The sequence below is a fragment of the Verrucomicrobiia bacterium genome, from assembly GCA_035946615.1.
Classification (GTDB): domain Bacteria; phylum Verrucomicrobiota; class Verrucomicrobiia; order Limisphaerales; family UBA8199; genus DASYZB01.
The window spans coordinates 57672-104422 of the sequence record DASYZB010000009.1; the positions used below are offsets into that span (position 1 = coordinate 57672).

Consider the following 46751-nt stretch of genomic DNA (forward strand, 5'->3'; position numbering starts at 1 on the left):
GCCCATGAGATCCTCAATGCGCGTCCTTACGCATTTCTGGATAACGCGCCATTGGAGGAGAGGCGGACTCAGGCGGTGTACACGCGGCGTGCCGGGGAGTCCTCGTCTGACACGCGCCTGGGCATCCTCGACGCGGCAGCCATCGCCAAAGTGATCGAGGAAGCCTGGCCGCAAGCGACAAATCCAGATGAACTGCATGAGGCCTTGATGCTGGCCGGTGCGATGACCGAACTGGAACTCCCGCGCGTATCGGCCCATGCGCCGGCGTGGCTGGAGTCGTTGGCAACCCAGAAACGCGCCGGACGGCTGTTTAGGACGCCTGAGCTTTCTCATTCCCGAGCGACAGGAGCAGGTTTATCCCCAAACGGAGAAAGAACCTACTCAGCCAGCCGCCCGTTTTCGTCGCAAGCAATGGAAGGCAAGATGTCCGCCCTGATTTGCGCGGCGGAGCGGCTTCGTCCTTTAGAGGCAATTTATCCAGGGTCGCAACTCGAACCGCCGTTGACGCCGCCTCCTCAAGAACGCCAACGGCTATGGGAGAGAGAGGACGCGCTCCGGGAACTGGTGCGAGGTCGTATGGAAATCACCGGCCCGACGACTGCGGGCGCGTTAGCCGAGGTGTTTGGCATCCCAAGCAGTGAGATTGAGGCGGCCTTAATCGGCCTCGAAACAGAAGGCTTTATTCTTCGTGGCAGATTTCTTTCACGAAATCGCGGTTCGGCTAAAGACCCTGGGGTTAGCCAAGGGTCCGAAACGGAGACGAATAGCATTCACCCCCGCGCGGTTGCCAGGAGTGAGGCTGTTGCTGGCGAACTGGAATGGTGTGAACGCCGGCTTCTGGCGCGGATTCACCGGCTGACCATCAACCGGTTGCGAGCCGAAATTCAACCCGTCTCGTTGGCGGAATTCCAGCGGTTCCTGGTGGCTTGGCAACGGGCTGAACCGGCTCGGCGCGCCGAAGGTCCTGAGGGTCTGGCGGCAATACTGCAACTGCTCGATGGCTACGAAGTGCCCGCGGCGGCCTGGGAACCGGACGTGCTTGCGTTGCGCATAAAAGATTACTCGCCCCAGTGGCTCGATCAGCTCTGTTTCACCGGGCGCATCGGCTGGGGCCGGTTAATGCCTCCCCAAACACCGAACGGACGCCACTTCGCCCCGATTCGTTGCAGCCCCATTTCAATTTTCTCCCGCGAACAACTGCGCAATTGGCTAAGCCTCTCGACTGCGGGGCGGGCTGGGGAGTTCTCTCCGGACGCAGCGCAGGTGCTCGAGGGGCTGGAACAGCATGGGGCTTTGTTCTTCAATGAGATTGCGCAACTGAAAGGTCTTTTACCCTCGCACGTCGAGCAGGCCCTGGGAGAACTGGTCACCCAAGGCTGGGTCACGGCTGATAGTTTCGAAGGGATGCGGGCCTTGCTCCTGCCACAGGAAAAGAGGGCGCCTTTCGGCGACCCGCAGCGGCGGCGCCGGCACAAAACGGTCACCAGCCTCGAGTTTGCCGGACGCTGGTCGCTATTGCGGCGTCCTGTGAAGCCAGCCTCGGGTGCAAACGCCCTCGAACGAGTGGCTTCAGCTACTGCGACTGTACAGCCCACTAACCTCAACCGATTTGGAGCGGTTTTGCAACCTGACGGCTTGGAGAACGCCATCGAAGCGTTCGCAAGAACCCTGCTTCGCCGTTACGGGGTGGTTTTCCGACGGCTCATCGAGCGGGAGTCTTTGCGCGTTTCCTGGTATGAGTTGGGGCGCATTTACCGGCGGCTGGAGGCGCGTGGGGAAATTCGAGAGGGTTATTTTGTCGGCGGCGTGAGCGGCGAGCAGTTCGCGCTGCCGGAAGCCATCGGCCTGCTGCGCTGGATACGCAAGGAGCCGGCGCGGCGTGAGTTGGTGGTGATCAGCGGGGCCGATCCGTTGAACCTTGCCGGCATCCTGGGTCCTGGGCGGCGCGTAGCGGCAATTGGAGCCAACCGCCTCCTGCTGCGGGATGGACTGCCAATTGCCGCCTTGGAAGCCGGAGAGATTGCGCGTCTCGACCCCGCGCCCGAGGAAGCCGGGAACCTGATTGAGCGAGCGCTGAGAGTTGCCACCTTGCCCGTGAACTTGCGCGGATATTATGGATGAGCCTTCTTGCCCTCCAACGGCAGGGCACAGGTCACAAGAGTGCCTCGCGAGCCGCTCGCCTTAATCTCCAGAGAAGCGCCAATCAGGCTGGCTCGATAATTCATTATCCGCAAACCCATCCCCGTCGAATGGCTGCGCAGATCGGGAAAAGGCAGGCCGTTGTTCTGAATCGTGAGCACCAGGCGGTCTGAGCCGTTGGAAAGGACGATGCCGACACGCTTGGCTTTGCCGTGTTTGATGGCGTTGGTAACGGCCTCCTGGGCGATTTTATAGAGTTGCATCACCACGTGCGGTTCGAGCGAGGGGATGCTCCCGGTTGGGTTGAAACGGCAGGTGATCCGGAACAGTTCGCGGGCGCGGGCGGCGAGGTCTTCGAGGGCATCAGGGAGTTCTTTCTTTGCGACATCGAGGGTGGCGAGGTCGTGGGCCAGATCGCTGGCGTGGCTCATGGCCTGCTGCACCAATTCATGGATTTTGGCAGCGTCCTTCGCCGCATCGGTTTGCTGTTTAGCCAGCTTGAGTTCGAGCCCTTTGGTCATCAGCGCAATGCCGGAGAGTTTCTGGCCCAGGTCATCGTGAAGGTCCAAAGCGATGCGCCGGCGCTCTTTTTCCGTGATTTCGAGCAACTCATTTTCAAGCCGTTTGCGTTCGGCGATCGCGGCGTGGAGTTTGGAATTGGCCGTTTTGAGCTCGGCAGTGCGGTGCTGGACGCGGACCTCCAATTCATCATGCGCCCGCCGGAGGGCTTCCTCCGCATTGCGCCGGTGAATGAACTGCCCGATTTCGCTGCCAATTGCCGTCATCATGTTGAGCAGGGGGAGGTCATAACTCATCCGGCGCACACTGAAAAACTCGAGCACACCGAACAGCGCCCCGGCCCCCTGGACGGGAAAGGCCACAGCGCCGTGGAGGCCGGCCTGGGCAGCGGGCACGCTCCTCTCGAAATGAGGCTCGGCGCTAAAATCGGCAAACCAGACGGGACGGCGCTCCTGCCACACTCGGCCCGGGAGACTCTCCGTGGGCTTGAGTATTGTGTTACGGGTGATTTCGGCGAAGGCCTCCAACCCCGGCGAGTGCTCATGCAACTCAACAACAGAAGCGCGCAGGAGCTTTTGTTCGGCATCGGGGAGCCACAGCGCGCCCAGATCGACTTCCAGGCTGTCGAGCAGCGCCCCTAGAATGCCTGGGGCCGCATCATTCAGAGAGGGCGCATTGGCCAGCAGCCGGGTTATCGAGTGTTCGGCAGCCAGCCGTCCTTCGGCCCGCTTCCGTTCGGTGATGTCGGACACCGCGCTGACCCAGCCTGTAATATTGCCAAACGGGTCGCGAAGCGGGGTGACCTGAACCAGCACGTCGATTCGTTCCTCGGTACGCCGGCGGAAACGCAATTCGATCCCCCCGGCCGGAGCGCTGTCTTGGACAACTTTGCTCAGAGAATCAGTAATGGAATGAATTCGTTCAGGCGCCCAATAGACGAAAGGGGGCCGGGCGCCCAGGAGTTCTTGTTCCGGCCAGCCCACCAGGGCGCAAAAGGCGGGGTTGACGTAGGTTTGCCGGCCATCGAGATCCACCGCCGCGATGCCGGCGGGAACAGAATTCTCTATCGCCTGACGGAAGACCTGCTCGACCTTGAGTTTCTCATCCGCCCGCCGGCGCTCGCGCCGCATTTCAGCCTCGCGCAACTCGCGCTGCACGGCAGGGCCGAGGCGGGCGAGGTTATCCTTCATGACATAGTCATGAGCGCCGGCCTTCATGGCGGCGACGGCCGTATCATCGCTGATATGGCCCGAGACGATGATGAAGGGAAGATCGAGGCCCTGGCCCTTGACCAGAGCCAGTGCTTCAAGCCCATTGAAGCGGGGCATCAAGTAATCGGCGATGACCAGATGCCAGCCCTGGCGGGCCAGCGCGTCCGCCATGGCCTCCCCGGTATCGACGCGGTGGCAAATCGGTTCGTAACCGGCCCGCTCGAGCTCGATTTGGAGCAATGCGGCGTCGTTCTCCGAATCTTCAACAATGAGTACTTGCAACGGATTACTCACGATGTCGTTGGACAGGACGTCAGACTAATCATAACCGAAAAGCTGCTCATTTTCCAGGGAGTGTAAAAAAGAATGTGGCGCCTTGATTGGTGGCCGCTTCGACCCAGATACGCCCGCGATGGCGATTAATGATGCGCTGGACGGTAGCCAGGCCCACGCCTGTGCCTGGGAATTCGGCGGTCGAGTGGAGCCGCTGAAAAACCCCAAACAACTTGCCGGCATATGCCATATCGAACCCGGCGCCATTGTCGCGCACGAAGAAGGCCGGGTCGGGTCCGGAGAGTTGGCCAAACTCGATGCAGGCGGGGGTTTGTTTGGCCGTAAACTTCCAGGCATTGCGCAGCAGGTTATCTAACAGCACCCGCAGGAGCCGTTCGTCACCCTTCGCAAGCAAGGCCGGGGCAATGGAAGTTCTTACTGGGCGGCCAGGGTCGTCTTCCTGGAGTCCGGCGAGAATATCGACCGCCAGGGCGCTTAAGTTCACCGTCTGGGGCTGGAGTTCGCAGCGGCTAACACGTGAGAGTTGCAGGAGCGCCTCGATGAGTTTATCCATGTGCCGGCTGGATTCGCAGGAGCGCCGCAAAAACTCCTGGCCACGCCCGTCGAGTTTGGAGGTATAACGTTCCAGGAGAACTTCGCTGAACCCGCGGATGCTGCGCAAGGGGGCGCGTAAATCATGCGAAACCGAATAGGAGAAGGCCTCGAGTTCCTTGTTAATTGCCTCCAGTTGGGCGGTGCGTTCCAGGACGCGGCGCTCGAGTTCCTCGTTCAATCTAAGAATCTCCTGGGCGCGCTCCTGAAGCGCGGCTTCAGCCCTCTTGCGTTCGCTAAGATCGACCAAAACTCCCAAGCTCCCGCGGACCCGCCCCGTCTCATCATAAAGAGGGGAGGCCGACACCAACGAATTGATGACAAGGCCGTCTTCAAAAACGAGATCGATTTCCTCGCCGCGGACCGGGATGCCATGGCGGGCGGCAAATTGCATGGGTAACTCGCCCGCGGGAACCTCGCGGCCCCGGCGCAGGATGCGCGGGGTGGGGCCGTTTCCTTGAGCGCCGTTTTGGGAAAGGACCGACTGCCCACGCAAGAGGGCCTGGCACGCCGGGTTGCCAGTGATGACCCGGCAATCGGGGTCGCGGGCCACAGCCAGGCCCACGGGGGCAACGTCAAAGATGGTTTGGAGTTCTTCCAGGTGCCGGCGCAGTTGGCGATTGAGCCGTTGAATCTCCTCCTGCGCGCGGATGCGCTCCAGCGCCCCGCCGCAATGATCAGCCAGAGACTGCAGCAGGCGCAGGTCCGTTTCGGTGTAGGCATTGGCTTTGTAGCTCTGTATCGAGAAGATGCCTATGGCAGACTCGCCCGCCCGCAACGGGACATACATCAGGGAGCGGGAGGGCCGCGCCGCGTCCCCGAAAGGAACGGTCTCAGAGTCAAAAGTGGCGGCTTCGGGTCGAAGCACGAGCCGAGCGCCGCTCTTGAGGACATTCCGGGCAAACGCTCCGGGCGGAGCCGAGGGCAAGGGGACTTCTGTGCGCTGTCCATTAATGGTATCTACACAGAAAACCGTTTCGATGACAGAATGCCCGACCAAAGAGAGGTCCAGCACACAGGCGTCCCATCCGAAGAGGGTGTCGGCGATTTCCACGATAATTCGCGCGGCGTCTTTCGGCTTGGAAGCTGCGCTGAGGCGCCGGCCCAGCTCCGATAGGGCGCGGTAACGCTGCTCAGAGGCGCGCAAACCGGCCTGTGTCTCACGCCCGTTCTCGACCTCGGCGGCAAGGAGCAGGCAAAGCACCGTGACGACGATGATGAAATTCTGCAAGAGCAACAGCGAAGTGTTCGGGTTGGGAACCGCAAAGGGCCCGTTGCCGTGAAAAGTAGATACCACAGCGAAACAAACCGCTATGAAGCTCGCGGTTGTCGTTCCACGCCGGCCAAAACGCAGGGCAATCCAGACCAGTACCGGCGCCAGCAGAATCGGCAAGTGAATGCCCTCAAGTCCAGAAGCCAGCCACCCCCCGAATACAACCTGGCACGCCACTATCAGAACAGAGAATAACGCGGCAGCTTCCCAACGCTTGCGGCGCGCCAAAGGCCGCCAGCGGGTTGTCCACGCAAGAATCAACGGCGCGATGAGGATAATGCTGACCGCATCGCCAAACCACCAGGTCAGCCACAGGTCCCCCGCGTGAGCCCAGAGCGTAAACCCGCCCAGCGCGCAAACGAGCATCCCATCGGAAGCGCTCAGGGCGCTGCTGCAAAAACCCGCCAGAAGGACGAACCACAGGATCGTTGCTGGCCGGCTCAAGGCCTGCCGCCCATCGGCGTAACGTTCGACCAGCCATGCCCCGATGAGCGCTTCAGCCGTATTCCCCAAGCATACACCAACACTGGCGATCCCGATGACAACCCAGTGGGCTCCGCTGCCCCATAGAACCGACGCGTTCGCCAGGAATGCCCCAAGTGCAATACCAGGCCAGACCCGCCGCCCTAGAAGAAGCACCGCTGCCAACGCCAGACCGCTTGGCGGCCAGACCGGAGACGCAATCCGATGTTCAAAGGCGAGTGAAAGACCGAGCCTGGCCGCCAGAAAATAAACAGCCGCCACCCCGGCGATGAGCACCAGATTCCGATGCCGTGGTTTCATGAGACCGGTGGGAGAGCGCATTGTTCGCTACACGCAGCCTAAGGTGCCCGTCGCGCCATAGGGATGGGGTAAGCACCCCATGGCAATTTTAAGCCCCACACTTCGACGACGCAACTGTTCTATTTCACCAGCCCTGAGTGGCAATGGGCACCATACTTCTCCCGCTCCTCCGAAGGGGAGACTGGGAGTTTGGACATTTAGCAGGCGTCTCTTGCTTTCCTTTGTCGGAAACTTTGTCGGAAAACTTTATCGATTGGTTTGGTCAAGCCCAAGACCCAGGGTTTTTCAGCAGAATCATTGTTATTTTAATGGGAGTCCCCCTCGTAGAGGGCGTGTTTTGCGGGCGTGGCAGCAGGGAGCATTTCATGTGGCGGTAAGCGATTCGGTGTTGTAGGGCAAGACTTCCAATTTTTGTACGCTGCGCGGGTGACCAAGTGCTGAACGGATTATGGGCTTCGCATTCGGCATAGTGAAAAATATTGGTAACGATGCATTGCCATTTCTTTGATACACTTACTGTATCATGTGAAGGTTTTTACGGCGGAGCAAAGTGACCTCAGGTACCAATGCGATGGTGCGTGCAAATGGGATCTCCCGGATGTAGTATGCCCTACCTGCAACAAGGCTAAAGGGAGCGCGCCCGGAATTCCGACGGCTGATATAGCGGGACAAGTGGAGGAGCGGGCCTATCAAGCAGGAAGGGCTTCGGCTGAAAGATTTGAAGTGCTGGCTGAGCCTATCAGGAGCCTTGCTCCACCGGGGAGGCCTGTTCTCCCTGGCATGGGATTAGGCCTTTTCATTGGTACCGTGAATCATCGCGAGAAGCGCGATTTTCTCTGGTCCTTTGCCTTAGGGTCATCATTCGTGAGTCCGCTTTCGAATTGCTGCGTGCAGCAGGGTTCGAAGTGGATACTGGACCACTGTCATCCCGTTGAGCGGAATCTCGTTTGTTGAAAGGGTTTGAAAATGAGTGGGTTGCGCGACAAAAGCGATGTGATCGGTTTGGACTCCGTTTCGCGTTTTTTCTCAGCACCGGCCGTGCCAAACTCGCCCGGTGCGCTGCGAAAAACCGATTTTCTCTCAAGTCATGCCCCTCCCCCCCGAACACTGGCAACCTGCATCTCGACTTTCAGCCTCCAAGTCACCAGTTGTCACCTGTTGCCACTAAATGTCACCAATTGTCACTACAAACCGCACCCCCTTCCTCCCAAAGGCATCAGACACCCCCTACCCTTCTTCCGCGCCTGTGTCTGCGCCTGTCCGAGGCTATCCGAGGCCATCCGAGGTTAGAAAAATTTTCCTTCCGGCCTCTTCGCAGGTTTCAGCACCCTGCCGCCGCAAAAATTTTCGACTCTAAACGGGGCGAAGCATCCCGCTCGGCCTCTTTTACAAAATGATCTCGGTTCCTATCCCTGCATCAGTGAAAATCTCCAGGAGCACCGCGTGCGGCACACGGCCATCCACGAAGGAAACCTTTTCAACGCCAGACTGAATGGCCGCGACGGCGCTCTCGACCTTGGGGATCATGCCTTGATCGATGACCCGCTCTCTTTTAAGCGCATCGACCTGGCTGGTTTTGAGTTGTGAAATGAGGCTCTTGGGCCGTTTGGGGTCCTGCATCAGGCCGGGCACATCGCTCATAAAGACCAGCCGGCGCGCTTTAAGGCCAATGGCCGTTTGGGCCGCAGCCACATCGGCGTTGCAATTGTAGATGTGGCCATCCTCTCCCCTGGCTGTCGGGCTGATCACCGGCGTAATGCCCTGCTCGATGCAGTCGCAGAGCGGGCCGATGTTCACCTCAGTGACTTCACCAACATACCCAATATCCACCTGCTCGCCGCCAGGCCCTTCAACCACCTTCTTCTTGCATTTGAATATGTCAGGTCCCGCAAATCCCCGCGCAGCCCCTCCCATCGAGTTAATGGCCGCGACGAGTTCCGGGTTAATCTGGCGCGAGAGGACCTCATCAACTATCTGAACCGTTGCGGCGTCTGTGACCCGTTGCCCTTGAATAAAGTTGGCGTGAAGGCCGGCCTTCTCCATCGCCCGGCTGATAGCCTTGCCACCGCCATGGACAACGACCGGATTGATTTCGACAGCTTCGAGAAAGACCACGTCGCGCGCCACACCCGTCCGGACTTTAAGGTCGGGCGAATCCATAAAGCTGCCGCCATATTTAATGACGAAAGTGGCGCCGCTAAATCTCTGGATGTACGGCAGGGCTTCGAGCAGTGTCGTTGCTTTGGCGATTAGGTCTTGCATTGATCCTGAAAGCCAAAGAGAGGGCCACGGGACAGCAACTTGCAAGCTTGAAAATAAGCGGCGCAGGGGCGTTCTCCTGCCTGGGGCGCGGATAAAAGACCCCATGGCATCGCGGGCAGGATCAAGGAGGTTTATAGAGAAAAAGGAGTTGGATATGAAAAGCATTAGTGCGTTGGCTATCGTTTCTGTTTTATTATTGGCGGCAGGCTGCACGTCGCCTTACGGAGGCTCGGATTACAATACAGTTTCAAGCCCCTATATCGGAACCCAGTCGGACCAAGCCATCGAGAGCGACGTCCGCTCGGAACTTGACCACTATGGAGACCTCGCTGCAAACACCTCGCATGTGCGCATCATCGCTCAAAATGGGACGGTGACATTGGTAGGGACGGTGCCGACCGAGAGAGACCGGCAGATGGTCGATGCGGCCGTGAGAAATACCGCCGGCGTTGTGGCTGTGAACGATGAGTTGCAGGTCACCTATCCGCCATCGGTCTCCTACAGGCAACCGGCGCCCGTCTATGCAACTCCACAAACCGTCCCGCCCGCCCCGGTGATTGCCACGCCCAACACGGCCCCTGTCGTTACGGCGCCTCCGCCCTCATTGACCATGCAGGCCTCGAACGCTGGTGATCAAGTCCTTGCCGACAGGGTCGTTCGCACCCTGAAGAGTGACGGAATCGCGCCGACGGACCTGCCGTCCGTGTCCGTCAGCATTGTCAACGGCGCCGCTTACGTGCGGGGCACAGTCCAGAACGAGCAAGAGCACCAGGCCCTCATCGCCTCCGTCCAACGCACCCCAGGCGTGACGGCGGTCTATGATCAATTGACAGTGCGCTAATTGGACAGTGCCAATGGCAAAGCTATGACCTGGGCGCAAGGCCCGCCGCCCAGGCGCAGCCGCGCCGGAGTAACTCTGGCACCGCATTGTTGGTCAGCGCTGTGACATCGTGGCCCAGGGTGGTGTGAAACACGCGGCCTTTGCCGTAATTTAAGACAAATGCCATCGGATATTCTTTGCCGTCCACCTTGGACCGCGCCTGGGCCAGCACGTGGATGGGCGCATCACCGGTCAGGCAAGTGTAGAGTTCGTCGTCGGTCTGGAATGAAGCCAGGCCGCGGGTGACGGGATGCGCCTGGTCCACAATCGCGATCGTGAATTTTCCGCGCGGATCATGCTGGCGCCCCTCCTGGCCGAACCAGGCGCGGCCAGCAAGGTTCTTGAACTCCGGCCATTCGCCATACCAAGCGCCGCAGGCAAAATGCGTGAGCATCAACCCGCCGCCGTTCTCAACGAACCGTTTCAGATTCTCGCGCGCCGCCTGCCCGGGGCCCGGCACCTCCCAATTCTTCCAGTGCAGGACAATGGCGTCATAATTGGTAATGGCCCAGGAGTCGAGGAAATGCGGGTCCTCGACGACGCGCACCGTGAGGCGTGAATCTTTCTCGAGCAAGTCCCGAAGTGCCGGCGCGGTTTGCTTCCATAGGTGCCCGGGATAATCGATGCCGGTGACCAGCAGGATGCGCGCAGCCGATTTGGACGGCGCGGATGCGCTCTGCGCCGGAGCCGCCAGGCAGAACCCAAGAAAGACTCCTGAGGCAATGAGCCGAAAATTCGTGTTCATTTAAATGAGCTTGGTCTGTCCTGGTTTATAGACTTGATAGCTGCCGTCTGCGCCTTTGGTGACGGGCGGTTCCATGCCGTCGTGGCAATCCTCGGGCTTGGGCGGGTAATAAAACTCTGAGGCGTTGATTTCATCCCAGGCAATCTCCTTTCCTGTATAGCAGGAAATCTGGCCCATGATGCCAATCATGGTGCTGCGCGCCATGTAATCGCCCGCATTGATCGGATTGCCGGAACGGACCGCGGCAAAAAGTTTGTCGTGCTCGATCTGGTACGGATCGACCTGGTGCGGGTCCGTTCCGCCACCGCTCCAGCGCCAGTTGATGGCGCCCCAGATGCGGCAATTCAGGATGGATGCTTTGCCTTTGGCGCCGAAGACGAGGCTCGAAGACTCATCGTAGCAGCCGTTGGTGGTCCGGCAGAATGCATACATCCGCACGCCATTGCCGAACTCATAAATCACACCATGATGATCGAACACGTTGCCATAAATCTCCTCGACCATCGTCGAGCGGCCCCCCAGCCCATGGCATTTAACAGGCGCCGTATTGTGCAGCACCCAACTCGCCCGGTCCACATTGTGGACGAGCGACTGCACCACGTCGTCGCCCGACAACCAGTTGAAATGGTACTGCGTGCTGACCTGATACTGAAGCTCCGTCAGCCCGGGGTCGCGTCCGATAACACCGTAGGGCGCGCGCAGGAAATTCTCCTCGATCCCCACCACCTTGCCGATGGCCCCGTCGTGGATGCGCTGGACCGTCTCGATATATCCGGGATGATGGCGGCTGTGCAAACCCGACTGCACACTGAGCTTCTTTTCCCGGGCCAACGCACAGGCAGCCTGGACCATCTTGATCCCGTATGGGTCGATGCCGTGCGGTTTCTCGACAAAGACATGTTTGCCGGCCCGGATGGCGGCCATCAGATGGAGCGGATGAAACTTCGCTGCGTTTGCTATCAGGACAACGTCCGACGCCTCAATGACCTTCTTGTAGCTCTCGAATCCAACCAGGCATTGATCCTCCGGCACCTGGACCTGGCCGGCCCTTTGCGAACCCGCCAGATCGCTTTTGATGGCCTCGCGCGCCCGTTTCACCCGGTCGAGAAAGATGTCGCACATCGCGACCAGCCGCGCCCCAGGATCGGCCCGGAGCGCCTGGGCGCCTGCGCCGGTGTTGCGGCCGCCGCACCCGATCATGCCAACCCGGATGACACCGCTGCCGGCAGCGTGCGCGCTGCGGGCAAGGTCCAGCGTGCCCAGCGCCGTGGCCGCAGCAGCGGCGGTGGAGGTCTTGAGGAAATTGCGGCGGGTTATGCCGTCCGATTGGATGAGCTGCAATTGCGTTGCCATAAAGAAGTCAAGTGATGATGAGCCTGCCCCACATCGTTTTCAACAACTTTCCTTGATGCCCAGTTCTTTCAGCGTTTTCCGCAGCCAGGCGAGCGATTTCTCGATCAACGGCCCACCTGCTCCTTCGCATTCAATGCTCAACACGCCGTTGTACCCGGCATCCCGAAGCAGCGCCAGGCACCGGCGTATATTCTGGGCATTTACACCCTCGCCAAGCGAGCAGTGACTAACCGCAATGCCTGTCTGGCCGCCTCGAACCGCTTGGGCCAGCGATTCAGAGACATCCTTCACATGAACGTGGCTGGTCTTGCGTATAAAGCGCTTCAGGAATGCCACTGGATCACGGCCGGCAATGAACGTATTGCCCGTGTCCATATTCATCCGCAGAAACGGGCTGGGGCTAAAGGCCAGCATCCGGGCCATCATCTCCGGATTCGTAGTGAAGTACCCATGCGGCTCGATGTTCACAGTCACGCGGTGGGCCTCGGCTACCTTGAGTATCTGCTCGTAGCTGCGTTTCATCAGCCCCAGGGATTCTTTATCTGGCAAGCCCTCGGGCTGGTGCAGTCCGTCGGTAGTATCGACGCGCGGACAGCCGGTCTGCGCAGCCCAGGCGATTGATTTCATCACGTAAGGCACGCCGCGCAGCGGGCCATCCTCGCCGGAGAGCGGGAAGGCGGCATCGACCTGGGAGAATTGCACGCCGAACTTATCCATCTTGCTGCGGAGCAACACGGGGTCTTCATACAGCGCCACGTGCGGCTGGTAGCCCAGGCCATGAATCCAGCTCACCCCGTCAATGAGCCCGCACTCGATGAAGTGGACTCGATTTTGCCTGGCCCAGGCGAGACACTTATCGAAGGACCAATAGGCGGAATTAAACGCGTCGGTGTGAAAGCCAATCTTCACTATGATTTCTCCTAAGAGCCTGTTTTAAAAACAGAATTGCCGGCCTTCGGGATTTCCTGTCATCGCAAAAGTTGTGATAAACCGTTCCTGCTCGATTGCAAGCACAGATTATGACGCTGCCGAATGCTGCCTGAATGTTGCCGGTTAGGGCCTGTTTTAAAAATAGAATTGCCGCCATTCGTCCGCGTGCTCGTGGTCGAAGGACCTGAAAATCGAGGACGAAGGACGAGGAGGAGCGGGCGCCGTCCATTTTCAAAACGCGCTCTTAGCCGGTTGCATCGAACTCGTCATCTCCCGCTGCTTCGTCTGCCGCTTCATCTGCACAGATTTGCTCTTGCGAGAAGAGCAGTAGCGCACGAAGCTAGCGAACGATTTATGGCGGAAAAAAAGAAGATTTCCAAGGACACGGCGCGGGTTGGCATCCTGATGGGGAGCGATTCGGACTGGCCGACGATGAAAGCGGCTGCGGATGCCTGCGCAGAATTTGGCATTGCCCACGAGGTGCGGGTGATTTCGGCGCATCGGGCGCCGCAGGACCTGGCGCGCTACGCCAGCAGCGCTCATAAGCGCGGGCTGTGCGTCCTGATAGCCGGGGCAGGGGGCGCCGCGCATTTGCCGGGTGTGGCGGCGGCGTTCACACCATTGCCGGTTATTGGGGTGCCCATTGCGGGCAAGTTCCTCAAAGGGCTCGATTCTCTGATGTCTATTGTCCAAATGCCCAGCGGGGTTCCGGTGGCAACGGTGGCCATTGGTGGGGCGCGCAATGCCGGCTTGCTGGCTGTGCAGATACTGGCGGTGTCGAATCCGGGGTTGCAACAGAAGTATCTCGAGTTTAAAGGGCGTCTAGCGGAGGATTCCCGGGCCAAGAATCGCAATCTCGCACTCTGAGGTCCCGTTAGCTCATGTGGGCCAAGGCACGGTCAATGCGCTGCAAGGCGCGGTCTTTGCCTAAAATTGCCAGTAGATGATAAAGGCTCGGGCCGGCAGTGCTCCCACAGCAGGCCAGCCGGGTGGGATGGACCAGCACGCCCGGCTTAACCCCGAGTTCAGCGGCGACTGTTTTCAAGGTGTTGCCGATCGGGTCGGGCTCGAACGGAGCGAGATTTCCCAGCGCCTCCCGCAATCTGGCCAGGCGCGGCTTGTTCTCCGGGTTGAAATCCCTCGCTGCCGCTTCGGGGTCATATTGGATTTCTTCCTTGAAATAGAATCCGGCGTAAGCGGGCAATTCACTGAAGAGTTTGAACTTGCCCTTGCAGGTATCGAGGGCGGCTTTGACGTAAGCGACCGGGAAACGGGCCGTGTCCAAACCCGCGCGCGACAGAGCGTGAACCGACAGTTCATAAAAGCGGTCGGCGTCCATGTCGCGTACGTATTCTCCATTGAGCCAGGTTAATTTGCTCATATCGAACCGGGCGTTGTGGCGCAGAATTTGAGGGAGGTCGAAGGCCTCGATAACTTCCGTGATGGGCATCTTCTCGCGATTTTTCTTGGGTGACCACCCCAGCAAGCAGAGATAATTGACAACGGCTTCGGGAACGAACCCCTCGTCGATGTAAGCAGCCAGCGACGCGCCGCTGTCGCGCTTGCTCATCTTGGTGCCGTCGATATTCAGGATGAGGGGGATATGGGCGTATTGGGGCGGCTCGATACCGAAGGCGCGTAACAGGGCGATATGTTTGGCGGTGTTGCTCAGATGGTCTTCGCCGCGAATCACATGGGTGATGTTCATCTCGAGGTCGTCCACCACGTTGACCAAATGAAACACCGGCTGGCCGTCCGAGCGCACGATAACAAAATCCGGGTCCTTTTGCTCGCGGTCAGTCAACTCACGCCGGACCTCTCCGACGACCAGGTCGGGAATCGTAATGGGCTCGCGCGGCATTTTGAATCGGACGGCCCCTTCATCCTCATAGGCCAGCCCATGGGACAAAAGCGCCTCGACACGCCGCTGGTAATTCTCCTTCCGCTGGCTCTGAAAGTAAGGGCCATAAGAGCCTTTGCTTGAACCGGTGACTTCCCCGCTGATGGGTCCTTCGTCCCAGTCGAGTCCGAGCCAACGCAATCCATTCAGGATGACATCAACCGCCTCCTGAGTGTTGCGGGCCACATCGGTGTCTTCGATACGCAAGATAAAGGCCCCGCCGGTGTGGCGCGCGTAAAGCCAATTGAACAAGGCTGTCCGGGCGCCGCCGATATGGAGGAACCCGGTGGGACTTGGGGCAAAACGTACTCGAGGTTTCATCGTCAAAAAGGGATGCGGGGGCTTAACCCAACCGCACGGTGACGATAACCTGTCCGGGGCCTGTGGCAAGCCCGGAGCACTCGCCATGAATACGGCGCGGCGGGCCCAAGTCAAATCTGTAACAGAACAGAACGAACCGAAACGGACCAGGTGGTTTATGAAAGCGCGGATGACAACCGGATGGGTCCTGGCAATAGCCCTGACGAGCACCACAGCAATTTGCCAGGTCCCCAGTCTTACTCCAGCCCAGCAACTTCCAGGCCTGCCTCCACCGGGCAGCCAAAATGCACAGGCGACCAATTGGACTTCTGCCCCCTCGCCGCTCTTTTATCAGAGCATCGACTCAACCCAAGCGAAACCTGGGGCTTATGTCTCCCCTTGGCTGGCCGAGGTCATCAAGATGACACGCGCCGGGATCGACGATGACGTAACGCTTGCTTACGTAGGCAGCGCTGCAGGCACCTTCAATCTGCAGTCCGGCCAAATTATATACCTAAGGGACCTGGGCGCTTCGAACGACCTCATCAATGCGATGCTGCAGCACGACCAGGATTTGAATATGGGCATTATCCCGCTGGTAGCCTCGACAGTCCCAAGCGGGCTTGAGGGCGGCGCGCTTGGGTTTTCGGCGGCGTCCGCGCGCTCACCGCAAGCAGCGGGGCCTTCCGGCGATGGGATCCCAGAGCGGAGCGGTTCGGCATCCATCGTGGCGCCGGACGGCCCGACTCCCAGCATTCTGGCAGAGAATGGAGGGCCTGGATGGGGCACCGGATGGGCTTGGAGCGGCGGCTGGACGTTTAGCGAGGATAACGTTCCGGAACAGCCGGACAACCTGCGTATCCGGCTTCCCTATCCGGTTAAGCTGACCGATCCGATCGTGATGCTCAGGCTTCCTTAGAGCTGCGGCACGCCGGCAAGGTTGGTTTCAATGATGCCCCGGGCGGCGGCGTGCCGCACAAGGCTGGCGGTGTCATGAATATCCAATTTGTTCATCACTTGCTGACGGTGTTTCTCGACTGTTTTGACACTCAATCCCAACTCGCCGGCGATTTGTTTGTTGGCAAACCCCTCGGCAATGAGTTGCAGCACCTCGGCTTCCCGCAGCGTGAGTTCGACATTGGCCGGCTTGCCTGAGGAATCACCCGCCAACGACTTGCAGGTTTGCTCCCGCAGCCGTTGGGCAATCGCGGGGCTGAAATAGGCATTGCCCTTTTTCACCTCGCGGATGGCCTTGACCAGGTCAGCAGCGGCGGTCTGCTTAATCAGGTAGGCGGCGGCTCCGGCGGCAATGGCCTGTTGCACATGGTCATCATCATCGTAGGTCGAGAGGATGAGTATTTTGGCAGTGGGCACAGCCCGAAGAATCTGGCGGGTGGCTTCCCAGCCGTTGAGCAGCGGCATCGCCAGGTCCATGACGACCACCTCGGGGTGGAATCGTTCCGCGAGATTAACCGCCTCGCGCCCTGTTTGGGCCTCACCCACCACTGTGATGTCGGGTTCGGCGGTTAAAAGGGCTTTGAGGCCCTGCCGAACTACATTGTGATCGTCCACAAGCAATACGCTGATATTTGGCATAAGAACAGGTGCTGATTTCGTTTGGTTACCTGGCCACTATGGCGTTTCGGGCCGCCGAAGAATATGGGGTGTATTCCTCACCCGGAAACTATAAGAGCGGCTCCACTTGGGGGCCGCTCATTTTCCTGACTCTACCGCTGTTTGCATTGAGCAGTGACAGGTTTGTCAGGACATACAGATTATGGCCGAAGGGCGCAAAACTGGAACTGGGTGTTCACCCCAAACGTTTCCAAGGCTCTTGCCAATGCTCGCGCAGAGCTTATGATGTCGCACAGGCAGTCTGGTGAACGAGGTAAACTATGCGAAAAAACCAATTCATTCTCCTGGCTGAAGATGACCCGAACGACGTGTTGCTCATCCAGCGCGCCTTTGAGAAGGCCGGCTTGCAGCAGTCCCTGAAAGTTGTTCGCGACGGAGATGAGGCCATCGAGTACTTAAGCGGCCAGGGCAACTTTTCCAATCGGGAACGGTTTCCGATCCCCTTCCTGCTGCTGCTGGACCTGAAAATGCCCGCCACCGATGGATTTGAGGTATTGCGGTGGGTTCGGGCGGAGGCGGAGTTGAAACGGCTGCTGGTGGTGGTGCTCACCTCCTCGAATCTTCAGGCTGATGTTGATCGGGCTTATGAACTGGGTGCCAATTCTTATTTGGTCAAGCCGGTTGAGTTCGCGCAAATGGTCAACATGATTCAACGCTTCGAGACCTACTGGAGCGAGATCAATCGCACGCCCACCGGGCCGGCTTCTCCGAGTGCCGCGCGAACCGAGACCCTGGCGCGTTGAGAATATTCGGTGAATAGCCGGCGAGGAACTTTTCTTTGACTTGCCGCGGTAATTCCGGTAGTACCCTTCCCTGATTATCGGGCACAAGGCTGCTGTGAACCCTCAAAGCGTGGTGGCGTGTACCGATTTGATCATTATGAACGAGCAACTTGCTACCACACCGGCCACCTCCCGGGACGGTTCCCGAGGTAAAAGGCGGCTCCCCATTTGCGTGGCCACCGTGCTGCACATCGATGACGATCCGAATGATACGGAACTGCTGCGCGCCGCTGCCCGAAGGGCGGGCGCCGAATTCCTGCTTCATAATGTCAATGATGGGGAGCAGGCGATCGCTTATTTGAGCGGCCAAGGATTGTTTGCAGACCGCCAGGTTTACCAGAGACCTTCCCTGGTTCTGCTCGACCTCAAGATGCCGCGCGCAACCGGTTTCGAAATCCTTGGGTGGATACGCAATCATGCCGAGCTGGGGAAGATTCCTGTGGTCGTTCTGTCCGGCTCGGAATTAAAGGCCGACATTCAGCGCGCTTACGACATTGGCGCCAATTCTTACCTGATCAAGCCGCCGGGGTTTCAGGACCTGGTCCAGCTTGTCAGAAGCCTGCATGCCGTTTGGCTTGCCAACCCTCCACAGCAAGGGTGAAGGATGAATTATGAAGGTTGAACGGGAAAGAAACTGAGAGCGTGTTTTGAAAATAGACGACACCACCTCCTCGATCTCGTCCTCGATTTTTCAGGGCTTTCGAGAACGCGGACGACCACGAGCACGAGGACGGCAATTCTATTCATCCTTCATAATTCATCCCTCCTCCTTTCCCCTGTAGCGCAGGCCCCGATGGCCTGCGCTACCCCTGTCTGCCTCAGGCGTGGGGGACCACGCCCGGCCACGGCGGTTCGGACAACACACGCCCCTCCCCGCCGCAGAGTGTCCTAAATCCTGTCCGCCAGCCATTGGCAGGCTTGAGGCCAAACTTCCTTCTGGGCGCGCCCGCCAATGGCCAAGCCAATATGCCCGCTGCCTTCGAGCAGAATCGTTTTGCGGTCTCTGGACCCGACCAAATCATTGAAGGGCGTGCCTTGCGAGCAGGGCACCAGGTCGTCTTTGCCCGCCATGATGGTCAAAACCGGGCAGGTGATGTTCCGCAAATTGACAATGTGTTTGCCCACCGGCATTCGGTTCTGAGTCAGCAGATTCTTTTGATAGAGGTACTTTACAAATTGCCGATAGACCTCGCCCGGCACGGGGATGTTGTCCTGCAGCCAGGTCTCAGTTGTCAAAAAATCCTCGATGAACTTTTCTTCGTGCATGTGCTCAAAAAAATTCACCGGTTTCTCGAGCACATTGCCCACTGGCCGCAGCAATAGAAATGTGGCTTGGAGGAAATCCGGCGGGCAGTTGCCAAACGCATCCACGAAACGGTCCACATCGAAATTCTCGGGCCGGGTCCAGACGTTGAGCAGACTATCCTGGCTTGAAAAATCGATCGGAGCGGCCAGGAGGATAAGATTTTTGACGCGGTCCTGGTGCAAGGCGGTGAACATCGCGCTCATGGTGCCTCCCATGCAATAGCCCAGCACATTGAGCTTTTGGGCGCCCGTCCGCTCCCGCAGGTAATCCATGACGTTGACCATGTAGCCATTGATGTAATCGTCCAAAGTCAGGTGCCGGTCGGCGGGAGTCGGGATGCCCCAGTCCACCAAGTAGGTGTCGAAGCCCTGTTCGACGAAATTGGCCACCACGCTGCGGCCTTTCTTCAGGTCGAGGATGTAGGGCCTGTTGACCAGGGCGTAGATAAACACCAAAGGCGTCTTGTAACGCGGTTTTTCGGCGCTGATATAATGCCGGAGTTTGAGCCGGTCCTCTTCATAGACGGTTTCGGCGGGGGTGACTCCTTTTCGAACCCGCTGGGCGCGCTGCCAGAGGGTGGGCAGATGCGTCATGCGCCCGACGGCCGCTGCGGTCTCATCGCAGAGTGCCTGTTGCCACTGCACCCAAGGATGGGAAAAGCTTTGGTTCATGGCGCGGCTCTCCGGTTGTTGGCGCTGTTGCCCCGAGCCGTGGGTTTGGCAGACCGGCCCTTGGCCGGCCCCCGCCTGGCTACCCCTGCCCTGGAGGCAGGCTGGCCGATGGTTTTCTTGAGTTGTTCCACCTCACCGGATAGTTGATCGATGCGGTCCAAAAGCCGCTTTTCCATGTGCCTTACCGCCAGCATCACCGTATCAATATCGCCGCGGGAAGGGGCCTGTGTTTCGTTGCGGACGCGGCCCATGAAATCATTGCTCAGTTTGCGGAAGGTGATCGCGTTTTCCATCCATTGGCGCATGCCGTCCAGAAATTGGGGTGAGCGCATGAATTCATCCCATGAGGCAGCCAGCGCCTGGAAAATTCCCCCTCGGATTTGGCGCATCACTTCGGGCGGGGGTGAGTTCGGCGTGAACGTAAAGGCCGCCTGCATCATCTTGGACATCGTTTCGACCCAGATTTTTTGAAACCCGGCCGCTTCGGAGGCTGCTTTCTCAAACTCCTCAGTCATAATTCGAGCAAAGTTCAACCGCCATAGCCACAGCCTCTCCCCCGCCTATGCAGAGGGAATTGACCCCGATGCGTTTGCCACGCTCCTTTAAGGCATTGAGCAGGGTCACCAGCGTGCGCGCTCCGCTTGCCCCTATCGGATGCCCCAAAGCCACAGCGCCGCCATGCACATTGACCTTCTCATGGGGGATGCCCAATTCCTTCATTGCTGCCAGGGGAACAGCGGCAAAGGCCTCGTTAATTTCAAAAAGGTCGATCTCATCGACGCTGATCGAGAGCCGTTTCAACAGCCTGTCGATTGCTCCAATGGGCGCCAGGGTAAACCATTCCGGCTCCCGAGAAAACGACGCATAACCCATGATTCGGGCCGCCGGGTTGATTCCAAGCTCCTTTCCCTTTTCGCGCGAAAGCACCACGACGGCGGCCGCTCCATCATTAATGCTCGAAGCGTTCCCGGCTGTAATTGTTCCCTTTTCACCGAATGCGGGGCGCAGTTTGCGCAGCTTTTCCTCATTAAACTTTTTAGGATTTTCGTCCTCGGCAATCCGGACGATCTCTTTGCCGGCTTTGACCTGAACGGGCTCGATTTCGCGAGCAAAGATGCCTTTGCTGGCCGCTTCGAGCGCGCGGCGGAAGCTGGCAATGGCAAACTCGTCCTGCTGCTGGCGTGTGAACCCGTATTTTTCCGCGCAACGGTCCCCGCAAATGCCCATGTGTACGTTGTGATAAATATCCCAAAGACCGTCGCGGATCATCGCATCGACCAGTTCCCCATTGCCCATGCGATAGCCCACGCGCGCTTTCTCCAGCAGATACGGCGCGCGCGACATATTCTCGGTGCCTCCGGCGACAATCGCTGCGGCATCGCCGGATTTAATGGCCTGGGCGGCCACCATGACCGCCTTGAGGCCCGAACCACAGACTTTGTTGAGTGTCATCGCGCCGATTCCCGGATCGAATCCGGCGCCGATGGCTACCTGCCGGGCAACGTTCTGCCCAAGGCCGGCGCTGACCACATTGCCAAAAATGACCTCATCGATCTGGCCGGCCGGCACGCCGGCCCGGCCGACCGCCGCTTTGGCAACCGCGCTGCCCAGCGCCGGCGCCGAGACCGATTCGAAAGCGCCGCCAAAGGCGCCAATGGCGGTCCTCACGCCGCCAGCGAGATACACTCCGTCATTCATGGCAGGGATTAGGTTAAGGTTGGCGACCTGGGCGCGCTCAGGCGGTCCGGGCACGTGTCTGGGCGCCGTCGCTGGTCTTGCGCACGAAGTCGATCCACGAATCAATCGCCTTGCTGCTCATCTCACCAACCGCCTCCGCATTCGAGCGAACGGCCCCCAGCGAGGCCGTCCAAAACTCCATCCACTTGGTCTGGCTTTCGGCCAGGCCGGGGGTCTGGGCGGCTTCGACGGCTTTCTTCATGAGTTCGGTGCTGGCGTGGCCGTTCTTTTCGAGCAGCGCCATGAAGTCCTCCATCCGCTGCTGGGCCAGGGGCATGAGGTTGTTGGCCACTCCGGTCATTTGAGTGAACTGCTTCTGCCAGTCCTGGGAATACGTGGCCTGATTCAGCATCGAGGTCCAGCATTTGCCCGCTTCCTCCTGAAGTTTCAAGCCGGTGCGGACAGCTTGCTCATAATTCTTCATCGCCGTGTCGGCCATGTCCGACATGGTGTCTTTTTCCTTCGTTGTATTGGTTTTCATTGATTGTTGCTCCTTTCTTGTTTTGGATGCGAGCCGCTTTGCTGCGAATGCAAAATTTCCCTCAACCGGCGCGACCTGCCCTGGCGAGTGATGATGTTTTTCAGCTCCATCATTTCGGCGGCTATTGCCGCTTCACCACGAAGCAGCCCTAGTCTCTGTTGCTCATTTAACTCCCAATCGGCAAACTTGTCAACAAATATTTTTGCATTTGCACAAATATTTTTTAACGCCCTTTCTTAGGGCGGCGGACCGGCTTTTTGCGCCCTCGCTTTCGCCGGAGCCGCTCGTTTTGAGTTTCCAGCTCCCGAAGCCGCCGTTGCATTTCCGCCGTGTCGGCCGGCGCAGCCGCCTGAGCCGCTGGCGTCGAGGGCTCTTGAGGCCGGCTCGCAAAGCCCGCGGCCAACGGGCCCAGCATCGCCTTGGTCCAGGCCGATACGGAGGGGAAAAGGGAGGGCAGGCCGTGGGTGCGGCGGATTTGTTCTTCGACCTGCTGTTGGTAATCGAGAAAGGACTTGAGGGCCTGGTTGAAGTATTTCTCGATGAAATCCTTGACTAATTGGTCGTTCATGCGAATCAGGCGCATCAGGAGCGGGACAGGCAGCGAATCGACCTTGGGGGTGTCCAACTCGAGAATAATCTGCGTCAGTACCTGCGCCGTGATGTCGGCGCCCGTCGGGGCATCAACGACTCTCAAATCATAGCCCTGCTGAATGAGCGTGCGGATTTCGTCCAGGGTCAGATGCCGGCTGTGGGTCGCGTCATAGTACCTCCGGTTGGGGTATTTTTTGATCTCCAACCGTTTGTCTTTCGGGTCCGATTCCATGGTCGCCTCACATTAAATCCCGGGCGGCCCCCCGGCAAGTGAAACTTGGATTTCGCAGTCGCACAACAACTTCTATCGGCAAAGCGGCCACGCCCCGGCAGTGCCGGAATTCTTCCAACGGGGTTCCTTCTGCCGGTTGGGAGGGCTTCGACTGAAGCCAATCCTTGACAAAGCAATCAGCGATTGGATATTGCTTTCATTGTGCAATCGCACAATAATGGGTTCACAATGGAAACGAAAGGCAAGCCATGAACATCAAGGGAGCGGTGGCGGTTGTCACTGGCGCGGCAGGGGGTATCGGGCGAGCCTTGGCGCTGGAACTGGCCAAGCGCAAAGCGGCCGGGGTGGCCCTGGTCGATCGCTCGGAGGCGGTGCAACCGGTTGCCCGGGCGCTCAACGAATTGGCCGGATGCCCCATCGCCTCGGGCTACAGTGGAGATGTTACCGATGCGCAGTTCCGCAGCCGGGTTTACCGGGAGACACAGGCCAAATACGGTGAAGTGAACATCTGTGTGCCGGCGGCTGGAATCACCCGGGACGGTCTGGCGGTCAAAATGGATAAGCAAACCCAACAGGTCTCGATCTACCCGGTGGAGACCTTCCGCGAGGTGGTTGAAATTAACCTGATTGCGCCGGTCTATTGGGCACTCGAAATGGTCGTCGGCATTGCGCAACGGCGCTCACGGCAGGGTCTCAAACGATGGGAACCCACCGAACCGCTGCAAGGGACGGTCATCTTCATCGGGTCAGTGTCCTCTCGAGGGAACAAGGGCCAGATAGCCTATGCGGCCACCAAATCGGGCCTGGAAGGGGCTGCAGCGACGCTGATGATGGAAGCCGTCTTTCATGGTATCCGCTGCGGAGTCATTCATCCGGGGTTTACCGACACCCCCATGGTCCGGGCGTTGGGTGAAAAGTTTATCGAGGAGAATATCATTCCCCGGACGCAACTGCGCCGCCTGATTCAGCCAGAGGAGATAGCCGACGCGATTTGCTTCATGATCTCGAACGCGGCAGTGAGCGGCTCGTTGTGGGCAGACGCCGGCTGGCACCCCGCAGCCTGAGACCATGCCTTGGGCAGGCGCCGGCGCAGGTTTACCTGGCCGTCCTGCCGCGACGAGCCCTGGCCCGCTGAATGTTGCGGATGGAGCTTTGCAGGTCGCGATAAGCTTTGGCCAGGGCGTCATCAAGCCGGGCGCAGTCCTCGATGGCGGCCTCATCGATGTGCGGCTGGCTCAGCATGGCGCGCGCGGCGGCGCTGCAATCGCCCCGCATCAGATATATATGCGGAACATCACGTCCACGGCATGATCCAGGAGATGAGCAGTTGGTTTATCGGGTCGTTTCACGGCGCGAGCATGTCCGAGCGCCGTCAAATTGCATTCGGATAAACTCTCAATTTGGAATAGGTGTTTGTCTGACAAGAAAACTTCCATACCGTTCCTGGATTGCTACGATGCCGCTCATGATGCGCGTTGAAATCTGCGTCGATTCGGCCACCGGCGCCTTTGCGGCCCAGCGGGGTGGGGCCGACCGTGTCGAGCTTTGCGATAACCTCCTCGAAGGGGGCACCACTCCGAGTGCTGGCTGCATTAAAATTGTTCGGCGCGGACTCAAGATCGGGTTGCAGGTCATGATCCGGCCCCGCGGAGGAGATTTCCTTTATTCGAACGAGGAATTCGAAGTCATGCGCGAGGACATCCGGGCGGCCAAGGACCTCGGGGCCGATGGAGTGGTCTTTGGATGCCTCACCGCTGAGGGCGACATCGACCGCGCGCGCGCCACCGAGTTGGTTGCCTTGGCCCGGCCACTGAATGTGACGTTTCACCGCGCTTTCGATATGTGCCGCGACCCGCAAAAGGGGCTGGAAGAATTGATCGGCCTGGGAATCGACCGCGTGCTGACCTCCGGCCAGGAGGCCTCTTGCCTGGAAGGCCTCGAGCAGATCGCCGCTCTCCAAAAGCAGGCCGCAGGGCGCATCATTATTCTGCCGGGCGGCGGCATTACGCCGCGCAATATAGAACGAATCGTAGCGGAGACAGGCATCAACGAAGTGCATCTGAGCGTCCGGGCCGCAGTGGAAAGCCGCATGACCTACCGCAACTTGCGGGTATTCATGGGCGGGAGCTTGCACCCGCCGGAGTTCAATTGGAAGACAACCGATGAGAGGGCCGTGCGCGGCGTTGTGGATGCCTTAAGGAGCAGGACTCGCTGATTTGGCAGATTTGCGCGGATGTGTAACCTGATTGCCTTACGTCGCGTCCTTTGTCGTGTGCATCAGCCAACCAGGTTACTTGGAAACCAGAAGCCCTGTGCAACCATGGGATTCCCATGATGCAAAGGGGAACACTTCTGGGATTTTGCATTGGATTGCTTTTAGCTGCTCCCGCCTGGTGCGAGGTGCGCGTCTCGGTGCAAAACAGCAACGGGGTTGCCTGGATCACCTATGAGTGCACCGCTGGCGAACTCGTTAGGGCTTTTGCGCTGGATGTCTCGGTCGATCGCGGCCAAATCGTGGGCATCTGCGGGTTTATACGTGGAGAGAGCAAGGCCGGAGCCACAGGCTACGGGATTTTTCCTGCCTCATTCCGGGATCATATTCTGGCCGGTGCTGGGACCAATATCGATTGGAGTGCGAGTGATTACACACCACTTGCTAATCCTGCGGACAGGCCCAACGATACCCTGCCCGGACTGAATTCGAGCGGCGTTACATTGGAATTGGGCGGCTTATGGGACCCGACAGTGCCTGCGGCTATCCCCGGTCCGGCGGGAACACTGTGCGCCTTGCAACTCAGCGAAGCGGCCAACGTGAGGGTGTCTGCTAACCTCAGCCGAGGCGGAGTGGTGAGCGCATTTGCCGAGAGCCCTATCCGGCCCATTTTTGTTGCAGGCCCCGTTGGTCCCTCGATCCTCGGCACAACGCTTCAAAATGGCGTGATGACCGTGCTGTTCAATGGCGGGGAGCTGCAGAGCGCCGATGCCATAGATGGCCCATGGGTTGATACAGGGGATTCCAGTGGCAATCACAGCGAGCCGGTGGGGACTAATCAAATGCGGTTTTACCGGGTACGAAGCCCTTAGGTCTATGCTGAGGCGATTTCTTCTGTTTTTTGCACTAGTAAACTGGCAACTAAGGTTCGTCACGCGCATAGGAAAGCAATTCCCTCTCCTCCTTTGCAGGACAGAGGTCGGGAGAAGAGGCCCTCTGTCTCGAAACTTCTGTGTCACAGTCCTAGCGCTTGCCCTGCTCTGGGCGCCGCATTGCCTTTTAGGCCAGAGTCCTGCCCGCCAGGCAGGTTATCTGTATTTATCACCGATGCCAGGCTCCCCGTATGTTTCCCAGCAGACGCGTTATATATTGGTCCGCTTTGTGGGTATCACCCCGGCACAGGTAACCAATCTGGCGTCAGGCTTTATCAGTGTGAGCGGAGCGCAAAGCGGATTGCACACCGGAACCGCCCGGGTGGCCAGTGACGGCAAAACGGTGATGTTCGTGATGGAGACGTATTTCGCCATGAACGAGTTGGTGACCGTTACGCTGAATCCGCAGGTCGAGCCCGGAGCGGCGGGGAATGTGCAGCCGTATCAATACCAGTTCATGGTGACTGCGCCGATGCCCGGCACCTTGCCCTTGGCGGTGCGCGGCGCCTACCGCTCCGATTGGGCAACCCTGGTTTCGGATGACGCCATCACCCAGCCACCCCCTGCGGCCCCAAGCAGCCGGCTCGCCACCAAAGCGGTGCTGATGAGCAACGGGGTTTCCGTGCCAAGCGATTTTCCACAGGTTGTCATCACTTCCAACACCAACCCTTCTCCTGGAGACCTTTTCCTAGAGAACGGTTTGGACGGCGTCCCTCCTTATACCATGATCATGGATAACAATGGCCTGCCTGTCTGGTACAGCCGGGGACGCATGTACGATTTCAAAATCCAGAAAAACGGGATGATTACCTGGTGCCTTTCCGACGATACCGGCTTTCCGGCTTTTGACCAAAACTTCAATTATCTAAAGACTTATCTCACCACAAACGGCTATCTCACCGACGGTCATGAGCTGAAAATCCAGCCCGATGGCACTTATTTCATGATCGGCTACCAGAACAGTATCGTCGATATGACCAAATATGTGACCAATGGCTATCCCAATTCCATTGTGCGGGAAACCGTGGTCCAGGAGTTCACCGCAGCGGGCGACCAGATCCTCCAGTGGCGGGCCTGGGATAACTACAATATTTCCGATGAGAACGGCAACACGGATTTCCCCCACATGAACGGCATCGACATCGACGAGGATGGCAATATCCTCGTATCGGCCCGCCACCTGAGCGAGGTGACCAAAATCGACCACAATTCCGGGGACATCATCTGGCGCCTGAGCGGCGCGCGCAGCAGCTTTACGTTTACCAATGACTCATTCAATGGGACCAGTTTTCAGCACAACATCAGCGCCCTTGGTAACGGGCATTATATGGTGTTTGATAATGGCAATTACCATACTCCTCTAATATCCCGAGCTGTGGAGTACCAACTGGATTTGACCAACATGATCGCCACTTTGGTCTGGCAATATCGCGATACACCGGATGCCTACACCTATTGGCTGGGAAACGCCCAGCGTCTGCCCAGCGGCAACACCCTCATTAACTTTGTCCGCCCGTATTATCCCAAGGCCATTGAAGTCGATACCAACGGCGTGAAACATTTTGAATTGAGCATGGTGCCAGGTTCGGATGCCTACCGCGCATTTCGTTTGCCTTGGAACGGCGTGGTGGCCGTCCCTTATCTCATACTCGAGCCGCAGGTGGATAATCTCACGCTGATTTTTAACAAGTTCGGAGACACGAACGTGGCCTACTACCGGATTTACGGTGGACCTTCCCCCCACCCGACCAATGTGCTGGCCGAATCTGTCACAACCCTCAAGCAATTATCCAACCTGCAGAATGCGCTTTATTATTTCCGCGTCACGGCGGTCAGTAAGAATGGCGTGGAAAGCCCCTTTTCCAATGAGGCAAGCGTCAGCGTAAACATCGTTCCTCCCGGGTCGAACCTGGTGCAAAATGGCGATTTTTCTCAAGAGGTGGTGGATTGGGCTTTGTATCTCAGCGGCCAAGGGGATGCGGCTTGGGACACCAGCAGCAGCGGTGCGGAAGTTTCTATTGTCGATGGAGGCGCGAGCCTGACAGCCGTGCAAGTGGCCCAAAGCAGCCTGGCTCTGGTTCAGGGCAGACAGTACGTGCTGCAGTTTGATGCCTGGTCGGACCAGCCCCGTTATATCGGAGTGGGACTCGCGCAAAGCGCCTTGCCCTTTACTGATTACAGCCAGATCAGTCCCCCGTTCCTGACGCCTAACCTCGCGCATTACCGCTACCGTTTCACCATGCAGCAGCCCTCTGATTTTTCCGCCAATCTGCTCTTTAACCTCGGCGGTTCAAGCGGCAATGTCTATTTGGCCAATATCACCCTGTTCAGCTCGCCGGTGGGCGATTTGAACCTGGATGGCCGGGTGGACTTTCTGGACCTAAGCATCCTGACGGGCAATTGGCTTCAGCAACAATCCGGGCTGCCCGGTGACCTCAACGGCGACGGCAAAGTCGATTTCAATGATTTTGGCATCCTCGGTCAAAACTGGAGTCCGGCCAGCCCTTGAAGCCCGGCTGGCCTGAACCTGTGCAGAGGACGAATTTTTCATGAAACACCCGACCACCTGTATCTTGGCAGCCCTGGCTGGATTGCTTTGCTTTAGGGCAAGCGCCCAACTGCCGGCTGATTTCCCGACCCTCACAGTCACCACCAATTATCCGGCAGCCGTGGCGGATGGCTGCATCTTTCAAGGGGTGAGCCTGCCCGCGCCCGGTGTCGGTTACTATGCGATGGTCCTCACTAATGACGGCACCCCGGTTTGGTATCAAAAGCTCACCAATGCCTGCTGGGATTTTAAGGTGCTGCCCAATGGCTATCTTCACTACGCCCAGCAGATTCACGCCTTGAGCTACACCGGGGGCGGCGATGTCGTTCACCAAATCCTCGACCAGAATTATTCGCCAAAGGAGACCATTCAGGCCGGAAACGGGTATGTTGCCGAGGCGCACGACTTTCAAATGTTGCCCAATGGAGATGTGCTCCTGATCGGGTATTACCTCAGCCAGGTGGATATGAGCCAGGTTGTCCCCGGCGGCAATCCCGCTGCCATAGTCTCGGGCGCGGTCATTCAGGAGTTGGATGCGCAGCGCCACGTGGTTTTCCAGTGGCGCGCGTGGGACCACTATCCCTTTACCAGCCAGTGGGTCAACTCAACGGCTTCGGTCATTTCGGAGTTCCACCTCAACTGCGTGTTCCTGGACACCGACGGCAACCTCGTGGTGAGCACTCCTGATTGGGTCAAAAAGATCAGCCGGCAGACCGGGGCCATTCTGTGGCACCTGGGGGGAGTCGAGAACCAATTCACCTTTGTGGGAGTGTCGCAGCAGGAAGGCATCCGTGATTTTCAGAGCCATGACATTAACCGGCTGCCCAATGGAGATGTTTTACTCTATAACAACAGCCAGTTCGGCCAAACCGCCAGCACTTCACGAATCCAGGAATATGCTTTGGATGAAACCAACAAAATTGCCACCCGCATCTGGACTTACACCCCGAACCCCGGCATTTCCGGACCTTTCCAGGGCAGCGCCCAGCGCATGGCCAACGGCAACACCTTTATCGGCTGGGGCGGGCTTCCGGACATCACGACAGCCGCCTGCACCGAAGTCGCTGGAACCAATGTGGTGTTCCAGATGAAATTTGATGATACCAATGTCGTCAGCTATCGCTCTTTCCGCTTTCCTTACCCTCCAGAGTCGCAGGCAACAACCGTTTCGGTTCTCGAATTGGCCAACGGCAACAGCTACAGCTTTGGCCAGACCGGCGTCTCGATCGACGTGCAGAATGGCGCGGGCGGCTACAACATCCTGACCGTCACACGCAGCCCCTACGCGCCTGTGTACCCGTTGTTCCAGGGGAAGGAGCCGCGTGTCTTACCCGTGCGGGTGAGCCTGACCGAAAACGCCATCGTCACGCTGGGAGGGGTAATAAACTTCGATGCGCAGAGCTTTGGCTTCTCCGACCCCACCAACCTTACGGTCTATTACCGGCAGACGACCGGGCAGGGGTTGTTCCTTCCGCAATCAACGACCTATAATCCGGTCACTCAGAAGCTGAGCGCGGCGGTCACGCTCACCACCCAAGGCAACGATTTTGGCGAGTTCATCTTCTGCTATCCGGACATTCCTGATGTCCCCTATCCCCCGCTGTTGGACCAAGTCGAGAATTACCCCGGCATTCAGCCGTATGACGTGGTTGCGCCGGTGCTCGCGACAACCGGGAACACGTACTCGGTAAACCATGCCTTGCCCGTCTTGCTCTCCTGGTCCCCCAAAGGCTTCGCTCGCTCCTACCAACTCCAAATCTCCACCAACGCCGATTTCTCCTCCAACCTCGTCTCAGTCTCTTATCAGACTGATGCCTATTACGTTTGGAACGGCGCTGCGCCCAATACGACTTATTATTACCGGGCCAAGACGATCAACGAAGGCGGCGCCAGCGACTGGTCAGATGGCGCCTTTCAGACCGTGCCGCCATTTATCAGCCTGACCTTCCCCAACGGCGGCGAGGCCTTACAGCGCGGAGTGCAATACTTCATCCGTTGGAGCGATGATCTGGCGGAAAACATCAATATTGACCTCTACAAGAGCGGCGCCCTCGTAAAAAATATCGCTGCCAACGTGCCCAGCAATGGGGCTTATGAGTGGCAGCCTGGTTTTGACATCGTCCCCGGTAGCGATTACTCGATCCAAGTCTCCAGCACGACTAACGCGGCCTTATCGGCTCTTAGCCAGGCGCCCTTTAGCATCATTGACGCTCCGACCGTCACCCCAGGCTCAGTGACCATCCTCCCGGATGGCAAAGTCCAATTTGCGATTGCTTGCCCTGGCGCAACCCAGGTCTCCGTGCTGTCCTCCACGAACTTATCGGACTGGCAACTGCTGCAAATCCTGCCGCTCGATAGTGGCGGCGCCTCGTTCACGGATAACACGGCGACCAACTCCCCGGCCCTGTTCTACCGCCTGCGAGTGCCCTGAGAGGGGGCCCAGCCTGGGCTGAACCCTCTCTCGTGCGCTCACTATCCGCGTTCAGCGCCAAAGTAGGGGACGATTTGCAGGTTGCGCTTTAGTCACCATGACCATGCTCACCATGACCACGCTCACCATGACTCCGGTCGTCATGATCGGGACCGGCAAACGGCCCGGCTGAGATATTCCCGGAGTAGATCGCTGCGCCGTTGGTGTCGCTGGCCGGACTTGCAAACTGCAAGCTGCCGATCAATGAGAAATGCGTGAGTTCGTTACTTGTCCCGAAATGCGAGGTTTCTCTTGCTCTCAGCGTGCCGGCGGCTACGGTGTTGGTTCCCAAAAACACCCAGGATAGACGCTCGACAACTGTCCCATTGGTTTTGGCAAGGGCAACGCCGCCCGAAAAGGCGATCGGGGTAGCGATGAGGGTGTCGTTCGTTCCGCTCACCACCTCCAAATCATCTGCTGTCAGGTTATAAACCAGTCGAAGCCCGGTCAGGTCGGTTAATCCTGATGCCGCAGCCGCATCGGAAATGATCTGCCGATTGCCATAATGGCTATAGGATAATCCCCCGGAATCATTGGTCATGACACTGACCGTGTTTACTTCGGCTTTGAAGAGCTGCTGCGCATTGGCTGGTCCAATTACGAGACAGGACGATGCCACCGCGGCCAGGACGAGTAGGTTTGATTTCTTCATTTGCTTTCCTTTGTTTGTTTATTCAAGCGCAGAACTCCAAACTGCGCACCGGCCAGCCCTAATAAGGCGAGACCGATGCCTGGGTGATTCTGCGTAATGATGAGAAGTGCCATAGCTGCTTGAGGGGATCAAGGGAGGCCAGCCCTAGGATTTTCCGAGGCAAGACTGGGCTTTTTACCGAGCGCCGCAAAAACCGGCCGCGGGAGTGAACAACCACGATTGGTTCGATAGTCCCCGAAGCCGATGCGAGTCGGTCGTAGTCGCGGCGAGCCGCCGCAGATTGTAGAATTGTCTTTGAATTCCTCATTACTCCCGGCACTATGCGCCCTCGCTTTTGGATTGGGGAAGGGCTGCCGGCGCACCTGGCTCCTGCCTCCTGGTTTATCCATTAAGATGAAACGCACGCATCATTGCAATGAACTGCGCCCGGTGAACATTGGGCAGGCCGTCACTTTAGCCGGTTGGGTCCATTCCCGACGCGACTTGGGCGGGGTCATTTTTATTGATATTCGGGATCGCGAAGGGCGCACTCAAACAGTGTTCGACCCATCGGACCTGCCGAAGGACCTGTTTGAGCGGGCCGCGGCCCTGCGCAGCGAGTGCGTTGTCCGGGTCACCGGCAAGGTCCGCCAGCGCCCAACCGGAACCAGCAATCCAAAAATTCCCACAGGCGAAATCGAAGTGGCGGTGTCGTCGCTCGAATTATTGAACTACGCCGAGGTGCTGCCGTTTCCGGTGGATGACCCGGAGGTGGCCAGCAAGGTGAACGAGGAATTGCGGCTCAAGTACCGTTACCTGGATTTGCGCCGGCCTGAGATGGCGCGCAACATCCGATTGCGCAGCAAAGTGGCCATCGCGACCCGCAGTTACATGGACGAGCAGGGTTTTGTGGAAGTCGAAACCCCGATTCTCTTTAAGAGCACACCGGAGGGCGCGCGCGAGTTTTTGGTGCCCAACCGCCGTGAGCCGGGCACATTCTACGCCCTGCCGCAATCGCCGCAGCAGTTCAAACAAATCCTCATGGTCGGCGGCATCGAGCGTTATTACCAGTTGGCCCGATGCTTTCGCGATGAAGACCAGCGCGCCGATCGGCAGCTCGAATTTACACAAATCGATATTGAAATGTCCTTCATTGATCGGGAGGACATTTACCGCTTGGTCGAAGGGTTGCTGCAACGCGTCTGGAAGATTGCTCTCAACATCGATGTGCCGGTCCCGTTCAAGCGAATCACCTTCCAGGAAGCCATCAATCGCTACGGCATTGACAAGCCCGATACACGGTTCGGAATTGGGTTAGCCGATTTTACCGAGGAATTTCGTGGGAGCACCTTCAAGGTATTCAGCGGGGCAATTGCCAATCACGGGGTGGTCAAGGCAATCAATGCCAAGGGCCTGGCGGGAGCCACTCAGGGCCAAATCGACGCCATGACCGAGCTGGCCAAAAGCCTCGGCGCCAAAGGCCTGGCCTTTATCAAGATCGAAGGCGGCGAATGGAAATCGCCAATCGTCAAGTTTTTCAACGAAACCGAAAGAGCGGCCCTGGCACAAAAATTGAATATCGCCGAAGGCGACTTGATTCTTTTTGCGGCAGACCAGTGGCTCGCGGCGTGTGAGATTCTGGGCAAAATCCGGCTCTATTGCGCCGATCTGCTCAAAGCGCAGGGGCGGCTCGATATTCCCGCCGGGCGTTTCGATTTTCTGTGGGTTGTCGATTTTCCATTGTTGAGCTTTGATAAAGAACAGAATCGCTGGTACTCGACACATCATCCCTTCACAGCGCCGGTTGCCGAGGATATTCCCCTCCTCAAAAACGAACCGAAGAAAGTCCGCGGCCAGCATTACGACGTAGTCGTCAACGGAGTCGAATTGGGCGGCGGCTCGATCCGCATTCACCAGCCCGATGTGCAGAAGATGGTCTTCGAGGAGGTGTTGCAAATCCCGCCCGAGGAGACCCGCCTGCGCTTTGGCTACATGCTGGATGCTTTTAAGTACGGCGCTCCGCCCCACGGCGGCATCGCCCTGGGCTTTGACCGGATGATAGCCATCCTCTGCGGCACTCCGAGCATTCGGGACGTTATTGCTTTTCCCAAGACTGCCAAAGGCACTTGCCTGATGACCGAGTCGCCCGCCCCGGTGTCGCCGCGCCAGTTACGCGATTTACATATCGAGCTGAAGGCGGCAAAGCCGGGCTGACATTGCTCCGGAGGGCCCACCGGTGAAACAGTCAATTGTCACATTGGATATGGAAGGGGTGCTGACACCGGAAATCTGGATAGCGGTTGCCGAGAAGACCGGCATCCCGGAACTGCGCCGCACAACCCGTGACGAACCCGATTACGACAAACTGATGCGAGGGCGCCTGGCAATACTGGACCGCCACGGGTTGAAACTAGCAGATATCCAAAGGGTTATTGGGCAACTTGAGCCATTGGCCGGGGCGAAAGAATTCCTCGATGAACTTCGTGCCATGGTCCAGGTCATCATCCTGTCCGATACCTTCGAGCAGTTTGCAGCACCGCTGCTGCGCCAACTGGGCTGGCCGGCGCTGCTGTGCCATCGATTGGTGACAGAAAACGATCGGATTGTGGATTATCAATTGCGTGTGCCGGAACAGAAGCAACGGGCGGTCGCCGCGTTCAAGCTGCTCAACTACCACGTCATTTCGGCCGGTGACTCGTTCAACGATACGACCATGCTCACCGAAGCCCATGTGGGGTTTCTGTTCCGCGCGCCGGACAACGTGAAGGGCCAATTCCCTGAGTTCGAGGCGGTCGAGACATACAGCGACCTGATGAGGCTAATCCGGCTGGCGATGGCCAGGACCTGAGAGCCGTTTTTCAGCGTGTTTCTTTTCTGCGCTTTTGGGTATCCTGTTCCCATGCTGAAGGCAGGAATCATCGGGCTTCCGAACGTTGGCAAATCGACGCTGTTTAACGCCCTCACGCGCTCGCATAAGGCCCCGGCGGAGAATTACCCCTTCTGCACCATTGACCCCAACCTAGGCGTGGTAACCGTTCCTGACGAACGCCTGCAGCCGCTGGCCGAGATCGCCAAGGTCAACACCCTGATCCCGACCACGATCGAATTCGTGGATATAGCGGGCCTGGTCAAAGGCGCATCGCAAGGGCAGGGGCTTGGCAATAAGTTCCTCAGCCATATCCGCGAGGTCGATGCCCTGGTGCATGTGGTCCGCTGTTTCGACGACCCGGACATTGTCCACGTCACCGGCGCCATCGACCCGCTGCGTGACATCGAAATCGTCTCGACCGAATTGGTGCTGGCGGATTTGGGGACGGTGCGTAAGCGCCTCGAGAAAATCGGGCGCGATGTCAAACGCGGGGAGAAGCAGGCGCTGCTTGAGGCGCGCCTGCTCGAACAACTCGGGGCGCACCTGAATGCAGGCAAACCGGCCAACACGCTCGCTACCCCGCTTGCCCCGGATGAGAAGGCCATTGTCCGCAGCTTTTTTCTGCTCACAGATAAGCCGACGATATTTGCGGCAAATCTCAAAGAATCTGAGCTGGCGGCTGCTGCAAGCAATCCGCGCGTAAACCAGGTGCGCGATTATGGCCGCGCGCACCACGCGTGCGAAACGATAGCGGTCTGCGCCCAACTCGAAAGCGACCTGGGGGACTTGAGCCCATCCGAGGGGCAGGAATACCTCAAAGCGCTTGGGGTGCAGGAGTCAGGCCTCTCAGCCCTCATCCGCAGCGCCTATCATCTGCTGGGATTGCGCACGTTTTTTACTGTTAATGAAAAAGAAGTGCGGGCCTGGACCCTTCACGCGGGAGATACCGCCATCAAAGCCGCCGGAACAATTCATAGCGATTTCCAACGTGGCTTTATCAAGGCCGAAACCGTCAACTGGGAGGACCTGGTCAAGCAGGGCTCGGTGCATCATGCGCGTGAAACGGGCCGCTACCGGATCGAGGGCCGCGATTACGTGGTACGCGATGGGGATGTCCTGCTGTTTAAAGTGAGCACTTAGCTGGAAACATGCAGAAAGAAAGTAGAGTAGAAAGGGAAGCGGGCCCGAGGACCAATGACCGCCGCTTCCCTCTCCCTAGTCGAACCGGGCGTGGAGATTTCCCCCATCCGGCTCTCGCCAGGGTCGGCTATTCCAGAAGGCGCTCAGAATGCGGCCAGTCCCAGGTGTTCCAGGTGAGTGTAGAGGCTAATGCCCTGTCTGGCCCGCCAGCCTCGCTGGTTACTCTGGCACAGGTGTTTGCCCAGACATACCGAGTTTCAGACAAAGTTTCCGACAAAGGGAGATGAGATCGTTATGAAAATGGCCAAACTCCACTGCATCGCGTAGCGACGCCTGAAAACCGAACCATGTTTGGGTCGAGGGCCAAGTCTACCTGCGCGGCACCGCTGCGCGGTTCACCGCCCCGGCTGCGATTGATTGCCGCGAGCCTTGACCTTAGACGGGGTTTTCTATTGAATGTTCTTATGCAAATCGAAAGTTTGAAAGTATTTTGCGACCTGGCTGAGACGGAGAGTTTTACCAAGACCGCCCAGATCAACAACGTCACCCAATCAGCGGTCAGCCAAACCATCAGCGCCCTGGAACGGGAGTTTCGTTCACTGCTGGTCGAACGGAGCCGGAAACATTTCCACCTCACCCCGGAAGGGCAGGTCCTGTATGATAAGAGCAAAGAGATCACCAAGACATTTGACGCCCTGGAGACCAAGCTCAAGGACGTCAAGAACGACATCTCCGGCAAGCTGCGCATCGCGACGGTTTATAGCATCGGCCTTCACGAACTGCCGCCGTATGTGCGCCGATTGCTAAAGGACTATCCGCACGTCAACGCCCATATCGAGTATCGCCGCTCCAACCAGGTTTATGAAGATGTGAAGAGCAATGCTGTCGATCTGGGCATTGTCGCTTATCCGAACCGCGATCCGAATCTGGAGCTGGTGTCGTTGCGAAAGGACCCTTTGGTTCTGATCTGCCATCCCCAACACCCCTTCGCGTCATTAAAAAGCATCAAGCTCAAGGCGCTGAATGGCCAGAGGCTCATCAGCTTCGAGCGCGACATCCCCACCCGCAGGGCCCTTGACAGGATATTCAAGCACGAAGGGGTGAAAGCCGAACACTTCCGCGAATTTGACAATATTGAAATCCTGAAGCGCGTGGTTGAAGTCGATTCGGGCGTGGCTGTTGTGCCGGAGCCCACGGTGCGGCGTGAGGTGGCAAACGGGACGCTGGTGGCGGTTCCTTTGGACGGCAAATATTCCCGCGACTTGGGTCTCATCTACAAGAAAAGCAAGGTTCTTTCGCCGGCGATGAAACAGTTCATCACATTGCTTAAGGAGCCGCTTTAGGTCGATTTGGAGAAAGGCTCGATGACGCAGAGGGCGCCGGCAGTTCCGGGGCCGGCACGCCATTCGAGTTCTGTGCCGGGTTGATTGCATTCTTTTCGCACATAGCCCAAAGCGACGCCGGCCTTCAGCCGCTGGGACTGGACGCTCGAAGTCACATAGCCCACTTCCTTGCCTTGGTGATAAAGCTTATCGCCCCGCGATGGGAGGGCCGTCACGGCGCCGGGCAGGCGCAAGCTGCGCAATTGCTTGTTCACATGGCCCATGGTGTGAATCCGGTTGAGGACCTCCTGGCCGATATAGCAGCCTTTGGTGTAACTGACCGCTGTGGCTTCAATGCCGCTTTCCTGGGGGAAATTCGTGTCATCCATATCCACGCCAAACCGGGGAATGCCATTCTCGATACGAAGCGTCTCGAAGGCTTCCCAACCGCAAGCCAGCCCGCCCATAACACGCGCCGCCGCCAGGAGTTTGTCTGCCGCCGCAGCGAGCGCCGCAACCGGCACGAACAAATCAAACCCGGCCGAATCCAGCCGTGAATGATTTATAAGGCAAAGTTCACCGAGGGTTTGATCACGCAAGCTGACTGAGGTCCAGTTTTGAGTTGGAACAGCGGGAAAGATTTTGAGTTCGTTGATGGCTTGCTCGGCCCGAGGCCCCTGGACGCTTAGCAGGCCATAGGATGCGGCAACATCCACAACCTGCACATCATCAGCGACGATGTACTTTTCCAGCCGTTGGGCTGCCATCGCGCCAAGCCCAGGCTCGAAATCGAGCAGCAACTCATCCGCTAAACAGAACACGTTCAGGTCGCTTTCCATTTTCCCCTTGGCGTTCACCAACGCCGCATAACAACCCTGGCCGGGGCGCAAACCCTTGATGTCGTTGGTAACCTGGCCATGCAGAAAACGGAGCCGGTCGCCGCCTGCCAGGCAGAGCCGGCTGCGAAAGCTCAAATCCAGAACACCGGCGCCTTCGCGCAGGGCGCGATATTCGCTCGATGTATCGCCATAACAGGTCACCAACTCGGCGTTATTTAAGCTCCCAAAGCCGGCCCCGAGCGCCTGGTGGAATTCATGCATAGCCAAGGTGTTCATCCTGCCGGCCAGTCTAAGCCGGAAACATGCAGAAAGAAACAGGAGGAAACGAAGGGAACGGAGATTTTTGTAGCACTTTTGCGGGCAACGGAGGCACAAACGGCGCCTCACCATTCAGTGAGCGTGCACACTTTGGCCTTTGAACGCAGGCGGCAAAAACATATAAAGAACCCATGCTGACATTGCCGGTGTTATTGTCCCATGGGGGACCGGTCCTTTATTTGATCCTGCTGACCAGCGCGGTTGGGGTAGTGGTTTTTATTGAGCGATTCCTCCACTGCCATAGGGCGCAGATCAACTCGACGGAATTCCTCAATGGTGTGCGCACGGTGCTCAAGCGCAACAATGTGGTCGAGGCGCTCTCGATTTGCGATGCCACCCCAGGCCCAGTGGCGCGGCTGGTAAAGACGGCCATCCTCAACCGGGGCCACGGGCGGGAGCGGGTGCGCGAGGCCCTCGATGAAGCGGGGTTGGCGGAGGTCCCGCGTCTGGAGGAAAAGCTCAATCTGCTGGCCACCATCGCCCAACTGGCGCCTTTGCTGGGGCTTCTGGGGACGGTGCTGGGCTTCATCCAGACCTTTGCCTCGATGCAGCAACAGGGCCTCTATGCGCATGTCGGTGATTTGGCAGGCGGCATTTGGCAGGCCCTGGTGTGCGCGGCTGCGGGCCTGGCCGTCGCCATCCCAGCCCATGCGGCCTATAATTACCTTGTCAGCCGCGTCAACTCAATTGTCCTGGATATGGAACGGGCGGCGACCGAGGCGGTGAATATCGTCTCCGAAGAAGCCAAGGTTGAGAGCCAATGAAGTTTCCCCGTAATGCGCGCATCTTCCGCGGCCAACTGGATGCAGCCCCGTTTGCGGCGGTGTTTTTTCTTTTGGTGATTCTGTGGATGGTCAGTTCGCTGGTTTATACTCCCGGCGTCCGGCTGCAATTGCCTTACGCGGGCGACTTGCCTGGCACTGACAAACCGACCGTCTCGGTGGCTGTCGATTCGGGTGGACGCCTGTATTTCGAAGACCAAATCATCGACGAAAACCAGTTGCGCGGCAGGCTGCGGGAAGCGGCAAAACAATCTCCCCAGCCCCTGACGCTCCTGGTGCAGGCCGACGAAAGCGTTAGTTTCAAATCGCTGATTCACCTGACGTTGCTGGCGCGCGACGCCGGCATCCCCGAGGCCTGGCTGGCCACCTTGCCTCGCCCGCTGGGGCCGCATCCATGAGCGCTCCGAACTCCGGCAGCCAGGCCATGGGCCCAGCGGCAGGGACCGCCCGGGGCTGGTCGCGCGGACGCTGGCTGACGCTGATAGCCTTGGTTTGCGGCGCACAGGTGGGTTTTATCTTTTGGCTCGGGGCACGCCATGAACCGGCCTCTCGCCAGGCCGCCAAAGGAGCGAATCTGCGGCTGGCGCCGACAAATTCGTCCGAATTGCTGACCTGGATGGACCCGACTCTTTTCGCCTTGCCGCATCGCCATGGTTTTTCGGGTCCGGGTTGGCTCATGGCCCCGCGTCAGGAATTTCAGCAGTTTGCATGGTCCGAACCGCCGCGGTGGCTGGAGCTGGAGGTCAGCCAGCTCGGCGCCCTGTTCAACCAATTTGCCGAAACCAATCCGCCCTGGTTCTCCCAAGCCGGCATCCACCTTAAACTGGAGTTGAAGATGCCCGAGATCGTTTCCGCTGAGTTGCCGGAGCACTCAAGCCTTCAGGTGGATGGGGCGCTGGCCAACCGGCTTTTATTGACGCCCGTTGAACTGCCCTCCTGGACAAATGCCGATTTGCTCACAAACACTGTGGTGCAAATCATGGTGAATGCCCAGGGAACGCCAGTCTCATTAACCTTATTGGTGAGCAGTGGACTCAAAGAAGCCGACGCACAGGCAATGCGTCAAGCCCGAGCGGCTCGTTTTGAGCCCGAGCGGCACGATACAGCCTCGACCCCGGTTGGCGCCTTATCAGGCCTGGTCTGGGGCGAGTTGGTATTTAAATGGCGCACCCTGTTGGGCGCGTCTGCGGGCAAGAGCCAGAATTCACCACACTAAATCGAGTCATGCCGATTCCTACGTTGATCCTGCTCTATGTGGTGGTCTTGCTCGCGGCTCTCACCCTGGTGGCCGTCTATGCCGAACTGCGCAGGCGCCGTTTCGAGCCGACCGCCAGCGCAGACCGTATCTTCCGCTGCAGGCGCTGCGGTTATGTCTATACCGATGACCCGGATGTGGACCGCTCGCGATGCTCGCAATGCGGCCAGATGAACGAGGCTATCGAGTTCTGAGCGGGGCCGACGCGGCCCCAGAGCATGCTGAAATGTCCTTCCGGCGTTTCCGGATTTGTTTTTGGCGGGATTCTCTGCTACAAAATCGCCCGATGATAAAGCGGCAAGCCCAGGTCCGGCGTACAACGACCGAGACCGACATCAAAGCCCAACTCAGAATCAGCGGCAAAGGCAGGGCCTCCATCCAAACCGGGCTCCCCTTCTTCGACCATATGTTGACCTTGTTCGCCCGGCATGCGGTGGTTGATCTGACGCTCCGTTGCCGCGGTGACCTGGGCGTTGATGCCCATCACACCGTCGAGGATTGCGGCATCGTGCTGGGAGAGGCCTTTGCCATGGCTTTGGGCGATAAAACGGGCATCAGACGGTATGGGACGGGTTTCGAGCCCCGTAACCCCGCTGCGGGTGAGGCCTACGTCCCGATGGACGAATGCCTGGCCCGGTGCGTCATTGACTTTAGCGGGCGGCCCATGCTGGTCTGGCGTGGTCTGGATGTTTTTGCCTACAAAAGACTTACCAAATCCGAGAAAACACAGGACATGTCCTCCGCTTTTCGATTTGGGCTGGCTCGCGAATTCTTCCAAGGGTTCGTCAACGCAGCGCGCTGCAATCTTCATGTGGAGCTGTTGTATGGGGATGAGCCACATCATATTACCGAAGCCCTCTTCAAGGCCTTTGCGCGCGCCGTGGATGCCGCCTGTCAAAAGGACCCGCGCATCGCCGGACGCTTGCCCTCGACCAAAGGAAAACTCTAAGGCCCGAAGAGCATGCTACCAAGCCACCAACGGCATAGAAGGCAGGAGACGTTTTGTAGGAGGAATTACGGAACCCAAACCGGGTCCCGATGTGTTGAATATCCCTCGGCCAGGGTCCGTCGAACCGATGACAGATAAAGGTCATTCGTCCGCAGATGATCAGACCTGCGTGCGCGCTGCGCAGCGGGGAGACATGGCTGCCTTCGAGGAGCTGGTCGCCCGGCATCGCGACAAGATTTACGCGCGGGCTTATAGTATGATGCGGAATGAAGAAGAAGCCGTTGATCTTTCTCAAGAAGCATGGGTCAAGGCCTGGCAGCGGTTGGCACAGTTCCAGGGCGAATCCAGTTTCGGCACGTGGATAACGCGGATCGTCATCAATCTGTGCCTGGATCAGTTGCGCAAGCAAAAGCGCCAGCGGACCGAGTCCATCGAGGAGATGAACGAGGAATCCGGCGGGGTAGAGCGCCAAATGCCGGTCGTGACCTCCAACCCGACGGCGGGTTTGGAACGGAGCGAATTGCGGCAGCGTATCGACCGAGCATTGAGTCAATTGTCTTATGAACATCGAACGGTGCTGGTGTTGCACGAGTTCGAAGAACTGGAATATAAAGAGATAGCAAAAGTGATGGGCTGCTCAATTGGCACAGTGATGTCCCGGTTGTTTTATGCGCGCCGGAAGCTGGCAGCTCTGCTGGCGGAAATAAAAAAGGAAAACTGGAGATGATGGAGTATCAGGAACAACTTAAACTTCAGGCTCATTTGGATGGGGAACTGTCCGAAGCCGAAGCGCGCCAGGTTGTCGAGCGGCTGGGGCGTGACCCGGAGGCGGCCTCTTTATTTGCCGAATTGAGCCAAACCCGGGAAGCGGTTGCCGGGTTTGAACAGGGCATCACGCTGCCCGAAACGCGAGAATTCTATTGGTCCAAGATCGAGCGGGACATCCGCCGGGTGGATAGGGCTGGACGCGACGAGGCGCCGGTGGGTGTGCTGGCGCTTTGGCAACGGCTGCTAGTGCCTGCCACCGGGCTGGTTTTGGTGGCGCTGGCTTGTTTTCTTGGCATCCGCAGCTTCCATTTCAGCACACCGGCGGTCGAAACGGCAGTAACCGATGCAGGCACATTCACCTATCACGACTCTTCGGCCGGCGCCACATTGGTTTGGCTTTCTTACCCTGCAGAGCGGGAAATCCCGGGTGAAGACGAATTCACCGCCTTGCAATGAATTCATGAGCAAACCCCGGAGCTAGGGGTAGTACTGTGACACAGAAGTTTCGAGATAGAGTGCCTCCTCTCCCTAGCCCTCTCCTCCAAAGGAGGAGAGGGAATTGCTTTCCGACGCATGTGGCGAAACTGAGTTGCCAGTTTACCAGAGTTTTCTCAGTGGCGGCGATGCTGCTGTTGGTTGATGTTGCGTCCTTCGCGCAAGGGGCCGATTCGAAGTTTGAAGCGACCCTTGTTTGGGGGACCAACGAGAGCAAACCCCCTGCGGGCAAAGACTACAAACCCATCGAGGCAGACATACGGAACAAATTACGCGACCTGCCGCTCAAATGGACTAATTGGTTCGAGGTGCGGCGGCGAAGCTTTCGGGTGCCCCCCTCCGACAGCAGAGAAGTTGCTGTAAGCGACAAGTGCCAGTTGGATGTGAAAACGGTTGGCAATGAGGCGGTGGAAGTATCGCTAATTGGCAAAGGCAGAGAGGTGGTCAAGCGCAAGCAAACATTGGCGAAAGGGGAGATGCTGGTATTGGGAGGCAACGCGCCCAATTCGACCGCCTGGCTGGTCATTTTAAAGCGGACGGATTAGCGCTATTGGCTGAAGAGCCCCAGAGACTCCGTCATGGAGTCAGCAATCCGTTCTTTGGAAGCGAGGTTAGGTCATCGAGATATATAGGGTAATAGACCACCCTCGACCTCGTCAGTTGAGTTGCAAAGGACTAGGCGAATCAGGGAATTGCAGCACAGGCGGCTTGTGTTTCTCTTCGAAGCGAAGAGTCCTGAGGGCATCCAGGGTGGCTTTGGCCACATTAGCTGGATTACGGGCGCCGAGACCGCTTAAGCCGCGTCTGCCAACGCCGCGTTCATCCGCTGAATGGCCTCGTCAACCTCGCCGGTGCTCTTGAAACCGATAACGACTGCGTCTAATTCGGGGCGCGACATGGCAAACCGGATGGATTTTTCGCGGTCTTCAGCCTGTATGAATTCCCCATTGCCGATGATCTTCATGCCGATGATACCACGGCCCTTGGCTCGCATGGTTTGGATTTCAGCCAATACAGGGGCCAGGTCGTGGCCTGGTTCATTCCAGGTTTCAGCCATGCCATCGATGTGGTTTGCCTGGGGATTGACCCGGACCAGGTGCACCTCGGTCCAAGTTGAATTCGTGGCGGCGCGGAGAGCCGGAAGGCTGTGACACGAAACGCCTTTGGCCAAAATCCACTTCTTCTGCTTTGCCTCGTCAAAGCCATCCATGATACGTTTCCAATTGTCGGTCCAGCTGTCTTTAACCATGCAATGGATGAGCATGCTATCGACGTAATCGGTGTCGAAGACTTTGCGGTGGTGATCGATTGCTGCCAAGACATCCTGGGGTTGGCCGGGGACTTTGGACTGGATGAACAGCTTCTCGCGGGGCAGGCCCTTGATTGCGCCGCCCAGCCACTGGAAGGTCTGGTAGCTTTGGGCGCAATCCAAATAGGTAATGCCCTGGTCATACGCATGGTGGATGAGCCGGTTGAAACCTTCCTGGCCCAAGGCGTGCTGCACCTGGCCGCTGTTGCTGCCCGTGCCGAAGCCCAACCGGCTCAGGTGGAGACCGGTCTGGCCCAGCGCCACCCGGTCCACAGCGGTGCGTCGCGCCCGAGGACGCACTGCGGAACAGGCACTCAAGACCAGCCCACCGGCGGCGGCAGCGGATCGTTCGAGGAATTGACGGCGGCTAAGAGTTTTGGTTTTCATAGTTTGGTTCTCGATGAGGTTTGAGCCACTGTAATCCCTTACTCCTGAATGTGCAACGGAAAGCGCTTATACCCTGTAATCGGTTAGTGACGGCGGGCGCTGCCGCCTAAAGGCGGCGTTCCGCGCGTCCGGAACGCCGGCTTCAGCCGGCAGCCCCGTAGTCACTGAGGCATTACTATACCCTGTGGGCGAAAACAGGTTTGACTTCGGACGAGAGGCGAGGGCTTGTATTGCACGTTTTATGACAACAATCCGCACGGTTGCGTCTCTCTCGCGCTTTCAACAGCTTCGGCGCCTTGTAGCCGGTTTTATCCTCCTGTTGGGGCCGCTGGCAGTGCTCGGGGGCGGCGTCTCGTCCGGGCATCTCTCTGATTATATTCGCCCATTCGTCGGCACGCAGGGCGAAGGCAACACGTATCCGGGTCCCTCCGCACCCTTCGGAATGGTTCAACTCGGACCGGATACGGACCGGGATTTATGGGAAACGGCATCGGGCTACGAATACTCCGACACCTCGATTATGGGTTTTAGCCTGACGCATCTGACCGGCACAGGGATTCCGGATTTGGGAGATTTCCTGTTCATGCCGCAGGTTGGCGCGCCGAAGCTTGTGGCCGGGACGAAGGCAGACCCGGACGCGGGCTATCGGGGGCGCTATTCGCATGAGCAGGAAGAGGCCTCGGCGGGTTATTACAAGGTCAAATTGCTGAACAACGATGTCACCGTCGAGCTGACGGCCGGGGAACGGGCGGGGATGATGCGCTTCACGTTCCCTCAAAGTGACGAGGCCTGGATCATGACCGACATGCAGCATTTCCTGAGCGGCAAACGCTTCCATTTGATTTGGTCTCACCTGCGGGTCGAGGACCGCTCAACCATTACCGGTTTCCACCTGATCAACGGTTGGGCCAGGGAGCGTTATCTTTATTTTGCAGCGCGTTATTCCAAGCCCTTTGATCGCTATCGCATCATGAACAACGGGGTTGAAGCGAAGTACGACAGCTACCGGACATATCGTTTTCGCAGCCGGAACGAAGCAGCGGGCACGAACCTGCAATTTCTGGCCGGTTACAACACAAGTCCCGGCGAGCCGATCCTGGTGAAGGTGGCCGTCTCGGCGGTCAGCGCGGCCAATGCCCTGCAGAATCTCGATTCAGAAATTCCGCCTGGCGACTGGAATTTCCAACGGATGGTGGATGCGACCCGGCGACAATGGGACCAGGAATTGAGCAAGATTCAGATCGAAGGGTCGGAGGAAGAGAAAGAGACTTTTTATACAGGAATGTATCACGCCTTCCTGGCGCCCAACCTGTATGAAGACGTTACCGGCGAGTATCGCGGGGTGGATTCAAATATTCATCACGCAAAAGGGTTCAAAAATTACACCGTGTTCTCGCTCTGGGATACTTATCGGGCAACGCATCCGCTCTTTGCTCTGATTCAAGCGCCCCGGGACGCGGACATGATCAACTCATTGCTGGCCCATTACGATCAGAGCGTGGACCACCTCCTGCCCATCTGGTCGCTGCAAGGCAATGAAACCTGGTGCATGATCGGCTATCACTCCGTGCCGGTTATTGTCGATGCTTACTTGAAAGGCGTCAAAGGATTCGACCCCAACCGTGCTTATGACGCCATCAAGACCACCGCGCTCAATCCCGATTACGATGCGGTCTCGGCCTATGCCCGGCTCGGCTGGGTCCCTTGCGATGAAGAAAACGAATCTCTTTCCAAAACCCTCGAATACGCCTTCGACGATTTCTGCGTGGCGCAGATGGCAGAGGTTCTGGGCAAAACAGACGATTACCACCAGTTCATGAAAAGGGCCTGCTGCTATACGAACCTCTACGACCCGGGCATCGGCCTGATGCGGCCCAAGGATTCTCATGGCCAGTGGCGCGCGCCGTTCGACCCGCATTTTTACAATGAGAATACGATGAGCAACGATGTGACCGAAGGCACCAGTTGGCAGTTCTCCTGGTATGTTCCCCAGGATGTGCCGGGCCTGATCCGATTGTTCGGCGGCAAGGAAAGGTTCGCCCAAAAGCTCGATGAGTTGTTTACCTTTCACGAGGCGGACAAGAGCAAAGGGGTTGAGGACATCCAGGGCCGAATTGGTGAGTACTGGCATGGCAACGAACCCAGCCACCACATCATTTATCTCTACTGCTATGCGGGCCAACCCTGGAAAGCCGCTCAAAGGTTGCACCAGGTGATCGATACGCAATACGGCAACAAGCCCAATTCGCTGAGCGGCAATGATGACTGCGGCCAGATGTCGGCTTGGTACCTCTTCACCGCTTTAGGCTTTTACCCCGTTTGTCCTGCCAGTGATTATTATGCGATCGGCAGCCCCGCGGTGCCCAAAGCCGTCATCCGCCTCTCCAATGGGAAGAAATTCACCATGATGGCCGAAGACCTTTCGCGCGAAAATATCTATATCCAGTCAGTCCGGTTGAACGGGAAGAATTGGGAAACGCCTTTTCTTCCCTATCGCGAATTGAAACGAGGCGGCACGTTGATTTTCAAGATGGGCCCCCAGCCCAGCGATTGGGGAACCAAAGGGGCGCCGGAGAAGCCGTTTTAAACAGGAGAACCCCCTCACGCCGGCTCCTGCCGTTGCTCTCTTATTCCCCAATAATTTTCACCAGCACGCGTTTGCGGCGTCTGCCGTCAAATTCACCGTAGAAAATCTGCTCCCAGGGACCAAAATCCAGCTTGCCTTTTGTGATGGCGACAACGACTTCGCGGCCCATGACCTGGCGTTTCAAATGCGCATCCGCGTTGTCTTCCCCGGTGCGATTGTGGTGATACTGTGAGGTGGGTTCGTGGGGCGCCAGCTTCTCGAGCCAAACCTCATAATCGTGCAGAAGACCGTCCTCGGCGTCATTTATATACACGGAGGCGCTG

At 58.1% G+C, this 46751-nt stretch carries 42 protein-coding genes (1 of these 42 only partly in view); 24 read left to right on the forward strand and 18 right to left on the reverse strand.

Going from position 1 to position 46751, the window contains the following annotated elements:
- Positions 1–2121, forward strand: the final stretch of a protein-coding gene (locus VG146_01360) for a DEAD/DEAH box helicase (GenBank protein HEV2390988.1). Its footprint begins 2622 nt before the window's first position; 2121 of the gene's 4743 nt are visible here — the last part of the coding sequence; its start codon lies off the left edge, out of view; its stop codon occupies positions 2119–2121.
- On the opposite strand, the gene VG146_01365 is transcribed toward VG146_01360, so the two are convergent.
- The 3 genes from VG146_01365 to argB form a co-directional block, all read right to left on the reverse strand.
- The gene (locus tag VG146_01365; GenBank protein ID HEV2390989.1) at positions 2112–4151 is read right to left on the reverse strand and encodes a PAS domain S-box protein; all 2040 of its coding nucleotides are present in this window, start codon (positions 4149–4151) and stop codon (positions 2112–2114) included. The two genes, VG146_01360 and VG146_01365, sit on opposite strands and share 10 nt — an antisense overlap.
- A 58-nt stretch (positions 4152–4209) precedes the next feature.
- Positions 4210–6810: an MASE1 domain-containing protein gene (locus VG146_01370; protein HEV2390990.1), complete on the reverse strand. Its 2601-nt coding sequence runs from the start codon at positions 6808–6810 to the stop codon at positions 4210–4212.
- A 1386-nt stretch (positions 6811–8196) separates the two neighbouring features.
- Positions 8197–9072: an acetylglutamate kinase gene (gene argB / locus VG146_01375; GenBank protein ID HEV2390991.1), complete on the reverse strand. Its 876-nt coding sequence runs from the start codon at positions 9070–9072 to the stop codon at positions 8197–8199.
- A gap of 154 nt (positions 9073–9226) precedes the next feature.
- On the opposite strand from argB, the gene VG146_01380 reads away from it, so the two are divergent.
- Entirely contained in the window at positions 9227–9913 is a 687-nt protein-coding gene (locus VG146_01380; protein HEV2390992.1) for a BON domain-containing protein, read from the forward strand.
- Positions 9914–9935: 22 nt separating this feature from the next.
- Here the strand turns inward: VG146_01380 and VG146_01385 are convergent, their stop codons facing one another.
- The 3 genes from VG146_01385 to VG146_01395 are packed head-to-tail and all read right to left on the reverse strand — an operon-like array spanning position 9936 to position 12959.
- A complete protein-coding gene (locus VG146_01385; protein ID HEV2390993.1) occupies positions 9936–10697 on the reverse strand; it encodes a ThuA domain-containing protein in 762 nt (253 codons plus the stop codon).
- Positions 10698–12050: a Gfo/Idh/MocA family oxidoreductase gene (locus tag VG146_01390; protein HEV2390994.1), complete on the reverse strand. Its 1353-nt coding sequence runs from the start codon at positions 12048–12050 to the stop codon at positions 10698–10700. It lies immediately after the preceding gene.
- Positions 12051–12089: 39 nt separating this feature from the next.
- Complete coding sequence (locus tag VG146_01395) at positions 12090–12959, reverse strand: sugar phosphate isomerase/epimerase (GenBank protein HEV2390995.1); 870 nt, start codon at positions 12957–12959, stop codon at positions 12090–12092.
- 375 nt (positions 12960–13334) lie between these two features.
- Here VG146_01395 and purE point away from each other — a divergent pair, with 375 nt between their 5' ends.
- Entirely contained in the window at positions 13335–13847 is a 513-nt protein-coding gene (gene purE / locus VG146_01400) for a 5-(carboxyamino)imidazole ribonucleotide mutase (GenBank protein HEV2390996.1), read from the forward strand.
- Positions 13848–13854: 7 nt separating this feature from the next.
- Here purE and VG146_01405 read toward each other — a convergent pair whose 3' ends face one another.
- Complete coding sequence (locus VG146_01405) at positions 13855–15201, reverse strand: glutamate--tRNA ligase family protein (GenBank protein ID HEV2390997.1); 1347 nt, start codon at positions 15199–15201, stop codon at positions 13855–13857.
- A 157-nt stretch (positions 15202–15358) separates the two neighbouring features.
- Between VG146_01405 and VG146_01410 the strand changes: the two genes are divergently transcribed.
- Complete coding sequence (locus VG146_01410; GenBank protein ID HEV2390998.1) at positions 15359–16099, forward strand: hypothetical protein; 741 nt, start codon at positions 15359–15361, stop codon at positions 16097–16099.
- Here the strand turns inward: VG146_01410 and VG146_01415 are convergent.
- Positions 16096–16776 carry a response regulator transcription factor gene (locus VG146_01415; protein ID HEV2390999.1) on the reverse strand — a complete coding sequence of 227 codons (681 nt, stop codon included), beginning with the start codon at positions 16774–16776 and terminating at the stop codon, positions 16096–16098. The two genes, VG146_01410 and VG146_01415, sit on opposite strands and share 4 nt — an antisense overlap.
- A gap of 299 nt (positions 16777–17075) precedes the next feature.
- On the opposite strand from VG146_01415, the gene VG146_01420 reads away from it, so the two are divergent.
- Both VG146_01420 and VG146_01425 read left to right on the forward strand, forming a co-directional pair.
- Positions 17076–17558, forward strand: a complete 483-nt coding sequence (locus tag VG146_01420) for a response regulator (protein HEV2391000.1) — start codon at positions 17076–17078, stop codon at positions 17556–17558.
- Positions 17559–17694: 136 nt separating this feature from the next.
- Positions 17695–18198, forward strand: coding sequence for a response regulator (locus VG146_01425; GenBank protein HEV2391001.1), 504 nt, complete (start codon positions 17695–17697; stop codon positions 18196–18198).
- Between the two features lie 287 nt (positions 18199–18485).
- Here the strand turns inward: VG146_01425 and phaC are convergent, their stop codons facing one another.
- The 5 genes from phaC to VG146_01450 form a co-directional block, all read right to left on the reverse strand.
- A complete protein-coding gene (gene phaC / locus VG146_01430; GenBank protein ID HEV2391002.1) occupies positions 18486–19574 on the reverse strand; it encodes a class III poly(R)-hydroxyalkanoic acid synthase subunit PhaC in 1089 nt (362 codons plus the stop codon).
- Complete coding sequence (locus VG146_01435) at positions 19571–20089, reverse strand: hypothetical protein (protein ID HEV2391003.1); 519 nt, start codon at positions 20087–20089, stop codon at positions 19571–19573. The genes phaC and VG146_01435 overlap by 4 nt, the downstream gene beginning before the upstream one ends.
- Positions 20082–21272 carry a thiolase family protein gene (locus VG146_01440; GenBank protein HEV2391004.1) on the reverse strand — a complete coding sequence of 397 codons (1191 nt, stop codon included), beginning with the start codon at positions 21270–21272 and terminating at the stop codon, positions 20082–20084. Before VG146_01440 ends, VG146_01435 begins: the two co-directional genes overlap by 8 nt.
- A 37-nt stretch (positions 21273–21309) precedes the next feature.
- Positions 21310–21792, reverse strand: coding sequence for a hypothetical protein (locus VG146_01445; GenBank protein ID HEV2391005.1), 483 nt, complete (start codon positions 21790–21792; stop codon positions 21310–21312).
- 223 nt (positions 21793–22015) lie between these two features.
- Positions 22016–22615, reverse strand: a complete 600-nt coding sequence (locus tag VG146_01450) for a polyhydroxyalkanoate synthesis regulator DNA-binding domain-containing protein (GenBank protein ID HEV2391006.1) — start codon at positions 22613–22615, stop codon at positions 22016–22018.
- Between the two features lie 248 nt (positions 22616–22863).
- Between VG146_01450 and VG146_01455 the strand changes: the two genes are divergently transcribed.
- Complete coding sequence (locus VG146_01455) at positions 22864–23679, forward strand: SDR family NAD(P)-dependent oxidoreductase (protein HEV2391007.1); 816 nt, start codon at positions 22864–22866, stop codon at positions 23677–23679.
- 31 nt (positions 23680–23710) lie between these two features.
- Here VG146_01455 and VG146_01460 read toward each other — a convergent pair whose 3' ends face one another.
- Entirely contained in the window at positions 23711–23890 is a 180-nt protein-coding gene (locus tag VG146_01460) for a hypothetical protein (GenBank protein ID HEV2391008.1), read from the reverse strand.
- Between the two features lie 190 nt (positions 23891–24080).
- On the opposite strand from VG146_01460, the gene VG146_01465 reads away from it, so the two are divergent.
- From VG146_01465 to VG146_01480, 4 genes are all read left to right on the forward strand, one after another.
- Positions 24081–24830: a copper homeostasis protein CutC gene (locus VG146_01465; GenBank protein ID HEV2391009.1), complete on the forward strand. Its 750-nt coding sequence runs from the start codon at positions 24081–24083 to the stop codon at positions 24828–24830.
- Between the two features lie 116 nt (positions 24831–24946).
- The gene (locus VG146_01470) at positions 24947–25699 is read left to right on the forward strand and encodes a hypothetical protein (GenBank protein ID HEV2391010.1); all 753 of its coding nucleotides are present in this window, start codon (positions 24947–24949) and stop codon (positions 25697–25699) included.
- A gap of 235 nt (positions 25700–25934) precedes the next feature.
- The gene (locus VG146_01475; GenBank protein HEV2391011.1) at positions 25935–28268 is read left to right on the forward strand and encodes an aryl-sulfate sulfotransferase; all 2334 of its coding nucleotides are present in this window, start codon (positions 25935–25937) and stop codon (positions 28266–28268) included.
- 40 nt (positions 28269–28308) lie between these two features.
- The gene (locus VG146_01480; protein HEV2391012.1) at positions 28309–30738 is read left to right on the forward strand and encodes an aryl-sulfate sulfotransferase; all 2430 of its coding nucleotides are present in this window, start codon (positions 28309–28311) and stop codon (positions 30736–30738) included.
- A gap of 88 nt (positions 30739–30826) precedes the next feature.
- Here the strand turns inward: VG146_01480 and VG146_01485 are convergent, their stop codons facing one another.
- Positions 30827–31429 (reverse strand): hypothetical protein, encoded by a 603-nt coding sequence (locus VG146_01485; GenBank protein HEV2391013.1) that lies wholly within the window; start codon positions 31427–31429, stop codon positions 30827–30829.
- Between the two features lie 393 nt (positions 31430–31822).
- On the opposite strand from VG146_01485, the gene aspS reads away from it, so the two are divergent.
- From aspS to VG146_01505, 4 genes are all read left to right on the forward strand, one after another.
- Positions 31823–33622, forward strand: coding sequence for an aspartate--tRNA ligase (gene aspS / locus VG146_01490; GenBank protein ID HEV2391014.1), 1800 nt, complete (start codon positions 31823–31825; stop codon positions 33620–33622).
- A 22-nt stretch (positions 33623–33644) separates the two neighbouring features.
- Positions 33645–34256, forward strand: a complete 612-nt coding sequence (gene thrH / locus VG146_01495; protein HEV2391015.1) for a bifunctional phosphoserine phosphatase/homoserine phosphotransferase ThrH — start codon at positions 33645–33647, stop codon at positions 34254–34256.
- A gap of 51 nt (positions 34257–34307) precedes the next feature.
- Complete coding sequence (gene ychF / locus VG146_01500; protein HEV2391016.1) at positions 34308–35417, forward strand: redox-regulated ATPase YchF; 1110 nt, start codon at positions 34308–34310, stop codon at positions 35415–35417.
- A gap of 464 nt (positions 35418–35881) precedes the next feature.
- Positions 35882–36760: a LysR family transcriptional regulator gene (locus VG146_01505; GenBank protein ID HEV2391017.1), complete on the forward strand. Its 879-nt coding sequence runs from the start codon at positions 35882–35884 to the stop codon at positions 36758–36760.
- Here the strand turns inward: VG146_01505 and VG146_01510 are convergent.
- Positions 36757–37854, reverse strand: coding sequence for a glycine cleavage T C-terminal barrel domain-containing protein (locus VG146_01510; GenBank protein ID HEV2391018.1), 1098 nt, complete (start codon positions 37852–37854; stop codon positions 36757–36759). The genes VG146_01505 and VG146_01510 overlap by 4 nt on opposite strands.
- Positions 37855–38027: 173 nt before the next feature.
- Here VG146_01510 and VG146_01515 point away from each other — a divergent pair, with 173 nt between their 5' ends.
- The 8 genes from VG146_01515 to VG146_01550 all read left to right on the forward strand — a co-directional run bounded on the left by VG146_01515 (position 38028) and on the right by VG146_01550 (position 42690).
- Positions 38028–38660, forward strand: a complete 633-nt coding sequence (locus VG146_01515; GenBank protein HEV2391019.1) for a MotA/TolQ/ExbB proton channel family protein — start codon at positions 38028–38030, stop codon at positions 38658–38660.
- Positions 38657–39076, forward strand: coding sequence for a biopolymer transporter ExbD (locus VG146_01520; GenBank protein HEV2391020.1), 420 nt, complete (start codon positions 38657–38659; stop codon positions 39074–39076). The genes VG146_01515 and VG146_01520 overlap by 4 nt, the downstream gene beginning before the upstream one ends.
- On the forward strand, positions 39073–39894 hold the full coding sequence (locus VG146_01525) for a TonB family protein (GenBank protein ID HEV2391021.1): 822 nt from the start codon (positions 39073–39075) through the stop codon (positions 39892–39894). The genes VG146_01520 and VG146_01525 overlap by 4 nt, the downstream gene beginning before the upstream one ends.
- Positions 39895–39902: 8 nt before the next feature.
- Entirely contained in the window at positions 39903–40127 is a 225-nt protein-coding gene (locus VG146_01530; protein HEV2391022.1) for a hypothetical protein, read from the forward strand.
- Positions 40128–40219: 92 nt separating this feature from the next.
- Complete coding sequence (hisB, locus tag VG146_01535) at positions 40220–40882, forward strand: imidazoleglycerol-phosphate dehydratase HisB (protein ID HEV2391023.1); 663 nt, start codon at positions 40220–40222, stop codon at positions 40880–40882.
- 91 nt (positions 40883–40973) lie between these two features.
- Entirely contained in the window at positions 40974–41609 is a 636-nt protein-coding gene (locus VG146_01540) for a sigma-70 family RNA polymerase sigma factor (GenBank protein ID HEV2391024.1), read from the forward strand.
- Positions 41606–42106, forward strand: a complete 501-nt coding sequence (locus tag VG146_01545) for a hypothetical protein (protein ID HEV2391025.1) — start codon at positions 41606–41608, stop codon at positions 42104–42106. The genes VG146_01540 and VG146_01545 overlap by 4 nt, the downstream gene beginning before the upstream one ends.
- A gap of 119 nt (positions 42107–42225) precedes the next feature.
- Positions 42226–42690, forward strand: a complete 465-nt coding sequence (locus tag VG146_01550; GenBank protein HEV2391026.1) for a hypothetical protein — start codon at positions 42226–42228, stop codon at positions 42688–42690.
- A 248-nt stretch (positions 42691–42938) separates the two neighbouring features.
- On the opposite strand, the gene VG146_01555 is transcribed toward VG146_01550, so the two are convergent.
- Positions 42939–43841 (reverse strand): aldo/keto reductase, encoded by a 903-nt coding sequence (locus VG146_01555; GenBank protein ID HEV2391027.1) that lies wholly within the window; start codon positions 43839–43841, stop codon positions 42939–42941.
- A 241-nt stretch (positions 43842–44082) separates the two neighbouring features.
- Here VG146_01555 and VG146_01560 point away from each other — a divergent pair, with 241 nt between their 5' ends.
- Positions 44083–46428, forward strand: coding sequence for a GH92 family glycosyl hydrolase (locus VG146_01560; GenBank protein HEV2391028.1), 2346 nt, complete (start codon positions 44083–44085; stop codon positions 46426–46428).
- A gap of 40 nt (positions 46429–46468) precedes the next feature.
- Here the strand turns inward: VG146_01560 and VG146_01565 are convergent.
- A partial coding sequence (locus tag VG146_01565) for a secondary thiamine-phosphate synthase enzyme YjbQ (protein HEV2391029.1) occupies positions 46469–46751 on the reverse strand: 283 nt, incomplete at its 5' end.

Bases quoted from the DNA above. Each gene is read 5' to 3' on its own strand.
- VG146_01470 (HEV2391010.1), top strand. From the start codon at position 24,947: ATGATGCAAAGGGGAACACTTCTGGGATTTTGCATTGGATTGCTTTTA.
- VG146_01450 (HEV2391006.1), bottom strand. From the start codon at position 22,615: ATGGAATCGGACCCGAAAGACAAACGGTTGGAGATCAAAAAATACCCC.
- VG146_01530 (HEV2391022.1), top strand. From the start codon at position 39,903: ATGCCGATTCCTACGTTGATCCTGCTCTATGTGGTGGTCTTGCTCGCG.
- VG146_01425 (HEV2391001.1), top strand. From the start codon at position 17,695: ATGAACGAGCAACTTGCTACCACACCGGCCACCTCCCGGGACGGTTCC.
- VG146_01510 (HEV2391018.1), bottom strand. From the start codon at position 37,854: ATGAACACCTTGGCTATGCATGAATTCCACCAGGCGCTCGGGGCCGGC.
- VG146_01390 (HEV2390994.1), bottom strand. From the start codon at position 12,050: ATGGCAACGCAATTGCAGCTCATCCAATCGGACGGCATAACCCGCCGC.
- VG146_01415 (HEV2390999.1), bottom strand. From the start codon at position 16,776: ATGCCAAATATCAGCGTATTGCTTGTGGACGATCACAATGTAGTTCGG.
- aspS (HEV2391014.1), top strand. From the start codon at position 31,823: ATGAAACGCACGCATCATTGCAATGAACTGCGCCCGGTGAACATTGGG.
- VG146_01440 (HEV2391004.1), bottom strand. From the start codon at position 21,272: ATGAATGACGGAGTGTATCTCGCTGGCGGCGTGAGGACCGCCATTGGC.
- VG146_01385 (HEV2390993.1), bottom strand. From the start codon at position 10,697: ATGAACACGAATTTTCGGCTCATTGCCTCAGGAGTCTTTCTTGGGTTC.
- hisB (HEV2391023.1), top strand. From the start codon at position 40,220: ATGATAAAGCGGCAAGCCCAGGTCCGGCGTACAACGACCGAGACCGAC.
- purE (HEV2390996.1), top strand. From the start codon at position 13,335: ATGGCGGAAAAAAAGAAGATTTCCAAGGACACGGCGCGGGTTGGCATC.
- VG146_01560 (HEV2391028.1), top strand. From the start codon at position 44,083: ATGACAACAATCCGCACGGTTGCGTCTCTCTCGCGCTTTCAACAGCTT.
- argB (HEV2390991.1), bottom strand. From the start codon at position 9,072: ATGCAAGACCTAATCGCCAAAGCAACGACACTGCTCGAAGCCCTGCCG.
- VG146_01410 (HEV2390998.1), top strand. From the start codon at position 15,359: ATGAAAGCGCGGATGACAACCGGATGGGTCCTGGCAATAGCCCTGACG.
- VG146_01520 (HEV2391020.1), top strand. From the start codon at position 38,657: ATGAAGTTTCCCCGTAATGCGCGCATCTTCCGCGGCCAACTGGATGCA.
- VG146_01480 (HEV2391012.1), top strand. From the start codon at position 28,309: ATGAAACACCCGACCACCTGTATCTTGGCAGCCCTGGCTGGATTGCTT.
- VG146_01465 (HEV2391009.1), top strand. From the start codon at position 24,081: ATGATGCGCGTTGAAATCTGCGTCGATTCGGCCACCGGCGCCTTTGCG.
- VG146_01475 (HEV2391011.1), top strand. From the start codon at position 25,935: ATGCCAGGCTCCCCGTATGTTTCCCAGCAGACGCGTTATATATTGGTC.
- VG146_01455 (HEV2391007.1), top strand. From the start codon at position 22,864: ATGAACATCAAGGGAGCGGTGGCGGTTGTCACTGGCGCGGCAGGGGGT.
- VG146_01505 (HEV2391017.1), top strand. From the start codon at position 35,882: ATGCAAATCGAAAGTTTGAAAGTATTTTGCGACCTGGCTGAGACGGAG.
- VG146_01545 (HEV2391025.1), top strand. From the start codon at position 41,606: ATGATGGAGTATCAGGAACAACTTAAACTTCAGGCTCATTTGGATGGG.
- VG146_01445 (HEV2391005.1), bottom strand. From the start codon at position 21,792: ATGAAAACCAATACAACGAAGGAAAAAGACACCATGTCGGACATGGCC.
- VG146_01485 (HEV2391013.1), bottom strand. From the start codon at position 31,429: ATGAAGAAATCAAACCTACTCGTCCTGGCCGCGGTGGCATCGTCCTGT.
- VG146_01420 (HEV2391000.1), top strand. From the start codon at position 17,076: ATGCGAAAAAACCAATTCATTCTCCTGGCTGAAGATGACCCGAACGAC.
- phaC (HEV2391002.1), bottom strand. From the start codon at position 19,574: ATGAACCAAAGCTTTTCCCATCCTTGGGTGCAGTGGCAACAGGCACTC.
- VG146_01460 (HEV2391008.1), bottom strand. From the start codon at position 23,890: ATGCGGGGCGATTGCAGCGCCGCCGCGCGCGCCATGCTGAGCCAGCCG.
- VG146_01515 (HEV2391019.1), top strand. From the start codon at position 38,028: ATGCTGACATTGCCGGTGTTATTGTCCCATGGGGGACCGGTCCTTTAT.
- VG146_01435 (HEV2391003.1), bottom strand. From the start codon at position 20,089: ATGACTGAGGAGTTTGAGAAAGCAGCCTCCGAAGCGGCCGGGTTTCAA.
- VG146_01525 (HEV2391021.1), top strand. From the start codon at position 39,073: ATGAGCGCTCCGAACTCCGGCAGCCAGGCCATGGGCCCAGCGGCAGGG.
- VG146_01405 (HEV2390997.1), bottom strand. From the start codon at position 15,201: ATGAAACCTCGAGTACGTTTTGCCCCAAGTCCCACCGGGTTCCTCCAT.
- VG146_01380 (HEV2390992.1), top strand. From the start codon at position 9,227: ATGAAAAGCATTAGTGCGTTGGCTATCGTTTCTGTTTTATTATTGGCG.
- VG146_01370 (HEV2390990.1), bottom strand. From the start codon at position 6,810: ATGAAACCACGGCATCGGAATCTGGTGCTCATCGCCGGGGTGGCGGCT.
- ychF (HEV2391016.1), top strand. From the start codon at position 34,308: ATGCTGAAGGCAGGAATCATCGGGCTTCCGAACGTTGGCAAATCGACG.
- VG146_01555 (HEV2391027.1), bottom strand. From the start codon at position 43,841: ATGAAAACCAAAACTCTTAGCCGCCGTCAATTCCTCGAACGATCCGCT.